The 57,671-nt window shown below is 39.4% G+C and carries 44 protein-coding genes (1 of these 44 running past the window's edge); 31 read left to right on the forward strand and 13 right to left on the reverse strand.

Annotation, left to right across the window (positions count from 1 at the left end):
- Positions 1-54: 54 nt before the first annotated feature.
- Positions 55-600 carry a GbsR/MarR family transcriptional regulator gene (locus tag H5187_RS10655; RefSeq protein ID WP_182797847.1) on the reverse strand — a complete coding sequence of 182 codons (546 nt, stop codon included), beginning with the start codon at positions 598-600 and terminating at the stop codon, positions 55-57.
- A 278-nt stretch (positions 601-878) separates the two neighbouring features.
- Between H5187_RS10655 and adhP the strand changes: the two genes are divergently transcribed.
- Entirely contained in the window at positions 879-1,889 is a 1,011-nt protein-coding gene (gene adhP, locus H5187_RS10660; RefSeq protein WP_149980237.1) for an alcohol dehydrogenase AdhP, read from the forward strand.
- Between the two features lie 47 nt (positions 1,890-1,936).
- On the opposite strand, the gene H5187_RS10665 is transcribed toward adhP, so the two are convergent.
- Both H5187_RS10665 and H5187_RS10670 read right to left on the reverse strand, forming a co-directional pair.
- Positions 1,937-4,351, reverse strand: a complete 2,415-nt coding sequence (locus tag H5187_RS10665) for a TonB-dependent siderophore receptor (RefSeq protein ID WP_182717235.1) — start codon at positions 4,349-4,351, stop codon at positions 1,937-1,939.
- Between the two features lie 208 nt (positions 4,352-4,559).
- The gene (locus tag H5187_RS10670) at positions 4,560-5,828 is read right to left on the reverse strand and encodes an amidohydrolase family protein (RefSeq protein WP_182797848.1); all 1,269 of its coding nucleotides are present in this window, start codon (positions 5,826-5,828) and stop codon (positions 4,560-4,562) included.
- 146 nt (positions 5,829-5,974) lie between these two features.
- Between H5187_RS10670 and H5187_RS10675 the strand changes: the two genes are divergently transcribed.
- The 3 genes from H5187_RS10675 to H5187_RS10685 all read left to right on the forward strand — a co-directional run bounded on the left by H5187_RS10675 (position 5,975) and on the right by H5187_RS10685 (position 8,888).
- Positions 5,975-7,795, forward strand: a complete 1,821-nt coding sequence (locus H5187_RS10675) for a DUF885 family protein (protein ID WP_182761047.1) — start codon at positions 5,975-5,977, stop codon at positions 7,793-7,795.
- Positions 7,796-7,890: 95 nt separating this feature from the next.
- Entirely contained in the window at positions 7,891-8,388 is a 498-nt protein-coding gene (locus H5187_RS10680; protein ID WP_182761046.1) for a YcgN family cysteine cluster protein, read from the forward strand.
- Positions 8,388-8,888 carry an RNA methyltransferase gene (locus tag H5187_RS10685; protein ID WP_182797849.1) on the forward strand — a complete coding sequence of 167 codons (501 nt, stop codon included), beginning with the start codon at positions 8,388-8,390 and terminating at the stop codon, positions 8,886-8,888. The genes H5187_RS10680 and H5187_RS10685 overlap by 1 nt, the downstream gene beginning before the upstream one ends.
- A gap of 71 nt (positions 8,889-8,959) precedes the next feature.
- Here the strand turns inward: H5187_RS10685 and H5187_RS10690 are convergent, their stop codons facing one another.
- Positions 8,960-10,690, reverse strand: coding sequence for a hypothetical protein (locus tag H5187_RS10690; protein ID WP_182797850.1), 1,731 nt, complete (start codon positions 10,688-10,690; stop codon positions 8,960-8,962).
- A gap of 250 nt (positions 10,691-10,940) precedes the next feature.
- Between H5187_RS10690 and H5187_RS10695 the strand changes: the two genes are divergently transcribed.
- The 14 genes from H5187_RS10695 (at position 10,941) to H5187_RS10760 (ending at position 31,457) form a co-directional block, all read left to right on the forward strand.
- Positions 10,941-12,641, forward strand: a complete 1,701-nt coding sequence (locus tag H5187_RS10695; RefSeq protein WP_182797851.1) for a M1 family metallopeptidase — start codon at positions 10,941-10,943, stop codon at positions 12,639-12,641.
- Between the two features lie 214 nt (positions 12,642-12,855).
- The gene (locus H5187_RS10700; protein ID WP_149980243.1) at positions 12,856-14,127 is read left to right on the forward strand and encodes a sugar MFS transporter; all 1,272 of its coding nucleotides are present in this window, start codon (positions 12,856-12,858) and stop codon (positions 14,125-14,127) included.
- A gap of 424 nt (positions 14,128-14,551) precedes the next feature.
- Positions 14,552-16,441 carry a methyl-accepting chemotaxis protein gene (locus H5187_RS10705; RefSeq protein WP_149980244.1) on the forward strand — a complete coding sequence of 630 codons (1,890 nt, stop codon included), beginning with the start codon at positions 14,552-14,554 and terminating at the stop codon, positions 16,439-16,441.
- 110 nt (positions 16,442-16,551) lie between these two features.
- Positions 16,552-17,169, forward strand: coding sequence for a DsbA family protein (locus tag H5187_RS10710; protein WP_182797852.1), 618 nt, complete (start codon positions 16,552-16,554; stop codon positions 17,167-17,169).
- Between the two features lie 215 nt (positions 17,170-17,384).
- On the forward strand, positions 17,385-18,137 hold the full coding sequence (locus H5187_RS10715; RefSeq protein WP_149980246.1) for a DUF3450 domain-containing protein: 753 nt from the start codon (positions 17,385-17,387) through the stop codon (positions 18,135-18,137).
- A 9-nt stretch (positions 18,138-18,146) separates the two neighbouring features.
- The gene (locus tag H5187_RS10720) at positions 18,147-19,514 is read left to right on the forward strand and encodes a MotA/TolQ/ExbB proton channel family protein (protein ID WP_182797853.1); all 1,368 of its coding nucleotides are present in this window, start codon (positions 18,147-18,149) and stop codon (positions 19,512-19,514) included.
- 3 nt (positions 19,515-19,517) lie between these two features.
- Positions 19,518-20,045: a MotA/TolQ/ExbB proton channel family protein gene (locus H5187_RS10725; protein WP_145235579.1), complete on the forward strand. Its 528-nt coding sequence runs from the start codon at positions 19,518-19,520 to the stop codon at positions 20,043-20,045.
- Between the two features lie 50 nt (positions 20,046-20,095).
- Complete coding sequence (locus H5187_RS10730) at positions 20,096-20,506, forward strand: biopolymer transporter ExbD (RefSeq protein ID WP_145235576.1); 411 nt, start codon at positions 20,096-20,098, stop codon at positions 20,504-20,506.
- A gap of 10 nt (positions 20,507-20,516) precedes the next feature.
- Complete coding sequence (locus tag H5187_RS10735) at positions 20,517-21,122, forward strand: energy transducer TonB (protein WP_182717243.1); 606 nt, start codon at positions 20,517-20,519, stop codon at positions 21,120-21,122.
- 18 nt (positions 21,123-21,140) lie between these two features.
- Entirely contained in the window at positions 21,141-22,448 is a 1,308-nt protein-coding gene (locus H5187_RS10740) for a lipopolysaccharide assembly protein LapB (protein ID WP_182797854.1), read from the forward strand.
- 312 nt (positions 22,449-22,760) lie between these two features.
- Entirely contained in the window at positions 22,761-24,380 is a 1,620-nt protein-coding gene (locus H5187_RS10745; protein ID WP_182717245.1) for a hypothetical protein, read from the forward strand.
- A gap of 72 nt (positions 24,381-24,452) precedes the next feature.
- Positions 24,453-27,176 carry a TonB-dependent receptor plug domain-containing protein gene (locus H5187_RS10750; RefSeq protein WP_182797855.1) on the forward strand — a complete coding sequence of 908 codons (2,724 nt, stop codon included), beginning with the start codon at positions 24,453-24,455 and terminating at the stop codon, positions 27,174-27,176.
- Positions 27,177-28,175: 999 nt separating this feature from the next.
- The gene (gene asd / locus H5187_RS10755; protein WP_182731235.1) at positions 28,176-29,318 is read left to right on the forward strand and encodes an aspartate-semialdehyde dehydrogenase; all 1,143 of its coding nucleotides are present in this window, start codon (positions 28,176-28,178) and stop codon (positions 29,316-29,318) included.
- Positions 29,319-29,498: 180 nt separating this feature from the next.
- On the forward strand, positions 29,499-31,457 hold the full coding sequence (locus H5187_RS10760) for a methyl-accepting chemotaxis protein (RefSeq protein WP_149980254.1): 1,959 nt from the start codon (positions 29,499-29,501) through the stop codon (positions 31,455-31,457).
- Positions 31,458-31,562: 105 nt separating this feature from the next.
- Here the strand turns inward: H5187_RS10760 and H5187_RS10765 are convergent, their stop codons facing one another.
- Together H5187_RS10765 and H5187_RS10770 are read right to left on the reverse strand one after the other, a co-directional pair.
- Entirely contained in the window at positions 31,563-33,812 is a 2,250-nt protein-coding gene (locus H5187_RS10765) for a bifunctional diguanylate cyclase/phosphodiesterase (RefSeq protein ID WP_182717250.1), read from the reverse strand.
- Positions 33,813-33,998: 186 nt separating this feature from the next.
- The gene (locus H5187_RS10770) at positions 33,999-34,805 is read right to left on the reverse strand and encodes an ion transporter (RefSeq protein WP_182717347.1); all 807 of its coding nucleotides are present in this window, start codon (positions 34,803-34,805) and stop codon (positions 33,999-34,001) included.
- 102 nt (positions 34,806-34,907) lie between these two features.
- Between H5187_RS10770 and H5187_RS10775 the strand changes: the two genes are divergently transcribed.
- The 6 genes from H5187_RS10775 (at position 34,908) to H5187_RS10800 (ending at position 39,037) form a co-directional block, all read left to right on the forward strand.
- Positions 34,908-35,153, forward strand: coding sequence for a hypothetical protein (locus tag H5187_RS10775; protein ID WP_182717251.1), 246 nt, complete (start codon positions 34,908-34,910; stop codon positions 35,151-35,153).
- Positions 35,146-35,424 (forward strand): hypothetical protein, encoded by a 279-nt coding sequence (locus H5187_RS10780; RefSeq protein WP_182739293.1) that lies wholly within the window; start codon positions 35,146-35,148, stop codon positions 35,422-35,424. Before H5187_RS10775 ends, H5187_RS10780 begins: the two co-directional genes overlap by 8 nt.
- Positions 35,425-35,711: 287 nt before the next feature.
- Entirely contained in the window at positions 35,712-37,601 is a 1,890-nt protein-coding gene (locus H5187_RS10785; RefSeq protein WP_182797856.1) for a bifunctional diguanylate cyclase/phosphodiesterase, read from the forward strand.
- Positions 37,602-37,756: 155 nt separating this feature from the next.
- The gene (locus tag H5187_RS10790) at positions 37,757-37,951 is read left to right on the forward strand and encodes a YwbE family protein (protein WP_145239148.1); all 195 of its coding nucleotides are present in this window, start codon (positions 37,757-37,759) and stop codon (positions 37,949-37,951) included.
- Positions 37,948-38,466 carry a DUF4240 domain-containing protein gene (locus H5187_RS10795; RefSeq protein ID WP_182717254.1) on the forward strand — a complete coding sequence of 173 codons (519 nt, stop codon included), beginning with the start codon at positions 37,948-37,950 and terminating at the stop codon, positions 38,464-38,466. The genes H5187_RS10790 and H5187_RS10795 overlap by 4 nt, the downstream gene beginning before the upstream one ends.
- A 106-nt stretch (positions 38,467-38,572) precedes the next feature.
- Complete coding sequence (locus H5187_RS10800) at positions 38,573-39,037, forward strand: hypothetical protein (RefSeq protein ID WP_145239144.1); 465 nt, start codon at positions 38,573-38,575, stop codon at positions 39,035-39,037.
- A gap of 22 nt (positions 39,038-39,059) precedes the next feature.
- On the opposite strand, the gene H5187_RS10805 is transcribed toward H5187_RS10800, so the two are convergent.
- From H5187_RS10805 to H5187_RS10815, 3 genes are all read right to left on the reverse strand, one after another.
- The gene (locus tag H5187_RS10805) at positions 39,060-40,322 is read right to left on the reverse strand and encodes a Y-family DNA polymerase (RefSeq protein WP_182717255.1); all 1,263 of its coding nucleotides are present in this window, start codon (positions 40,320-40,322) and stop codon (positions 39,060-39,062) included.
- Positions 40,310-40,723, reverse strand: coding sequence for a LexA family transcriptional regulator (locus H5187_RS10810; RefSeq protein WP_145239137.1), 414 nt, complete (start codon positions 40,721-40,723; stop codon positions 40,310-40,312). The genes H5187_RS10805 and H5187_RS10810 overlap by 13 nt, the downstream gene beginning before the upstream one ends.
- Positions 40,724-40,805: 82 nt before the next feature.
- A complete protein-coding gene (locus H5187_RS10815) occupies positions 40,806-41,225 on the reverse strand; it encodes a MarR family winged helix-turn-helix transcriptional regulator (RefSeq protein ID WP_182717256.1) in 420 nt (139 codons plus the stop codon).
- 110 nt (positions 41,226-41,335) lie between these two features.
- On the opposite strand from H5187_RS10815, the gene H5187_RS10820 reads away from it, so the two are divergent.
- A complete protein-coding gene (locus tag H5187_RS10820) occupies positions 41,336-42,088 on the forward strand; it encodes a siderophore-interacting protein (protein ID WP_182739295.1) in 753 nt (250 codons plus the stop codon).
- A gap of 240 nt (positions 42,089-42,328) precedes the next feature.
- Here H5187_RS10820 and H5187_RS10825 read toward each other — a convergent pair whose 3' ends face one another.
- From H5187_RS10825 to H5187_RS10835, 3 genes are read right to left on the reverse strand one after another with little or no spacing between them, the layout of a single operon-like run.
- A complete protein-coding gene (locus H5187_RS10825) occupies positions 42,329-43,285 on the reverse strand; it encodes a sugar kinase (RefSeq protein ID WP_182739296.1) in 957 nt (318 codons plus the stop codon).
- Positions 43,286-44,773, reverse strand: coding sequence for a UxaA family hydrolase (locus H5187_RS10830; protein ID WP_145239125.1), 1,488 nt, complete (start codon positions 44,771-44,773; stop codon positions 43,286-43,288).
- A gap of 1 nt (position 44,774) precedes the next feature.
- Positions 44,775-46,232 (reverse strand): tagaturonate reductase, encoded by a 1,458-nt coding sequence (locus H5187_RS10835; protein ID WP_182717260.1) that lies wholly within the window; start codon positions 46,230-46,232, stop codon positions 44,775-44,777.
- Between the two features lie 185 nt (positions 46,233-46,417).
- Between H5187_RS10835 and H5187_RS10840 the strand changes: the two genes are divergently transcribed.
- From H5187_RS10840 to H5187_RS10865, 6 genes are all read left to right on the forward strand, one after another.
- Complete coding sequence (locus H5187_RS10840) at positions 46,418-47,182, forward strand: SDR family oxidoreductase (RefSeq protein WP_145239119.1); 765 nt, start codon at positions 46,418-46,420, stop codon at positions 47,180-47,182.
- A gap of 23 nt (positions 47,183-47,205) precedes the next feature.
- Complete coding sequence (gene kduI, locus H5187_RS10845) at positions 47,206-48,048, forward strand: 5-dehydro-4-deoxy-D-glucuronate isomerase (RefSeq protein WP_145239116.1); 843 nt, start codon at positions 47,206-47,208, stop codon at positions 48,046-48,048.
- Positions 48,049-48,089: 41 nt separating this feature from the next.
- Positions 48,090-49,067: a TRAP transporter substrate-binding protein gene (locus H5187_RS10850; RefSeq protein WP_259397119.1), complete on the forward strand. Its 978-nt coding sequence runs from the start codon at positions 48,090-48,092 to the stop codon at positions 49,065-49,067.
- A 9-nt stretch (positions 49,068-49,076) separates the two neighbouring features.
- The gene (locus H5187_RS10855; RefSeq protein ID WP_145239113.1) at positions 49,077-49,565 is read left to right on the forward strand and encodes a TRAP transporter small permease; all 489 of its coding nucleotides are present in this window, start codon (positions 49,077-49,079) and stop codon (positions 49,563-49,565) included.
- On the forward strand, positions 49,565-50,866 hold the full coding sequence (locus H5187_RS10860) for a TRAP transporter large permease (protein WP_145239111.1): 1,302 nt from the start codon (positions 49,565-49,567) through the stop codon (positions 50,864-50,866). The genes H5187_RS10855 and H5187_RS10860 overlap by 1 nt, the downstream gene beginning before the upstream one ends.
- Before the next feature lie 190 nt (positions 50,867-51,056).
- Positions 51,057-52,076, forward strand: a complete 1,020-nt coding sequence (locus tag H5187_RS10865) for a LacI family DNA-binding transcriptional regulator (protein WP_145239108.1) — start codon at positions 51,057-51,059, stop codon at positions 52,074-52,076.
- A 607-nt stretch (positions 52,077-52,683) separates the two neighbouring features.
- On the opposite strand, the gene H5187_RS10870 is transcribed toward H5187_RS10865, so the two are convergent.
- Positions 52,684-57,671, reverse strand: the 3' portion of a protein-coding gene (locus H5187_RS10870; RefSeq protein ID WP_182797857.1) for a pectinesterase family protein. Its footprint extends 1,183 nt past the window's final position; only the last 4,988 of its 6,171 coding nucleotides appear in the window; its start codon lies off the right edge, out of view — the gene reads right to left on this strand; it ends in the stop codon at positions 52,684-52,686.

Below are 57,671 nucleotides of genomic sequence, written 5' to 3' on the forward strand. Positions count from 1 at the left end.
ACCTAGAACCTAGAACCTAGAACCTAGAACCTCAGTCGCGATATAAAATCGCTGCTACGATTTTTTCAATATCTTATCTTTAAAATCGAGTACTTTACCAATACCAGAGCCTAGCTTCATTAAACTTTGTAGTTGCTCAGGGCTTAAGCGCTGTAGTTCTGAAGACCACTTAGTGACGGTTTCAAGTAGATCATGAATTTCATGCATTTGTTGTTGGGCAAACTTTTCATCGTCGGTGGTTGCAGGCTCTAACAGGTTATCTCTGAGTAAACTGAGAGTAGGGTCAATCTCACGCTTTTTACGCTCTTCAAATACGCGGTTTGCCATATCCCAAATAGTACCTGCAGGGGCGTAATATTCTTTTCTGTCACCTGGAATATGCTGCACTTTTATTAAACGCCAAGATTGCAGTTCTTTGATCCCCATGCTGACATTACCACGAGAAATGCTTAAGGCATCGGCGATTTCGTTTGCTGTCATTGGCTCTTTGGTGATGATCAATAAACCACACATTTGGCCAATGGTGCGATTAAAACCCCAACGACTGCCCATTTCGCCACAGTGCATTACAAAGGCAAAGTTCTTATCTGATAACGTCATTGCTTCTCAAGTTTCAATAAATAATGAAATTAATGCTAGCACGCTGAATATGTTTAGCAAGATTTACTGCGCAATACGCTGAATTTTCCTTGGCTGAAGCAAGCCTATGGGATTATGTGCTGGTACTAATAGTCGTTCTGAACAAGTTATATCACTAAAGTTTGATTTAGATTAATTTTTGCTCATTTAGAGTCGCGTAAGGTGTACACTAATTTACGACAACTAATTTCTTAACAACAACTACTCAATAACAACTTCGCAACAACAAGGAACGAGCAATGAAAGCAGCCGTTAATAGTACTTACAAAGGCAAATTAGAAATTTCAGACTTACCCATTCCAACCGTTGGAGTCAATGATGTTTTAGTTAAAATAGCCGCATGTGGTGTGTGTCATACTGATTTACATGCCTGTCATGGTGATTGGCCAGTAAAGCCTAAAATGCCGTTAGTTCCAGGGCATGAAGGTGTTGGAGTGATCGAACAGCTGGGTAGCAATATTACTCATTTAGAAATTGGTGATCGTGTTGGCATTCCTTGGCTATACAGTGCATGTGGTCATTGTGAATTTTGTTTAGAAGGTAAAGAGACCTTATGTCTTTCACAGCATAATACGGGTTACTCAGTTGATGGTAGTTACGCTGAATATTGCTTAGCCGATGGGAACTATGTTGTAAAGATCCCTGAAGGCTTAGGTTTTTCAGAAGCTGCGCCATTATTTTGTGCCGGTGTTACAACCTATAAAGCGCTAAAAGTGTCAGGTGCTAAGCCAGGACAATGGGTTGCTATTGTTGGTGTAGGTGGGCTTGGGCATCTTGCGGTGCAATATGCAAAGGCAATGGGCTTTAATGTAATTGCAGTGGATACTGGTGTTGAAAAACTGGCTTTAGCAAAAGAGTTAGGTGCAGATATCACACTGGACTTTAAAGAATGTGTGCCTAGTGAGGCTATATTTGAGCAGGTAGGGGGCGCACATGCTGTGGTATGTACCGCTGTATCCAAGCCGGGGTTTGAGCAAGCTTATAAGAGTGTTCGCCGTGGTGGAAAATGCGTGTTAGTTGGTCTGCCTCCAGAGGATATGCCGTTGCCTATTTTTGATACTGTACTCAATGGCGTTTCTGTTGTTGGCTCAATTGTTGGCACACGTAGAGATTTACAAGAATGTTTAGAGTTTGCTGCACAGGGCAAAGTTAAAGCAATTATTGAAGAAAAACGTCTTGAAGATATCAATGACATATTTGACGATATGCTCAAAGGTGAAATTAATGGCCGTATAGTAGTCACTATGTAAAGTTAAAAAAGCGCACAAGCATTTTGTGCGCTTTTACAGCTTATAACTTAAAGCTTATAGCTCAAAGTTAGTTTCGCATTGCGTTCTTCGCCTGGCATACCACCTAAAAACATTGCTTTTGAGTAATAAACTTTATTAAACAAATTATTTAAATTTAGCTGTAAGCCCCATTTATCAGTGTTATAACTTAACGCAGCATCATAAATAGTATAGCTTGGTACATAACCATCAGGAATGCCGAATGATGACGAGTTAGTACTACGGTCATCCACGTACTTAACACCTGCACTTACTTTTAGTGGCTGGGCTAGTTCAAACCACTGAGCACTGTATGTTAACCATGTACTTGCTGTTACATAAGGCACACCTTTTTGACGGGCAGCAAATGTGCTCACATTAGGGTTTTTCTGATCACGTGCATCTTGATAAACACCATTGATATTGACCTTCCATTGATCATTTAAATAGGCATTTAAATCAAGCTCAACACCACGGGTTTTTTCTTCACCATCAAAGTAATTTTTTGGTACCGATGGATCTGGCTTTGTATCATCATAGGCAGGGTTTACATATTCTAAGTTAGTACGTGCAGTGTCAAATACCACTAATGAGGCGAGTACCTGATCATCAAAGGCTTTTACTCTTATACCTAAATCAGTACTAAGAGATTGCGCATCATCACGGTCAGCTTCATTGCCTGAAACAGAGCCTAAAACGCTATACGCAGTGCGACCCTTCGAATGATTTATAAATATAGACAGGTCATCAGTCGGTTTGTATGTCGCGCCTAAATTATAGGTTAAACCATTATCCGAGGTACTTGCTTCTGGCGTCGCAGCAGCGGCACTGGCCCGGTAACGTGCATCAACACCTAAATGTTCATATTTTTGAGTAATTTCGTTGTATGCAACACCAATACGGGTTGTGAAGCTGTCATTGATATAAGCAACATGTTGCAGTCCTAAGCCCCATGCTTGCACTTTTTTACTATAGTTACTGGTTTTAAGCGGATCATAGTCGCTAAATTGCCCGTCTGACCAAACCGGTGTACGAATATCTAGAATATAGGGTAAAGAGCCTTGATAGGTTATATCGCCATTTTTATCTTTGAGAATATAGTCTTTATCCCAAATAGAATACTGCGTGAAGCGTATATCGCGGTCTTCATAATTAGCATTGACCAAAAATTCGTTTTCTATATCACCTAAACTAAAGTCATAGCGTAAATCTGCAAAGTATTGCCATGACTTTTCATCGGCCTCTACTTGGCGATATTCTTGACGGCGTGCAGCAAATGGATAAAGTACATCATCAACTACCAATGGCGCACGAGGGTCTTGATTTATGACGCCATTTTTTTGCCGCCAATAAACATAATTATAGGCGCCTGTTTGACGTGCAAAACTTGACTCATAATTACGGTATTGCAGTTGTTGGTTTAAAAATAAATTGTCAGTTATATAGTAATTATGAGTAAGTTTAAAGCGTAACTCTTCACCTTCGTTGTCTTTTGCCATGGGTGAGATAATACCGCGATGACCAAATTTATACGGTGTTAAACCATCAGACGCTGCAAGTGAATTCGCTAATTGTTGGCGCTGCGCATCAGATAATTGCAGCCCAGCAGTGGTTGGATCATTGACTAAATCATCCGCAGCCACTTGGCCGGCGGTTTTGCCATTTACCGACTGCGCATTATAAATACGGATAGGGTGGCCAATTGAATCAACTGCAATGGCATCTTTAATATAAGCGGCTGAGATCATAATATTTTGGCGGTCATTAAACACATATTTTAATGCGCCGTAGATTTCATCGCGGTCATCTTTTAAATCACGGTAGCCATCACTACGTGCTGTTTTTGCATTAACTCGGTATGCTAGATTTTCGGTAATTGCATTGGTGCTATCAATTGATAATGAATAGGTATTCCATTGACCAATTTCCGCTTGTACGTTGTGCTGCTCGGTAAACTGTGGCTTTTTTTCAATCAAGTTAATTACGCCACCTGCGCTGCCCATGCCATATAAACCAGTGGCGGGGCCTTTTAATACTTCTACGGCCTCCACATTGGTTAGTGATCGAGTTGGATTGAATGTGTTTCCTAGGCCCGCACCGCCATACATACCATCATAAGTATAATTTGCACCAAGGCCACGGATCACTAAATTGTCGCCAATTCCGTAGTTATTACCTGCTTGGGTTACACCACTGATATTACGGGCTAAGTCTTGTAAGTTATCAACGCCTTGCGAGTTGATAAGCTCTTGATCGACGATAACAATAGGCGCAGGTGTTTCCATTAACGACATATCAGACTTTGTTGCTAAACCCGAATTTAATACAACATGATTTTGCTTTTGATAAACCGTGATGCGTTCAAGATCGGATTGTTCGGCCGCAGTTGCATTATATGCTGTTAAACAGGCTAGGGTAATTAGAGAGAATTTATGCGTTGTCATAGTCATTACCATTAAAAAATTTTCGTAATGATAATGTGTGGCATTTGTATTTCAAGTTTTAATTATCTAAAAAAGGCAATTATTTAAACCTACCCCAAGCTGCTTACCTTTTGCTTTCAAAATATTAATATATTAACAACGTATTTAGTTAGCTGTTAGTTTAACCCTTGCTTAATGATGGAGTTAGCTTAACGCTAACTCCACACATTTATTTATAAGCAACACCTGCTTTCATCACAAATGCTACATTTTCTAGCAAGGTTATGTCTTGCAGTGGATTGCCTTTAACGGCAATGATATCTGCTGCAAAGCCTGTTTTAATTTGCCCTAGTTGATTTTCAACTTTTAACAGTTTTGCGCCATTAATCGTTGCTGCTTGAATAGCCTGTAGTGGCGTCATGCCAAACTCAACCATTCTCGAAAACTGTTTTGCATTATCACCATGTGGGTAAATTGCGGCATCGGTACCAAATACCATGTTGACACCCGCTTTTACGGCACGGCTAAAGCTGTCGCGTTGCTTTTTAGATACTTGGCGCTCTTTTGCTAGGTTTTCTTCGGCTACACCATTTTGCTCACCAAACGTGAGGGTATACTCAGTGTTATAAATATCCATTGAAAACCAAGTGCCGTGTTTTTTTGCCAGTTTAATTGCTTCATCGTCAACAAAACTGACATGTTCAACACTGTCTACACCGGCTTTAATGGCTGCGGTAATACCACTGGTACCATGTGCATGTGCAGCAACCGTTAAACCGCGCATATGTGCTTCATCAACAATGGCAGTCATTTCTTCTAATGAATACTGTTGAATACCTACTTTTGTGCCCTTAGAAAATACTCCGCCAGTGGCGCAAAACTTAATAACATTGGCACCGTACTTGATGTTTTCGCGTACTTTTGCACGAACAGCCCATGGGCCATCAGCCACACCTTCGGCAGTGTATTTCATTTCAGGAGGTAGACGGTTGTTGTCACAGTGACCACCCGTTACACCCAAAGAGGGACCAGCAGCCCAGATGCGTGGGCCAATAATATCGCCTGCATTAATGCCGTCACGTACTGCAATGACACTGTAACCTTCGGCGCCCACGTTACGTAAAGTTGTAAAGCCCGCTTTTAAGGTTTTTTCTGCAAAATAGGCCGCTTTAATCGCTTTACGTGGCACTGACTGACCGATACGTTCACTACGAGGGACTGTTGGACCGCTGGTTAAGTGTACGTGCATATCCATCAGGCCAGGCAGAATGGTTAACTCGGGCAACTTAATATGGTCATCACCTTGTTGTAGGGTTGGCATGGTGCCACTACTGATTTTAGTAATGATACCGTCATCAATTTGAATAAGCGGTGCATTAATAAGCTTGCCATTATTTACGTCTAGCATTGCTTTAGCACTAACGTACGTTGTTGCTTGTGCGCTAAAAGCGCTGACACACAGTAAGCCCAAAGGGACAGAAAGTGATAATTTATTCATTTATTTTCTAATTTTTGATTATTTTATATAGCAATGTAGCAAGCAGTTTTTAGGCTGTAAACAAAACGCGATAAGTATCGTATTTTCTTTATTTAGCGATTTGAAAGCTGCATACTTGCGCTAACTTCTTATACTCAGGGATCATTATGAAAAAATTTAAGTTAACCTTGCTTGTCGCTGGTGTACTCAGCGCTTTGTCTGCGTGTTCAAATACGGCTAATAATAATTTAAATAAGCCACAATCAGCATTAACAAGTGAAACTGCCAGCGCAACAACACAACAATTAAATAGCTTGGTTGAGCAGTACTTTGTGGATTCGTTGCAATTTAGCCCTCTTGATGCCACTTATATTGGCTATAACCAATACAACAACCAATTTACAGCACCGATTACCGAGCAAAACCGAGCTCAGCAGCTTGCTTTTTATAAAGATTATCAGCAACGTTTAGCGGCGATTGACCAGCAGCAGTTAACCGGTCAAGCCTTATTAAGTTATGAAATACTGGCACGGGATTTAGCATTAACAATCGAAGGTTTTCAATTCCCGAGTTACTTATTACCAATTAACCAAATGTCTGGCGCTCACAATACGTTTGCAGGCTTTGGATCGGCGCAAAGTGCGCAGCCATTTGCAAGCTACCAAGATTATGAAAATTTCGTCGCGCGTGCTGAAGGTTTTGTAACTTGGTTAAGCAGTGTGCAAGATGCTATGCAGCAAGGGGTAAATGAAGGCATTGTTTTACCAAAGCCATTAGCTGAAAAGTTATTACCGCAATTTCAAGCGCATATAGTTACCAGTGCAGAACAATCTTTATTTTATAGTCCGATAAAGCAGCTTCCAGAGCAATTCACAGCAGCGCAAAAGCAACAACTCACTGACCAATATAGTGCACTTATTATGGATAAGTTGGTCCCAGCGTATACAAAAATGAGCGAGTTTTTAGCGACCACTTATATACCAAATAGCCGTGCAACAGTAGGTTATAGCGATTTACCAAATGGTAAAGCATGGTATGAATACCAAATAAAGAAAAACACCACCTTAAGTTTATCTGCTGATGAAATTCATGAAATTGGTCTAAAAGAAGTATCGCGTATCCTTAATGAAATGAAAAAAGTAAAGGAAACCGTTGGTTTTAAAGGCAGTTTAAGTGAGTTTTTTACTCATTTACGAGATTCTGATGAGTTTTATTTTGATACACCTGAGCAATTAATTGCGGCCTATGAAGCCGTAAAGTTAAAAATTGATGCGCGTGTACCTAAATTATTTAACATTGTCCCCAAAGCTGATTACGTTGTAAAAGCGGTTGAAGATTTTCGTGCTGAGTCTGCGGCAGGAGCATCTTATCAATCACCAGCACCGGATGGCTCTCGTCCGGGAATTTTTTATATTAATACCTTTAATTTAAAAGCGCAGCCTAAGTTTCTACTCGAAACATTGTCAATCCATGAAGCAGCCCCAGGACACCATTTTCAAATCGCCTTACAGCAAGAAGTTCAGTCATTACCTGAGTTTCGAAAATTTGGTGGTTACACAGTGTTCGCCGAAGGTTGGGCATTATATGCTGAAAGTCTAGGTAAAGAATTGGGTTTATTTACCGACCCATATATGTGGTATGGCCGTTTATCTGATGAGCAATTACGCGCTATGCGATTAGTGCTCGATACAGGTTTTCATGCTAAAGGCTGGACTCGTCAACAAGGTATTGATTACATGCTGGCTAATTCCTCAATGGCTTTAAGTGATGTAACCGCAGAAGTTGAGCGCTATATAGCTTGGCCAGGACAAGCATTGTCGTATAAATTAGGGCAATTTAAAATTCAAGAACTGCGAGATTATTGTAAACAAGCATTAGGTGATAAATTTGATATTAAAGAGTTTCATACGCAAATTTTAATTGATGGTGCTTTGCCGATGCCAATACTAGAAGCGAAAATTAAACGTTGGGTTGATACGCAGCGCTAACTTTTAAACTTGAAATAGCGCAAAGCTGAATGTAGCTTTGCGCGCGGTGCTCAATTAAGCTAAAATGCGCGCTATTAGGGGCACCGAGTTATACCATGTTTGAAAACCAATTTTGGCTTGAGAAATCACTTGAGCAAATGTCACAAAATGAGTGGGAAGCCATTTGCGATGGCTGTGGAAAATGCTGTTTAAATACCTTTATAGACAGCGAAGATGAAGATGAGTTTACCGCCACAGATCAACTTCGCGATGGTGAAGAACTCATTTTTACTAATATTGTTTGCCAATACTTAGATAATAATACGTGTGGTTGTAGTGAGTATGAAAATCGACAAACATTAGTCCCGTCATGTGTAAAATTAACCAAAGAAAACCTCGACAGCATTTTCTTCATGCCGCAAAGTTGTAGTTACCGCCGTTTGCACGAAGGCCGTGGTTTAGCGTCTTGGCATCCATTAAATAACGGTGGCAGCAAAGAACTAATGCATACATTGGGTATTTCTGTAAAAGACAAAACAGTAAAAGATTGTGATGTAGCTCTAGATGACTTTGATCTGTATGAAGCAGATTGGCCAACTAAGGATTGCGATTAATGACTGCGAAGATTGGTTTGATCAATCCTAAAAGTCCCTCTAACGTTGGCGCAGTGTTAAGAGCTGCGGGTTGCTATGGGGCTGAACAAGTATTTTTTACAGGCACGCGTTATTTAAATGCTAAAAAGTTTCATACCGACACAAAAAATGTTGTTGAACGCATCCCACTGACTTGCGTTGACGATTTAGCAACAGCAAAGCCCGCAGGTGCGACTGTGGTGGTGATTGAACTAATAGAAGGTGCAACTCCTTTGCCTGAGTTTGTTCATCCTGAAAACGCATTTTATATTTTTGGCCCTGAAGATGGCTCTATTAGCAAAGATGTACTGAACTGGTGCGATGAAGTGGTGTATATCCCCACAATCGGTTGTATGAATTTAGCAGCTACCTGTAATGTGGTTCTTTACGATCGACAAGCTAAACTCGGTGGTGTAGAAAGTTCTGATCAAACGATTATTAAAAGCCGCGACACCAATAATAAAATGATATGGCAGAAATAGTAAAAACTGAATTGAACAATTGAAAAAGGGGCAATTAATGCCCCTTTTTTCGTTTAATTCCAAAAAAGTTATTACTTTTTAGTAATTTTGATCTCTGAATTAATAACAATCCCTTCATCTTTTATATCTGTTGCAAAATACACAGACATTGTTTGATTTTTTAATTGTTCAAGTTCTTCCGGTAGTGCTTGCCCTGTCATTTTAAATACTTCGATGACAGGAGTCATTAATGATTTCAGATCAACTGCGGTATTTAAAAATCCATTTTTTTCAAGTGCTTGTTCTGATAATGTATTTGCAATAGCCGCTGATTTTTCACCAGTGAATAAAACAATATGCTTTCCTTTTTTAGCTAACCTTATATCAAGGCCAGCAGGTAAAGGATAAGGAATTGCAGCATTGACACTAATTGCATCGCCGTTTTCTGGTATTTCAAGCTCCGCTAATGCGGGTAAAAATCCTTTAGCAGTAAAAAGTAAATTATCAGGATCTGTCGCAGAAAGTGTGATTAGCGCGTCTAAAGCTTTTAGTTGTGGCAGTTGATTTGCATCGGCTCCTAAAGCAAGATCTTGAATACTTACACTGACACCTTGAATACCATTAGCCATAGCGGTCATCATTGATAGTACAGCTAAATTTGAGTCTTGAGTTTGTTGCTGTAAGGCAACAAGAGGTGCACACTCAAATTCAGCTTTTTTAAATGTACTTGAGAGTATATTTAAAAGCGGTGGAATTTTTGAAATATCCGCACCATAAGCAACGCTTAGCATTTGCCCGTCAAGTTTAGTTGTATGCTCAGGAACAAAACCCCGCACAGATTTTAATGTTTTAATAATATCTGTAGCAGTGCTTTGGAAAATAGCATCTGCTTTAAAATGAGCATCAGAGTTTGTTACTTGTATGTACGTGCTACCGGTTACTGATGCAGGCCAATAACTAACAAGATTGGTAATGTCATTTTGGCACTGTGGTGTTCTAGCTACCTCTAAAGCATTTGGATCACCCAATTCTTTTAATAGTTCATCAAGCATTTCACCTAGGCGTGATGGTGTTCTAGCGGTAATAGCATTAGCAATCTCAACATGGTCTATATACGCAATAGAGTGGCCATCAAATGAATAATTAGTAATATAGTTTTCAAGTTTAGCGGTTTGCGTTAATGATTTTGTTGGTTTATCAATTGCTAAAGCAAGACGTAAATCTTTAATTGTATTAAGTTTTGTATCAAACGTGATGGTAGCCCAGTTATCTTTAACAGACACAATTAAGTTTAATGTAATGTCATTTTCAAGTACTAAAGGGTACGTGTTGTAGTCAACACCTTCGATGGTTTGTGTTGTGAAGTTAATTCCCGCTTTATCAGCTGAGCTATTAATTGTATTAAATAAAGCTGTTTCATCTTCAAGTTGATAGCGTAATACTGGCATTAGACCAATTGTATAGGCTAGAGCTTTATAATCATCGGCGAATCCCCAGGCTGCTTTTAGTGTTTCATAAGATGACAATGATGTTTGATATTGATCTAATAGAGACGCTAAAAACTGTGCATTGTTATCGTTACTTGCCGCTAAATTTTCGATCAATGGCGTAAAATCGTCAGCACCTTTCATTTGATCTGGAATCAAATTGAAATATTTACTATAGGGAAATGGTTTTAGCTGACCATAAAATAAAGCAGTATCAGCAGGGACGTAATCAAGTTGAGCAAGTTCTAATGAGGCTGTTGAACTGTCAGTTTGTGTATAGATTATTGCACCCGCCGCTACAGCAACTGCGCAACCAGCAAGTAGTTTGGTGTTCATTTGGAAATTCCTTTTTTGTATCAGTACCAAGCGGTACGTTCTGTAGTATTTATGTTTTGTAAAACGATATCATAAAAGTGCGTAGCCTAGCGAGGAAAAGCACTATTAGTGTTGGTTTTAGTGAGGGCACGGTATTTATATAAAATTATTAATTTTATATAAATAATTTGTTGTTTAAACGCAAAATTATCGAATGTTGTTTGTTGTTATGTGACTATCTTACTTCATAATAAAGATAGATGGGATTAGCATGAATAATCTTTTTTCTCGAAAAAGTATAATTAATTATATTGCAGTACTTATAAGTTCAGTTTCATTAGCTGCTTGCACCTCAAGCGAAGTGCCATTAGATCCTATTGTAGGAGACACGGGGCAAGTTTTGTCAGATATTGCGTTAAGTAGTGATGTGAAGTTTTATGATTTAGAGTTAGAAGTTTTTCCTACGGATAAAAAAATAGCCGGTATTGGTAAAACCTCATTTTTAATGCTTAAAGCAAACCAATATGTAGAACTAAAATTAGACAGTCGATTTAATATCAGTGATGTAACTGTAGCTGGAAAGAGCGCAAGTTATAAAAGGCTAGGTGGTATTATTACGATTAACTTAGGGGAAGTTAAAACGCCGGGTGAATTGGTTGATGTTGCAGTTCAATATTCAGGGAAGCCACATATTGCGAACAATGCGCCATGGGAAGGTGGCTTTGTATTTGATAAGTCGTCTGATGGAAAACCATGGATTGCAACGGCAGTACAAGGAGAAGGGTGCGATTTATTTTGGCCCTGCAAAGATCATTTTAGTGATAAAGCGGATTCAATGCGTATTCGTTTAACTGTTCCTAACGGTCTTAGTGCCGTGACTAATGGTGTGCTGCAAGATGTCAAAAAGCTGCAAAATGATAAGGTACAATTTGATTGGCTGTTATCTGTTCCCGCCAGTGATTATAATATAGCCTTAAATATTGGTAACTACGAACGTATTCAAAAATCATATACCAGTATTAATGGTACACAGGTACCTATTGAGTTTTGGGTCTTACCTGAAAACAAACAAAAAGCAGAGGATTTGATCGATTTTGATTTGCTCAATCAAATACAATTTTTTGAAAGTCATTTAGGTCCTTATCCATGGGGGAATGAAAAGCTAGGCTTTGTTGAAACACCTCATTTAGGTATGGAACATCAAACGATTAATGCTTATGGCAAAAAGTATAAACGTGATGAAAATGGCTATGATTGGCTACTACAGCATGAGTTAGCACATGAGTGGTTTGGGAACTTAATGACCCATGAGAGATTAAATGATGCCTGGCTTCATGAGGGCTTTGGTTTTTACATGCAGCCTGCTTACAGCTTAAATAAATTTGGCAATGCCGCATATAGCTATACGATGTACAAATCGTATTTGGGGTTAAAAAATTGTCAGCCAGTTGTTCGTGAAGGAGAAGTTACTTCTGATGAAGCATTTAACTCGGATATTTATGGTAAAGGTGGCTGGACGTTACATACATTACGTTGGTTAATTGGAGAGCAGTTATTCTGGCGTGCAACACGAGAATTATTGTATGGTATCGATAATACCTCAGACATAAAGTATCCAATAAAACCACGATATCGTAATACAGAACATTTTATTGATATTGTAAACAAACTAACAGGTGATAATTATAATTGGCTATTCGATATTTATTTAAAGCAAGCTGAGCTACCAATCTTAAATAAACGACAAGTGAATGGAGTTATTACACTTAACTGGGATGTGAAATCTTTAAATAATAAGCCTTTTCCTATGCCTTTACCTATCTCTATCAATGGTAAAGAGGATGTTTATTATCCGCAAGACGGAAAAATTATTTTAAATATCAATCCAGATGATCACGTAGTCGTTGATCCTGATATGAAGGTTCTTCGTTACTTACCTATTATTTCTAAATGTAACAAAAAGCAGGATTAATACTTTGCGATTGATACCACAGTAAATTGATATTTACTGTGGTATCAATCGTCGTGAGTAACTCTGCTGTTACGTGTTTCAAAAATACGTGTCACGTTAGTAACTATTTGTTACGGTTGTATATCAATGCGTGGATCGTTCCAATTTAATTTTTGTGATTTTTTTATACTAATGTGTAGAATCACACACAACTTGTTAATGGAGTGAAAATCACGTGAGTGAAATAAATATAAATAAAACGTTTGTCACTGAGCAGCCGCAGCAAAATAATAATTACCTGTTACCTTTGACTGCAATGACAACTCTATTTTTTTTATGGGGTTTTATCACAGTACTAAATGATGTACTGATCCCGCGTTTAAAAGGGGTGTTTGATCTTAGTTATACGGAAGCGATGTTAGTGCAGTTCTGCTTCTTTGGTGCTTACTTTATTGTTTCTTTACCCGCGGGGATATTGGTTAAGAAATTTGGTTATAAAAATGGTGTGCTTAGCGGTCTTATCGTGGCTTCTATCGGCTGTATGTTATTTTATCCTGCAGTGGTCGTACATGAATATTGGCTATTTTTAACCGCATTATTTGTACTAGCCGGTGGTGTCACCATTTTACAAGTATCGGCTAACCCTTATGTTGTGGCGCTTGGGCCTGAAAAAACAGCTTCGTCACGGTTAAATTTAGCGCAAGCACTTAATTCATTAGGAACGACTATTGGGCCCTATGTTGGTGGCATTTTGTTCTTTGGCGCAGCAGGCTCATTGACTGCATCTGCGGCGACAGCAGAATCGGTAAAAATTCCTTATTTAATGCTTGCTGCAGCACTGCTTACTATTGCTGTTGTGTTTGCATTTTTAAAATTACCTGAAATCAAATCACACAAAGAAGAACTCGATTGCAAAGCAAAAGGTCATTCTTTAACGCAAGCCCCGCATTTAGTTATGGGGGTGTTAGGTATCTTTTGTTATGTTGGTGGTGAAGTGGCAATAGGTAGCTTTTTAGTTAACTTTTTCGGTGAAGCTCATATTGCAGGGCTCGAAGAGCATACCGCTGCCGCATTAATTGCCTATTATTGGGGCGGGGCGATGGTAGGGCGCTTTATTGGCTCTGCTGCATTACAAAAAATTGCACCATCAAAAGCAATTGCTTTTAATGCATTTGCGGTCATTGCGTTACTTTTAATTACAATCTTCACTGAAGGTGACGTTGCTTTGTATGCTGTGCTGTCGATTGGTTTATTTAATTCTATTTTGTTTCCGACAATTTTCTCAGTCGCTATTCAAGGGCTAGGTTCATTAACCAGTAAAGGATCTGGTTGGCTTTGTTTAGCGATTGTTGGTGGTGCATTAGTACCGTTAATTCAAGGCGTTGTTGCTGATGCAATGAATATTCAAGTTAGTTTTATTATCCCAGCACTTTGCTATTGTTTTATCGCTTGGTACGGGTTGAATGTTGTAAAACTTGCGAGCAAGTGGCAACAAAAAATAAACTAAGCTAATAGTAAAACCTCTTTAGATAAATGCATTTGCAGCACTGTAAATGCATTTATTTTCTTATTATTCTCAATGAATCAATCGCACTCTAAAGTAAAACCTCGCAGTTTAGTTCATTACAAAATAACGACGGATATGCACTGAATACGTATTCAATAGCTATTGTTTATAAAAATCACTGGAACCTTCCAATTTTGAGTTTGTTATTTCTTCGGTGCAATTACGACATTGACTGTCTTTACTTATCGATTAATTACTTTATGAATTTGTTATAGGAGTAAGCGCTAAACTAATTTTTTTACCATGCTTTATTATTGTTTTTGGCTATAACATAGCAACTGTTGGCGATAAGATAAGACAAATAGCGTTATTTTTGTTAAAAAGTAGTTAGCTAACAACGATAAAAAAAATAAATAGGTGTGTCATGCAAAGCTCGCTAAAATTTACCACTAAGGTAACTATCGCAGCATCTGTGGTATTAGTGTTGGTGCTGGGGTTATTTACCATCAATAACTTTATTTCAATGCGCTCACAAACGCAGCAGCAACTGTCTCTAATATTACAAGAAAGCTCTCAATCGGTTTCACAAAATATTGCTAATTGGCTCAATAATAAATTAGCAATCGTTCAGTCTGTTGCGAAAACGCATCAGCAAAATGACACTAAGGAATTAACTCTTAGCCAACTCAATAGCGCAGAAATGGCAGGTAAGTTTAAAAACACCTATATAGGCAAACCTGATGGTACTTTTGTACTCAATGATCAAACTGTTGTATTACCTGCTGATTATGATGCCACAATCCGTCCTTGGTATAAGCTGGTAGAAAATAAAACCACCACAGCGTTTACGACTCCTTATATCGACGTAACCACCAATGAGCTAACTATTTCAGCGGTTGCGCCCATTTTAAATAATGGCCGTTTTAGTGGTGTCGCAGGTGCCGATATTGATATGCAAACCATTACTCAAATAGTCAACGAAATTGATTTTTTAGGTTTTGGTTATGGTTTTCTATTAGACAGTGACGGTCGTATTCTAAGCCATCCAGATATCAAACTAAACGATCAGAGTATGGCGAAGCTGTTTGGTAAAAACCTTGCTTTAAAAGCTGAGTTTGTGGAGCAAGAAATCGCTGGTATTGATCATCTTGTATCATTTACACATATCAAAGGTATTGAAAATGTAGATTGGTATTTAGGTGTGGTGATCAACAAAGATATTGCTTATTCATCAGTGGCTTCATTTAGAAATATGGCTGCGATATATATGTGTTTGGGAGTTATCGCGACGATATTAATGATGCAATTTTCATTGCGTTATTTGATGCGGCCTATGCAGCGTTTAAACGATGCAATTAAAGATATAGCCCAAGGTGAGGGGGATTTAACTCGTCGTTTAGAGATTGAAAACGATGACGAATTTGGTGAACTGTCAGGTTATTTTAATGCCTTTATAGATAAAATTCATACCTCAATTGACCAAGTAAAAACGACCACGGTTGAACTGGAACGTTCAGTGGAAAGCTTAGTTGAGCAAACAGAGTCAACGCTAACGATGTACAGTGACCAAACTAAACGCACAGACAGCGTTGCAACAGCGATTAATCAGCTGTCATCAAGTGCGATTGAAATATCAAGCAGCGCAAGTCATGCATCAACCCTTGCTACTGATGCGAATACACAGTCAGTACAAAGTCAAAGTACGTTAAATGATAATATCAATGCCATTGGTGTGTTATCGCAAAATATGGAACAAGCACAACAAATTATTAGTAGTGTTGCTGAACACTCTGCAAGTATTGGTCAAGTACTCGAAGTTATTAAAGGAGTCAGCGAGCAAACGAATTTACTTGCACTTAATGCCGCAATTGAAGCCGCTCGTGCCGGAGAGGCTGGTCGTGGGTTTGCCGTTGTTGCAGATGAAGTGCGCCAGTTAGCTCACCGTACTCAGCAATCAACCCAAGAAATTGAAAATACCGTTAGCCAATTACAACAAGGTTCAGGCAGTGCCGTTGCGGTTATGAAAGCCAGTTTAGTTGAAAGCGAAAATACTGTAAAACAAGCGCAAGCAGCCGGTGAGCAAATGGCAGGAGTAACCAAAGCTATAAAAGCAATTGATGATGTAAATCATAGTGTTGCAAATGCGACCACTGAACAAAATCAGGTAATACACTCTTTAGATAATGATATTCATACAATTAGTGAGTTATCTCAACAAGGTCAGCTAAACTTAAATAACACTTTAGCTGAGTGTACTCGTTTAAAACTGCAATTTGATGAACTTGAAAAAATGGTGCTACGTTTTAAAGTCTAAATGCAATCAGCGATAACTAAAAAGATAAAATAAATGATGCCGGAATCACCTGTAAGCCAAGGATGAAGGGCTAAATAACGTTGTTTCCAGTGAACAGTAACAGGCCAATAATGAATAATAGTCAGCTTATATATGTGTACGACCCAATGTGCAGTTGGTGTTGGGGTTTTCAAAAGTGCTGGCAAAAAATCCAAGACGCCTTAGCGAATGAAGTTGATATTATTTATAAAGTAGGTGGCCTTGCTGCTGATTCCGAACAGCCAATGCCAGTAAGTATGCAACAGTTTTTACAACAAACTTGGCAGCGTATTGGCCAGCAAACCGGTGCTAAATTTAACTTTGATTTTTGGCAAAACTGTCAACCACGCCGCAGCACTTACCCTGCGTGTAGGGCGGTGATTGCAGCACGTTATTTTAATAAAGAGCGGGTTATGCTTGGTGCAATTCAGCAGGTTTATTATTTATCGGCACAAAACCCATCGGATCTTAATACACTCGTTAGCTGCGCACAGCAAATAGGTATTGCAGCTGATGAGTTTTTAGCTATATTGCAAAGTGAACAACTTGAACAGGCGTTTCAACAAGAGTTAGCGTATGTTCAGCAGTTACCTGTGCAGGGTTTTCCATCGTTAGTTCTTTGTCATAAACAGCAGTACTTTGCTATCACCGTAAACTATACCAACGCAAATGCTGTGATCAGCACCATTCATTGCATACTTGCTGATTAATTTATTTAATCTCACTTCACTCATCATTAAAGCGTACACGCTTGTTAAATATTAAAAACTATTGTTTTATCTAAGGTAAAAAGCTGTATTTATGGCAGTTGTCATAAAAAGGACTTTTTAGCGCAACACCTCTGTCATTTTTCACCTATAGAATCTCGTTCATTGATATTAAGCAACTAGCAAATCCGCTAATTTAACGAGTAAAGGTGTATGCGATGAAAGGCGTTAAACCATTGATATTAGCTAGTATTGTAGCCATGAGTGCAACAGTGCAAGCAAATGATTTAAATAAGGTTATCGATAAAAGCAGTGAAATTAACCAATCAGCTGCGCAATCACAAACAAAAATAGACAAGATTGCAGACTCAATGCAGGGTCGTTTACAACAGTTTAAAACCCTCAATAAAGAAATTGATGGTTTAACGGTTTATAACGCACAACTAAGTAAACAGCTTAGTAACCAAATGAGTGAAATGGAAGCCATTAACTTATCTATGGATCAAGTGTCTATTATTGAACGTCAAATTACCCCATTAATGCTACGCATGATCACAGGGCTTGAGCAATTTGTTGCTCTTGATGTGCCGTTTCTAACCGATGAACGTGAAAAGCGTTTAGCGTCATTAAAAGACATGATGAACCGTGCTGACATTAATTCAAGTGAAAAATTCCGCCGTGTTTTAGAAGCGTACCAAGTTGAAGTTGATTACGGCCGTACCATCGAAGCCTATACCGCGTTATTAGATGTTGATGGTCAAGAGCGTGAAGTCGATTTCTTACGCATTGGTCGTTTAGAACTTATTTACCTTACTCGCGATGGTAAAAAAGCAGGCTCATGGGATACAACAAGCAAACAGTTTGTAGCCCTGGATGACTCAACAATCAGCCAAATTAGTAAAGGTTTACGTATTGCACGTAAGCAACTTGCCCCAGATATGTTAACACTGCCAGTACACGCTGCGGATTAAGAGGTTAAAATGAAACTTTTTACAAAAATGACCAAAATTGCTTTATTTGGTGCCACCCTTGGTTTTGCGGGCAACAGCTTTGCTGCTGAAGCTATGGATTTAGACTCGTTATTAAAAACACTTGAGCAAGGTAAAACACAGCAATCAGCACAAAATAAACAACGTGAGCAAGAATTTGCTGCACGTCAAAATGAACAAGTGCAAATGCTTAAAAACACTCAAGCAAAACGTAATCAAATGCTGGTTGAGTCTGAGCGTCTTGAAACACAGTTCGAAGAAAATGAAGTAAAACTTGCTAACCTAACCGATACATTATCTAAGCGTATGGGTTCATTGAAAGAACTTTTTGGTGTGCTGCAACAAGTGGCTGGCGATTCAAGTAATAAATTTGCAACGTCAGTAGTGTCTGCACAGCTACCTGGTCGTGGTGCTTTTATGGATGAATTGGCTCAAAAAATGGGCTCGACCTCTAAACTTGCATCAATCGAAGACATTGAAAAAGTATGGTTTGAACTGCAACGCGAAATGACTGAGCAAGGTAAAGTGTCACGTTTTACAACAGATGTAATTGTAGAAGGCGGCAACAAAGCTAAGCAAGAAGTTATGCGAGTGGGGGCTTTTAACTTAATTTCAGAAGGTAAGTACCTTGATTATAACACCAGCACCAATACGTTAAGTGAGCTTACCCGTCAGCCTGTTGGCCGTTACACCTCAACGGCGAGTGATTTACAACAAGCTAAATCAGGCACTGTACAATTTGCGCTTGACCCAACCGGTGGCTCTATCCTTGGTTTATTGGTACAAGCACCTGATACTTCAGAGCAAGTACATCAAGGTGGTGCGGTAGGTTACGTTATTTTAGGCGTTGGCTTACTTGCTTTAATTATCGCTATTGAACGATTTGTTTCATTGATGCTAATGGGCAGCAAAATCCGTCGTCAGCTTAAAGACTCGGTGCCACGTGATGACAATCCACTTGGTCGTGTAATGAAAGTCAAAGATCAATACCCAGATGTAGCATACGACACCTTAGAGCTTAAATTAAGTGAAGCGATTTTACGTGAAATGCCAAAAATCACCCGCAACTTAACGCTCATTAAGATTATCTCGGTCGTTGCTCCATTGTTAGGTCTTCTTGGTACGGTGACCGGTATGATCAATACCTTCCAAGCAATCACCTTGTTTGGTACAGGTGACCCTAAATTAATGGCTGGTGGTATTTCACAAGCGCTTGTTACTACGGTACTTGGCTTAGTTGTGGCAATCCCAACAGTATTTTTATACACCTTATTGAATACCCGCTCTAAAAACTTGCTGCTTATTTTGCAAGAACAAAGCGCAGGTATTATCGCTGAGCGTAGCGAAAATGGAGCATAACCCATGGTGCTATTGATTGACTCAATCAATGCTATCCGTGATTTTCTCGACACTGGTGGCCAAGTTCTGTTGGTCATCGGAGTGTTAATCTTCGCGATGTGGTTATTGATACTCGAGCGATTTATTTATTTCTTTAATGGTTTTCGTAGTTACAAACATGCCATTAAAAGTAGTTGGACAGGGCGCGATGAGCGTAATAGCTGGAACGCTGAGCAAATACGCCAAGCAACTATTTCACGCGCTGGGATGAAGTTAAACAACAACTTAGCGCTGATCAATGTGATGGTTGCCTTGTGTCCGCTGCTGGGGTTACTCGGTACGGTAACAGGTATGATAGAAGTGTTTGATGTGATGGCGATTACCGGAACGGGCAGTGCGCGTTCAATGGCATCAGGTGTATCGAAAGCGACTATCCCGACAATGGCAGGCATGGTTGGTGCGTTATCTGGTGTATTTGCTTCTACGTACTTACAACGCAAAGCAAAGCGCGAAGTAGCCCTACTTGAAGACAGCATGGTTTTAGACCATTAAACAACAATTTTTAGTATGTGGCGAAAGCCACATACAATCAGGAGAATAAAATGAGAGCCCCATTAGGAAGCCTTTTTCAAGAAGATGAAGCTGAAGAAATAAACATGACCCCGATGCTTGATGTTGTGTTCATCATGCTTATTTTCTTCATTGTAACCGCCTCTTTTGTTAAAGAGTCAGGTATCGATGTAAATCGCCCAGAAGCGGCAACAGCCGTTAAGAAAGAGCGTGCAAATATTCTAGTTGCGATTTCAGATCAAGGTGAAATTTGGATCAATAAACGTCAAATCGATGTGCGTGCTGTGCAAGCAAACATTGAGCGTTTAAAAGCAGAAAATCCACAAGGTAGTGTGGTTATTCAGGCTGACAAAAAAGCCACTACAGATACCCTTATTAAAGTGATGGATGCAGCACGCGCCGCAGGTGTATTTGATGTGTCTATCGCGGCACAAGAAGCCTAAGGAAGCCATAATGCGTTATTTAGTAGCATTATTAGTTGCCGGTGTTGTGACCTTTATGTTGTTTTTGGGCATGCAAGCGCTTATCACCGGTGGTGAAGGGGCGATGACTGAGCCAGCTAAAGGCAATGTACTTGATTTTGTAAGGCTTAAAAAAGAAGAAACGGTACAAAAGAAAGAACGTAAACCACAAAAGCCGCCAACGCCGAAAGAGCCTCCGCCGCCAATGGATTCACCGCAAATGCAAAATAGTGATCCAAATGCAGCAGCGTCTAACTTTGACTTTGGTGCCAGTGTTGATGCTGACGTGAGTCTCAGTGGTGGTCTAGCTCTTGACTCTAGTGATGGTGAATATTTACCGATTGTAAAAGTAGCACCTGTTTACCCGCGTCGAGCATTGTCACGGGGCATTGAAGGCTATGTGATTGTTGAGTTTACAGTGACTAAGCAAGGTACTGTTCGTGATGCAAAGGTAGTAAAAGCTGAGCCTGAATCATTGTTTGATCAAGCAGCTATGGATGCGGCACTTAAATTTAAATATAAACCACGCGTGATCGATGGTGAAGCGGTTGAAGTTGCGGGTGTACAGAACAAAATTTCTTTCCAAATTAACGGCTAGAAACAGAGGATTGCGATTATGAAATTATTAAAAACAGCATTAGTGTGTACTTTTGCGATAGGAGCCAGTGTTGCGCTGCCAAGTTTAGTCTCCATGTTTCCAGGAGTCACGCTTGCGAGCGTTTACGCACAAGAGCAAAAAACCACGAAAGTGCCTGCGCTACGTGAAAAAGTGTATAGCCAATTGGCTCGTGCACAAAAGTTAGCCGATGATGGCGACGCTAAAGCAGGACTTGAGGCGCTTGATAGCATCAAAGAACGTTCTTCTAGCATGAACTCCTATGAAATTGCCATGATGCATAATTTTTATGGCTTTATTTATTACAACGAAAATGATTTGCCTAAAGCAATTGCATCATTTGAAAAGGTGATAGCAGAAGAAGGTATTCCAGAAACATTACGTGTTAGCACTACTTTTAGCTTAGCGCAATTAGCGATGGCAAACAGTGATTATAATAAAGTCATTGATTTTTTAGCTAAGTGGGATGCAATTAACACTAAGCCTAAAACTGATGCCTATTATGTCCTTAAATCACAAGCGTATTATCAGTTGAAAGATTACCAAAAAGGCATTGATAATATTAACTTAGCGATTGCCCAAAGTGATAGTGAAGGCAAGGTGCCAAAAGAAAACTGGTTAGTACTGCAACGCGCCATGTATTACTCACTTAATCAAACTGAGAATGTAGTTGCTGTACTTGAGCGTATGGTAAAGCTTTATAACAAGCCTGAATACTGGGTGCAACTTGGCGGTATGTACGGTGAAACGGGTAAAGAAAAACAACAACTAGCCGTACTTGAAGCCGCTTACCAGCAAGGTTTTTTAACGTCAAAATCAGATTTACGTCAACTTGCCCAAGTTTACTTATACAACGGTTTAGCGTTTAAAGCGGCTGATGTGATGAGTAAAGCGATTGAATCAGGCGTTGCTGAAAAGTCTGCGAAGAATTATGCATTCATCGCAGAAGCCATGGTCCAAGCAAAAGAAGATAATAAATCAGTTACTTACTTTGCTAAAGCGGCAGAGCTTTCGGATCACGGTAAGTACGATCAACGTATGGCTGAAGTACTTGTTAACTTAGAGCAATTTGAAGATGCCGCTGATGCAGCCCGAACGGCGCTTGATAAAGGCTCACTCGATTTTGAATCAAATGCTTATGTTGCTTTAGGTATGGCGCAATATAGTTTACAAAACTTTGATGCGTCTATTTTAGCATTCGAACAAGCCGAGAAGCATAAAAAATCGCAGCGATTAGCTGAACAATGGATCAAATACGTGAAGCGTGAAAAATTGCATGCTGAAACATTACGCACCGCTTTGTTATAAGTAAATATGGCGTTAAAAAATGCCATTTTAACTTCAACGATTTTATTAAAAAACTCGTTTTATAATCGCAACACCAAAACCGCCTCAGGGCGGTTTTTTTCGTTCTAAATATTCCTAACAAATTGTTATTTAAATAAATTATATTGTCACTTTATGTTTATTAAAGTGTAACTGTATTGTCATACACCTCCCGTATTGTAGTCCTCGTTCTAAAGCTCAAGTGACCTTAAAGCATGTTTTTCGTGTTTTAAAGTGACTTGAGTTTTACTTAATGCGCTAACAAAATAATTAAATACTTTAACGGAGTGAACAATGAAATTATCTGGTTTATTTAAAGTCAGCCTTGTGGCTACTGCAATTACACTCGCTGGCTGTGGCGGTGGTGATATTAATGTTACACCTACAACAGTTGATAACAGTGTAGATAATAGTGTAGACAACTCAGTGACTAACCCAGGTGGTGATAATGGTGGTGATACATTAAGTTGCGCTACATATACATTAGATGGAGCTACATTTACAGGTGAAGCAAAGGGTGTTAACTGTGTTTACAGTCAAGCATTTGCAAGTAATGCGAAAGAAATTACCAGCTCTTTTGTTATCCCTGCATTAAGCAGTGGCGGCGCACATGTATTTGAAGGTGCATTATTTATTGGTGATGATGTAGACACATCAACAGGCGCTACAATTGATGGCAATGGTCCTACATTGTCTATTGAAGCTGGCGCGACGATAGCTTTTACTAAGCCTGAGAGTTTTATTCGTATTGCACGTGGTGCAAATATTGAAGCAATTGGTGAAGTAGATAAGCCAATTATTTTCACAAGCATCAAAGAAGTTGATGGCGATGATGCAACAACCGCACAAATTGGTGATTGGGGTGGCGTTCAGGTAAATGGTCGAGGCCATTCTATTCGTTGTACGGCTGCGGCTGCGGCGCAAGATATGTGTAACCACGCTGCTGAAGGTATTGTATCGTATTATGGTGGTAATGATCCGCAAGATAGCAGCGGTATCCTTAAGCATATAGTTATAAAATATGCGGGTTTTGGTGTTGAAGGCGATGAGCTTAATGGTTTAACCCTTAATGCTGTAGGCTCAGGCACAACGATTGATTACGTGCATGTTCATAATGGTTTTGATGATGGTATAGAGCTTTTTGGTGGTAGCGTTAACCTTAAACATATTGTTATTACTGATACAGGTGATGATGGTATTGATTGGGATGAAGGCTGGAAAGGCTATGGACAATTTATTCTTGTACGTTCAAATGAATATGGAAACCATGGCTTTGAAACAGATGGCGCTAAGGTAGATCCATTATCAGCAGATGCACAAGATTTAGTAACAACTGTTTCTAATCCAACAATTGCTAATGCAACGGTTGTAACTACTGGCGACCAAGGTGCTGAAGGGCGTCGTACTGGTGCTGGTATGGAAATGAAAGAATGGGGTAAAGCGCAATTAGCTAATATGCTATTTGTAAACTCTTCATCTGTAGATGGTGCTGGTTGTCTTGATTTATATAATGAAAAAGACCAATCAGGGGATGCTGGTGTGCATGCGAATGCAAATAATGGCGATATCGCATTTATGAGCTCAATATTTGCTTGTGGTAAGAATTTTGAAGACGTAAATACACCTTTAACTGGCGCATTAGCAAGTTTTGATATTGCTTCTTGGTTTACTGGTGGCGAGAATAACCAGTTAATTGGTTTTGCTGATTTTGCAAATGTACTTGGTGCTGATGGTGTTTCAACAGCTGCAACTATTACTGATTCACAAGGCACTGCAGTAGCTACAACAGCTAAAGACATGAGTGAAGTTAACTCTTTCTTTACTAACGCAGGCTATATTGGTGCACTTAAAGACGGTGAATCAAGTGAGTGGGCTGATTTTGTTGCCGCATCTTTACAACGCGCTAGTAATTAATCTAGACCGGCTCTAATTATAAGGCGCTACGGCGCCTTTTTTAAGGGAATTTTAGGTTTAGAGGATATAAATATGAAACATCAAAAGCAGTTTAAAACCAATCTAATAACTTTATCTCTGCTCTCCCTTTTTTCTTCATTTCATTCTTTCGCTGATCAGGCACAAGAAATAATAAATGAAGAAGCGATAGAAGAAGTTGTTGCAACAGGTACGCGCCTTAAAGGCAGTGCTAGTGCCGTAATTGATGAGCGTAAAAATCAGGCATTTGTCGCTGATATAATGGGTTCAGAGCAAATATCTAGAACGGGTGATAGTGATGCAGCTTCGGCACTTCGCCGTGTTACAGGCTTATCATTAGTTAACGATAAGTTTATCTATGTCCGTGGCTTAGGTGAGCGTTACTCTAGCGTACGTTTAAATGGCGCGGTAGTTCCAAGCCCGGATCTAACACGAAATGTAATTCCACTTGATATCTTCCCATCAAGTATTATTGAATCCTTGGTTGTACAAAAAGCCTATTCACCAAATATGCCTGCGGCTTTTGGTGGTGGTGACGTTAATATCAGAACCAAGAGCATTCCAAATGATACTTTATTTAAAGTCGAAATTGGTGCCAGTTATAAAGATACAAACGACGAAGGCTATACATATAATGGTGGCAGTGATGATTGGTTAGGTAAAGATGATGGTACACGCGCATTACCTGGTTCAGTTAAGACTGCGTTAAATACCTATATCAATGGCCTGTCTGATATTTCGTATAGAAATATCAGAGATGTAGAGTCAAGACGTCAGGGGGCTGATATTGGCCAAGCTGCCGCGATAGACTTAAATAAAAGTTTAGCAAAAGCATTGCCAAGAGATTTTGGCTTGGAAAAAGAAAGTTTAAATCCTGATGCCGGTATTAAAGCTGTGTATGGCGACCGTTTTGATAACTTATTTGGCTTAGACGGCTCGTTTGGTTTCTTAGCGTCAGTTGCCTATGAAAATGAATGGTCTAATGCTGAGAAGTTTAGCGCTGTACTTTCTTCTGTTGACGCATCTGAGTCCTCATGTTCACAAGATGACTTTACTTGTTACTCTGCAACAGAGAAAGAAGTGTCAACCAAGCATAATATAAAGTTAAATAGCTCTCTAAATTTAGGTTATAAAATTGGAGGTCACGATTTAACAGCAACTTATATGATGTTACGAGATTCTGAAGATGAAGCCTCTGTTGCGCTTTACCAAGAACCTTCAAAGTCATTAAGTATTGATGCTGGGCAGTTGCAGCGTAGTCACTTAACCTCTTTTGAGGAACGAGAACTTGAAATACTTCAGCTTCGTGGAATGCACAATTTAGATTGGGGTTTTCTTGAAGGTGTTGGTGTAGATTGGCAGTATACTGACTCAACAGCGACTACAAGTATACCTGGTGAGCTTAAAGTAACGGTTCGTGATGAGTACTTAGATGGCAAATATCAACGTACTTTTTACAATGGTAGCTTAGGTGGTAATCCTTATTTGTATCGATTTGTAGAGCTTGAAGACGATGTAGAAAACTGGGGCGTTAATGTAAACAAAGTTTTTTACTTTGATAACGCCGAAGTAGAAATTGCGGGTGGTGGTTATTTTGTTGAAAAAACACGTGATTACCGCACTGACTTTTTTAACTATCGTTTTAACCAAACTCAGTCTTTAGATCTAGCACAAAGTGAAGAAGAAGCACTGTCAATTGGTAGTTTTTTTGCTAACGATGCTGTTGTTGATTCAACGGATGTCGAGTTATTGTTCCAAGAACCAACAGCTGATGATTACTTAGCAGCGCAAATGATTGATGCTTATTACGGCTCTTTTGACGTAACGTTTGCTCAAGATTGGCGTTTAAGCGGTGGTGTGCGTTACGAGGACTTCCGCCAAGTTGCGCTTGCTTTTTCTCGCTCAGCATTCGATCCTGCTTTATTGGCTGATAAATTAAGTGCAGATGCGATAGAACAAGCAAGTGTGATGGAAGATGAGTATTTTACTTCGTTATCTATGACATATAGTCAGCAATCGTATCAAGTTCGTTTTGGTTATGGCAACACGGTTGTACGCCCTGATTTGCGAGAGCTAAGCCCTGTTCAATTCCAAGATCCGCTGACAGGTTATCGAACGCTTGGTAATCCATTCTTAGAATCTAGTTACCTAGATAACTTTGATGCACGTATCGAGTTTTATATGGACAATGGCGATAATTACTCAGTTGGCGCATTCTATAAAGATATCGATAAACCAATCGAAGCACTATTAACAGAAAGCGACGGCCGTTTTACTCTGCAGTTTGACAATGCAGAAACAGCCTATGTTTACGGTATTGAAGCTGAATGGTTAACTGAGTTGCACAGTGATTTATTAGGGGGCGCTTTTTTTACTTCTGGAAATATAACGCTCAGTGATTCAGAAGTTGAAATTGCAGAAGAACAGCGTGGCGATCTCACGAACCTAAAGCGACGTATGACGGGCCATTCAAAGTATGTTGCCAACTTGCAACTGAATTACGATTCACATGATGGCATGCATCAAGCATCTGTTATCTACAATGTATTTGGTGATCGTATTTTAGCTGCGGGTGTTAATAACTTTGATGACGCTTACGAACAACCTTTAAACTCGTTAGACATGGTTTATAGTTATTACCCAACGTTTAATACCACAATAACACTTAAAGTGAAAAATATGTTGGGACAAAACTTTGAAGTAGAACAAAATGATGTGCTAATTCGTTCTCAAGAAACGCCTAGAGAATTAAGCGTGAGCTTTAGCTACGAGTTTTAAAGTCATCTAATAAAGGCAAATTACATAAGTCTCTATTATCTCAGCCCTGCCAAATGCAGGGCTTTTTAATATCTGCTATTTGTAAAACTAATGGTTGTGTAATATCTGTGTTATTAAAGAAGTGATCATTTAATGCAAATTGATATAAGGCTATTATTTTAATGATGATATGTGATTAATGATGAGTTGAACTATGTTGATATTAATTGGAGGAACTTTTGCGCTATGGAATAAGAGCTCAGTTGTTACTGAGCTGTTTGTTTACGTTAGTTACCGCACTTTATACTAGCGTACAATGGATAACACTGATTTTTACTACCAGTATTTTTTGAAACCCATGCGCTACCATACCAGTCATATTCCGCATACTCATATTCATCCTCACCACACTTCACTGTGCTGCCAGTGATTTCTCGCTTATGACCTCGCTCTTTACAGAATTGATTTCCCGATATAAAACTGACAAAGAAGTTGCTATAACTACTATCAACTATCAACTATTACGGTAGGGTTGGGTTGATGTAGATAAGCTTTTTGTTGAGCCCGATGTGTGTTCAACACTGGCAAAAGAAGTATTCGATTCTACATTGATTTCGTTAATATTTGCAGATACACCTAAAGATAGAAAAGTATAATGTTTTCATTTTTTTTGATTCCTTTTAATAAATAAAATAATACACAATACATCTGACTATAAAATGCGAAATGATTATAAATCTTGTTTATTGCATTCTTATTAACTTACTTATGTACAGATAGTCAGTTTCATATTGCAAAAAAATAGCAACAGATGAATCAGTTGGATGTCAAAAACACCGGTCTTTTACAATGACGCACAATAATCATAACTATTAGAAATATGATTATTGACTCAAGATGAAAAAATTTTATGTTCTATGAGTAACACTGGTGTTGCCTCGATCACAGTGCTAGATTGTTCGTTCTAAAAATTAAATCTCACGCAATGAATTTTAATTTTTAACGTATTAGGTATTTCTTATGACTCAAACAGTGGAACAAACAATGAAAAAAGTAGGATTGGTCGGATGGCGGGGCATGGTTGGCTCAGTGTTATTAGAGCGTATGCAACAAGAAAATGATTTTGCTCATATCGACACCACTTTTTTTACCACCTCACAAACCGGTCAGCTTGGCCCTGATTTAGCGGGTCCTGCAAAACCATTACTTAATGCAATGGATTTTGAATCGCTGGCAAAAATGGATATTATTATCACCTGTCAAGGTGGTGACTACACTAAAGCTGTGTATCCACAATTACGTGAAGCAGGCTGGGACGGCTATTGGATTGATGCGGCATCAGCACTGCGTATGAGCGATGACAGTATTATTGTACTTGATCCGGTCAATAAAGATGTGATTGAACAAGGTCTTGAGCAAGGCGTAAAAACCTATGTGGGTGGTAACTGCACAGTGTCACTCATGTTATTAGCATTGGGTGGTTTATTTGAGCAAGACTTGATTGAGTGGGTAAGCCCAATGACTTATCAAGCTGCATCGGGTGCCGGTGCTCGCAATATGAAAGAGCTCATTGCGCAAATGGGCTCTATTCATGCAAGTGTGGCTGACAAGCTAGCTGATCCACAAGCCGCTATTTTAGAAATTGATAAACTAGTCACACAGCAAATAGCCTCAAGCGATTTACCGCAAGAGCAATTTGGTGTGCCGTTAGCAGGCAGTCTTATCCCATGGATTGATGTGCCAATGCCATCGGGTCAATCTAAAGAAGAATGGAAAGCGCAAGTTGAAGCGAACAAAATTTTAGGTTCATCAAAACAGCCTGTGCCTATTGATGGTTTATGTGTTCGTATTGGTGCAATGCGTTGTCACTCACAAGCAATGACGATTAAACTACGTGAAGATATTAGCGTCGAGAAAATAGAACAGATTTTAGCGTCACACAATGAGTGGGTTAAAGTGATCCCGAATGAGCGTGATATTACAGCTACAGATTTAACACCGGTTAAAGTGACAGGCACATTAAGTATTCCAGTAGGGCGTATTCGTAAATTAGCGATGGGGCCTAAATATATTAGTGCTTTTACCGTTGGCGATCAGTTATTATGGGGTGCTGCAGAGCCACTGCGTCGTATGCTACGCATTATTGTTGATAATAAACATTAGTTTACTAGCTGCCATTTATTACAGTTAATATGGAGGGTTGGCAATGTGCCAGCCCTTTTACTGTTGTCTTTTTGCACCGCTTTAGTTTTGTCACTGCTTAGTTAATTTAGTGAGATTGTTTCTTGCTGAATACTCAATAGCTTACTATCTTTATGGGAGTATCTATTTGGCCTCCTATATATGAATATATCAAAAAAATTAAAACTATCTTTTGCCTCCGCCATCGCCTTACCTCTTTTTATTATTGCAGCACTTGTTATCACGCAAACAAGAGAGCAAGCTATTGATAATTTTGCGCAAATGAGCGAAAGAGAAGCACGGCAAATAGATAATGGTATCGCTATATTTTTTGCCGAAATAGAAAAAAATGTTGATTATCTAGCTTCCCATCAAATGGTCTTAGCTGCCAAGCAAGATGTCAAAACTCATGTAGATACAAATAATTCGGTGATGCTAAAACATCTCCAAGGCAGCAGTGTTGAACGTGCCGCATTTCAACAGTTTGATCACTTCGGCCAAACTCACCCAGGGCTTGCTTATATTTATATGGGTAATGAACAAGGTGGTTATATTCAGTGGCCAGCGGGAGAAGTTAATGCTAATTATGACCCACGATCTCGACCTTGGTATTTAACAGGTAAATCTGCAAGTGGTAAAACGGTTCGCACTAGTGCTTATTATTGGGCAGCTGACGACATGGTTATAGTCTCTACTGTAAAAGCAATAAAAGATAATGGACAAATTATCGGTGTACAGGGAATGGATGTTTCTTTGCAAGGACTGACAGAAATTATTGCTAATATTAAGCTGGGTGAAACTGGTTACTTAATGCTGATCGAAGATACGGGAAACATACTTGTTGATGTTAAAAATGAAGATTTTCGTTTTAAACGTTTAACTGATATTGCGGGTGGGAAATACAAGCAGTTAGCGGCTAATACCCAAGGTCAGTTCGAAATTGTTATTAATGACAAAGATTTTATTGCCAATATTTATACTTCAGCTAAGTTAGGCTGGAAATTTATTGGCTTAGTTGAAAAGTCAGAGGTGATGAGCGCCGCAAACACCATGACCGTTACAATTTTAATTATTAGTGCGGTGCTAATTATTGTATTCATTTTAATCGCAAGTTATATCTCAAAAGTAATTTCTTCACCTATAGTTGAAGTCAGTGATGGCCTGGCTGAAATTGCGCAAGGCGGTGGTGACCTAACTCGACGGCTCACGATAAAAACTAAAGATGAGACGGCAAAGCTTGCCAATAGTTTTAACCTATTTTTAAACTTGATTGCTGATTTAGTAAGACAAATCAACGAGTGTGCATTAGATGTAAGCGGTACATCAGAGCAAACTTCTACACAAGCATCGCAATTAACTCGTTCTACCTCCCAACAACAACAAGCACTGGAAATGGCGGCAACTGCAATTAATCAAATGGCTGCGACAGCCAACGAAGTAGCTTCAAGTTGTGCTAATGCGGCAGATCTGGCTATGCAAACGCAACAGGCATCAGAGATAGGTCAAACAGTGATCACAGAGACCGTTCAAAGCGTGGTTGTTTTGAGCGAAGTGATAAGTAAAGCAACGGATGATATATCGCAACTTGACACTGAAAGTGAAAATATCATGTCAATTTTAGGCGTTATAAGAGGCATTGCTGAGCAAACTAATTTGCTTGCTTTAAATGCTGCAATAGAAGCTGCTAGAGCGGGGGATCATGGTCGTGGTTTTGCTGTCGTTGCAGATGAAGTACGTGCATTGTCGAAACGTACGTCTGAATCCACTGAAGAGATTGCTACGCAATTAGACAAATTACGTAGCATGTCTGGCCAAGTCACTACTGAAATGAAACGCAGTTTAGACAGCACTAATAAAACGGTTGAACTATCCCATGCTGCACAGCTGCAATTTACGGAAATTACAGCGTCTATTGTTAATATTAGTGACTTAAATACGCAGATAGCAACCGCTGCAGAAGAGCAGCAGCATGTCGCTGAAGATATAAATCGCAATGTTATAGAAATCAAAAATGCGGCTGATGATGTTAGTGAAATTGCTGCCAATACCAGTAATAATGGCGATAAATTAAAAACCTTATCACACGTTCTTACTGATCTAGTTGGAAAATTTAAAGTGTAGTAATAACAGTGGCTAAGAATAAAATACAAGCTGACAATACCGCTCATTAGTCTTCAATGCGAATACTCCAGTCAGCTTAATAGCCGATTCTATTTTTTTCCGGTATTAACTTGTTGGTATTTTTTGCGGATTAAAATTCAAACCTTGTTGTTTTATATGCTCGGTATAGTGGTAGGCCGATAATGGTTTTGAAAAATAAAAGCCTTGAAATTCTTTACACCCCATATTTGCCATAATTTCAACTTGCTGTTGTGTTTCAACTCCCTCAGATACGCATTTTATACCTAGCTCATCACACATGACGTGAATTGCTTTTACTAAGCTCTTTTGCCTTGTTGAGCTTGTAACTTGGCTTATTAGCGAGCGATCAAGTTTTAGCTTATTTATAGGATATTCGGCTAAGCGCGCAATATTTGAATAGCCCACACCAAAGTCATCAACAGAAATTGTGAATCCCCATGATTGTAGGTTTTGCATTAGCGCCAAGGAATATTCTTGGTTTGCTTCTAATGACGTTTCGGTCAGTTCTAATTCAATTTGACTTGGTTTGACATTAAAGTCCGCTAAGTATTTTACTAATTTTGACATGAAATCGCTTTGGCCAAAATCAAGCAATGATATATTTATTGCAACAGGCACTAGTGGAATTTCATCTTTGCTCCAAGTTGCAATTTGAGTACAGACTTTTTGAATTATGAGATCTGTGAGTCGGCTGATCATCCGGTATTCCTCTGCGATAGGAATAAACACCGCAGGTGATACAACACCAAGAGTTTTACTGTTCCAGCGTGCTAATGCTTCAAGTCCAATGCACTTGCCGTCATGTGTTACTTTAGGTTGATAGTGTAACTCTAACTCGGCGTTATGAAGTGCTTCGTCTAATAACATTGATATTTCATGTTTTTCTAAAAATGCTTGTGAGCGTTTCTCATCATAACCATTAATAGGGCGATGATTATCAGCAAGTTTTAATGCCTCTATTGCGTTGTTCAATACAGTAGCACTGCTTTTTCCTTGTCTTGGAAAGTTAGAAAAACCAAATAAAAACGACTGTTGGTATTTTCTGCCCCGCATTATATAAGGTTCATCAAGCGCATGTTTAACTTCGTTTAAAAGCTTATACTCTATTTTGTTAGCTGAGCTTGTAGTTATTATAAATGCTAATTTATTATTACCTACATGAGCGCACAGAACGAGGTCTTCATTAGAGTCTTTTAAGCGCTTATAAGCTGATACTAAATGTGCTTTTGCATCAGCTTTACTGTATTTGAGATTTAAATATTCATTATTTGCACTCTGGGTGATCACAATATAGAAATCACCTTGGTACTTTGCTACAAATCTTTCACACTGAAGCTCAAACCATTCTCTATTGGGAAGGTGTGTTTGACCATCGCTGTAACGTAAACGTTTGTTTTCTTGCTCCATTGCTAATAAGTTTTGTTTTATTTGATGTTGTTCAGTGCAGTCATCAAAGCGCAGCACACAATAATCAGAGTCAGTAACTTGCTGGTAATGTACAGTTTTATAGGTGTTTTTATATTTAAATACTTGGTTCTTTTGTGGGTTAGCTGCAATCACAAGATTAGGTAATAATTTATCGAGTTTAACTGTTGCTTTGAAATCAAATAACATTTTCGCTTGACTGTTAAAATCTATAACGGTGTTTTCACTATCGATAATTATTTTTGCAATACTTGATTCAGTAAAAAATGTTCTATAAAGCTCATTTTTTGCTGCTAGATGACTATTTGATTCTGCCATGGTTTGATTTAAGCGTTTTGCAGCAACAATGGTTCGCGCAACTGCGAGCGGAATACAGATATTAAAGAATAAAAATAATAGCCCTGATATATACCAGTCTGAATTTGGTAGTTGCGTATTTATGGAGGTAAGAGATGAAATATCAACGTTGTTTATTATAAAGTAAAAAGGCACGATATTTAAAATTGCATAACCTAGCGCGGTCCTCACACCTAACAGCATCAATGCAATAATAGGGCATGCATACATATACATAGAGCCTACCTTTGCAAGGTTGATGTCTGTTAAAAATACATTCATTGAGATTGTTGCGGCAACAATACTTAGTAGCAGGGCATGTGCACATAAAGTAAAGTATTTACGGCTAGCAATTAGTAAGGTGGCCATTGTCACAGAAAAGCTTGCAGCAAGCACAATAATATATATTAAGTTGAACTCAATTGCGGCGTTTAAAGTATGGCAAAATACTGAGAAACATAAAATTACACCAGCGGTTAAAATAATGCGTAGTGCACTGATACGCCAGTTAGGTACTAGAACGTTTGAATTAACGTGATCTGATAGTAAAAAGTAGCGACTTAAGTAATGCATTATAATTGGTGTAAATTTATCATATTTTTATTAGACCATTGATAAATAGCTAAAAGCAATAATTTATTAGTTTTAGATTTTACACTAGGAATAAATGCTTGGTTTATCGGCTGACTACAGATGAACTTAGTTATAATTGCACTAGCACCTAAGCTTTTATATTCTTAGGTGCTAGTTTATCAATACTTAGTTTTTGGGCTTTAATAGTGTTTTTAGTTCTGCTATTTGTGCCTTCAGCTCATTGATTTGTCCTTGGGTTGCCGGCAAGGAATCTACATCGGCTTGCTCTTCACGGGCATTGCGATGCTCCTGTGACATAACTTCTAGAATAGCGCCTACCATCATGTTTAAAAATACGAAAGCAGTTAAGAATATAAAAGTAAGGTAGTAAATCCAACTTAGTTTATAGACAGCCATAGTTTCGTACATGACGTCGGTCCAATCTTCAAAGGTTGCTATTCTGAACAGAGTCAACATTGAGATTGATACATCTCCCCACAGAAATGGATTTATCTCAGAAAATAACATGCTGCCAGTTGCGGCATAAATATAGAAAATAACAAACATTAACAGCGCAATATAGCCCATTTGCGGTATGGCTTTTAATAGTGAATTAACCAACAAACGTAGTTCTGGCACCATAGAGACTAAACGTAGTACGCGGAATATTCGTAGTAAACGGGCTATAAAAATGGTCGAACCTGCAGCAGGATATAAACTGCCAATGACGATTATAAAGTCAAAGATATTCCAGCCTTTGCTAAAAAAGTCTTTTAAGCCTTTACTTGCAACATAGCGGATAATTAGTTCTATTAAGAAAAACACCGTGATGCCCACGTCCATCCAATGTAAAGCAAATTCAACAGTGGGGTGTAACGAATAGGTGTGTGCACCAACGGTGAGCGCTGATACAACAATAACGGCGATAACAAATGATTGAAATATTTTACTTTTATCGATACGCTGGAACAGCTTTTGTAACTGCGACAACATCATAATTAGCCCTTAACGGTTATAGATATAAAACGTTTGCAATATACAGCAAAATCGTCATGGATGAATTACTTTTCCAGCTTAAAATGTAAGGAATTTTTAATGCTTTTCAATAGGCTAAAATGGGTTGTAAGTGCCTCAGCGGTACTGTTTTTAACCGGCTGTAGTTCAGATGCACGCTATCACGAAATTCAAGCTGCCCGTTTAGGTGAATGCAGCTACATGGCAGATAAAGAATATCATGAATGTATAAAGCGCCAAGAAGACGGTTACAAAAAATTTAAAAAGCAGCAAGACATAGTTCCAGAAAACGACTCAAGCCAAGAGCACACCAGTAAAAATGACTAAAACAGAAAAATTGTTAGATAAAGCACTTCGTAATACTCTAACCATCGCTTGTGAAAATATAAAAGACAAGCACGCTGGTTTTAGTTACTTAACGCATACAGTCAATTTAAAAAAACCAAGTAATAGCTTGCATATAAGTTGTTTTTTTATTGATGAATTAGCACTATTAGAGGCAAACAATGAGCAACAATTGCCTTTAATTGAAGCGCAAATTAAGCAGCAGCTTGTGCTTATAAACATCAAGCCACAAGCAATTAATTTTTCAGCATAGTTTCGTTTTTAAGGTAAAATAAGTTTTTTAAACACTGCTTTGCGTTAAGAAATAACCGATAGTAGTGATGACGCACTTGAAATTCAGGCTTTTCATTTGTGTAACTATTTGATCATTAACAGAGTTCACTTAGGAGCTAAGCGATGATGTGAAATGACATGTCAATATTTGCAAAAAAGGCAATAACTCGGCGCGTATTTTTCGCTCTCGATTGATTTATTAATACTGTATTGATTGGTTATTTTAAGTAGAATGCTCAGTTTAGACAGGGTATGTGATTTAGTGTAATGGCTACTTATTCAAAAAATTTTATAGCTAAACGACTTAGTTTCGTTAGTTCCTATTTCAATTCAGCTATTATTATAAATCTTATAGTTGCTGTTTTTGTTATTTTTAGTGGCATTAATCAAAGTGACTCTGTAGGAAAGTTGTATTGGTTTAGTGTTCTTATTTTCGTATTTTCACTGCGCATTTTAAATCATGTTTTTTTAAGTAATGACAATAATATAAAGTACCATTGTTACTTTATTGGTGTATTTTTAACTGGTTTGACTTGGGCTGTGTTCCCAATATTATTTTTTGAAGATATGCAGATGTCAGAGAAATTTGTCACGCTGGTTGTTTTTAGCTCATTAGCAGGGGGAGCTGTCAATGTTCTGTCCTCCGATATTCGCTCAGCCTTCAGCTATATTACTTTTTTGCTTATCCCATTTAGTATATTGCTTTTATTTCAACCAGACGATAATGAAAATGTTTTAGGCATATTGGGAATTGTATTGTGGTTTATTTTGTGTTTTGTCAGTGCAATACGCGCAGCTAAAGATGTAAAAACCTCAATTAATAATGAAATTAAGCTCGATTTATTTATCCATAATCTAGAAAAAGAAGTGCAAGTTCGTACTGAGAAAATAATTAATTTAGAGCAACGTGATAATTTAACTCAATTATTTAACCGGGGGAGCTTTTTCTCTAATGTCGATCTCGATTTAGCTCAAAATATCAATAACATTAAAGCTGTTCTATTTTTAGATATGGATGACTTTAAAATACTTAATGATAAATATGGTCATGAGTTTGGAGATTTTGTTCTTGCTGAAACTGGAAAACGTTTATTATCGATAGAAAAAAAACGGGAAATGATTGCTTGTAGGTGGGGAGGGGACGAATTTATTCTTTATTCGTGTCACGCGAGTAAAGCTGAGCTGATAAGTAACACGACAAAGCTTGTTGATAATTTAACCCAGCCTGTCGTTAAAGATAACCTGAATATTAGACCCTCCTTTAAAGTGGGCTTGTTTTACACTCGCACAAACTTTGACCTTACTCAAGCTATCAAATATGCTGATGTTGCAATGTACGAAGGTAAAAAAAATCGCAATGAAATTTCAATATTTGATGAACGTATGATGCAAGCTCTTAATAGAGAAGAGATGTTACGTAGATCAATTAAAGAGAGTGTTGAACAAGGAGGCTTTCATCTTTGTTATCAGCCTATTGTTGATATAATCGATAATAAAATAATTACTTTCGAAGTGCTGTTACGTTGGCATTTAAATGATGAATTTATTCCCCCTTCAGAATTTATCGACATAGCAGAACGCTATGGCCAAATTAACTTTTTAGGGGAGTTTGTTTTAGAGCAAGCGATTGCAAGTTTGAGTAAGTTAAACAAACTCGACAATACGATTGCACTATCAATCAACGTATCTGTACTGCAACTTGAAAGTCATGATTTTATTATATTTTTAAAGAATTTATTAAATCGGTATTGTGTTAACACAAATAACATACATTTAGAAATTACAGAAACTATAATGATTAAAAATTTAGTCTATTTATCTAAAGTTATCACACAATTAAAAAGCATTGGCGTACGTATTTCTATTGATGACTTTGGCACTGGGTTTTCCTCGATTTCTGTTTTAAAAGAACTTTCTGTTGATTATATAAAGATAGATAAATCTTATGTTGATAATATTTGTGAGCACTCAAAAGATAAAAGTATTGTTTCAGCAGTGACTAAAATGTCGCATATGATTGGTTGTAAAGTGATAGCGGAAGGTGTGGAGCGTAACGATCAGTTAGCTTTATTAAAAGGTTTAGAAGTTGATAGCTATCAAGGTTATTTATTTAGTAAACCAGTTAAATTTGAACAGGCGCTTGAACTGCTTAGATGAACTTAGGCTTAAGTGATACCTATAAATTTACCAGCATGATTTTGCGGTTATTATCAGTGCAACTAAACCTGAAAAAATGATGATTACGGTGCTTTAGTTTGGTATCAAGATGACATACAGCTATAATCCAACAAAAATAGTAAAAGAGATCCATTATGGCAGTTCCTACTCGTTCACAAATCACCCCTGGCACCGAAGTTAATATCGTTTTAAAACAAGATCAGCGTAGCGGCACATTAACGCAAGGTGTTGTTGAGCGCCTTTTGACTAAATCACCCAATCATCCGCATGGTATTAAAGTGCGCTTAGAGGATGGTCAAGTAGGGCGAGTGAAAGAGATTTTGTCATGAGTGCACTTACTTTAAGCGAATTCTGGCAATTAGTTACCGTTGCAGATAGAACCGCAGAGCCAGAATCAGTCAGTGAACGTTTAAAAGGTTTACTTACAGATTTAAGCGATGCACAGCTCATTGAATTTGATAAGCAATTTAGCATTTGTATGCGCCAAAGTTATACTTGGGAGCTATTCGGTGCTGCGTTTGTAATGGCCGGTTGCAATGATGAATACGGTTTCTCAGAATTTCGTTGTTGGTTAATTTCTCGTGGTGAAGCAGCTTTTAATACTGCGCTTGAAAATGCTGATTCTTTGGCTGATTGCACACCTGTTTATCATTTAAACGAGCAGCCTTATCCTTACTTAGATGAGTATGACTTGATCGCTGGTTTATTATATGAACAGCGTAATGAAGACGAATTACCCTTTGCTCCTTCAGGCCTTGATCAACCCAAAGGTAAGCGCTTTAAAGATAAGCCTAAATTTTTAAAGTTGGCATATCCGCAACTATTTGCTAAATATTGGCAGTAACATAATATTAAAAACCAACCATGACTCAGTATACTGGCTGGTTTTTATTTTAATCACCGTAGCTATGCTATGCTGAGTATATAAATCAATAAATGTCAGGTATTTAATGCGCTATCGTAAAGTATTACTGTGTTTAGTGTCGGTTTGTTTAACTACAGTTGTCAGTGCTAAAACTGAGCTGCCAAGTAATAAAAGTCAGTTTATTAATTTATTCAATACTAAGGTTGGTAGTTATCAATTGGTATCAGGTGAGGCTAAAATGTGTGCTGGTGGACAGTTAGCATGGCTTGATGCAAATGAGCCTGATCTTGGCTTTAAGCTCGGTGATGAAATTATTTTTAATAACTTACACCATGGCACACAAACGAATAAAGTCGCTAACTTTTGTTTGGTCACTACTAAGTATAAATACACCACGCAAAGCATTACCATGTCACTACGCCATACTCGCTGTGAAAACGAGACAGATAATTTAGACACGAGCCAAACGCTGCGTTTTATTTCGCCTACAACGCTTGCGTACAGTGTAGAGAGCAGTAATGTTCGTTGTCAGTTTGAACTACAACTTTAAATTTAACGATAATGTGAGTTTTTTATAAATCACAACTTATTTTCGGTAAATGCTGCCAACGCGTTGTGTACTGAGGCGATAAAAATGCACGCTTCATATGCCATGCTTGGCTTTGTTGTTGACTTGCCAGAGTTAGCGTATCGCAGCCGTATCGCTTATTAATTGAATCTAAACACTCCATTAGTTTTATGTTGTCTTGGCTAGGAGCAAATAGGTCGGGTTGTTGAAACTGTTGTGAACTAAGCTCGAGTGCACCCACACCACATTTATAAAAACGGACGTTGTGTTGATATAGCTGCGTAAATATTTCGCTAATTGCTTTAGCAAATACACGGCTATCTGCGCTAGATACGGGTAACTCATACACTAATGATTTTTTATAGTAATGTGACTCATGGGGCGAGCTTGCCACAAATAGTAACAGGCGTTTAGTTAAGGAGCGTTGCTGACGTAGTTTGCGAGCGACAATAATACTGTGATTGATCAACGCTGTTTTTAATGCAACCGGATCAGTTAAACGTTCACCAAAACTACGGGTCGAAAAAATTTCACGCTTATCTTGGCGTACATCATCCCAATTTAAACACACAATGCCATTTAGCTCATTAACTGTACGCTCAAGCACGACGCTAAATAAACGTTTCATACGTTGTGGTGTTTGTTTGGCTAAATCAAGCGCGCTGTTAATGTTAAGTAGTTTGAGTTTTTTAGCTAAACGTCTGCCAACGCCCCATACATCAGCTACATCCATCGCGGCTAAAATATGTTGTCGTGCTTGTTCGCTATCAATCACTGCAATTCCATTAAAACCGTTGAGCTTTTTAGCAGCATGATTTGCGGCTTTTGCCAATGTTGGTGTAGGGCCAAAGCCAACTCCAACAGGGAGTTTTGTTTCGCGCCAAACTGTGCGACGAATTAACTGGCCATACTGATGCCAGTCATTAATGAGTGGGGTAAAGCCGTTAAACTGCAAAAATGCTTCATCAATCGAATATACGTGTTGGGTGTCGCAAAAACGGCTGATCACATTCATCATTTTATCGCTTAGATCCGCGTACAACTCATAATTAGATGAGCGAATAACCACCTTATGTTTGGCCAGTAAATGTTTAACTTTAAAGTAGGGCTGAAACTTAGGGATATTTAAGCGCCGTGCGATAGGACATATCGCACAAATGCAGCCATCGTTATTGGTTAATACTACAACAGGTTTTGAACGGATCGCTGGATCAAATACTTTTTCAGCGCTGGCGTAAAACGCCACTGCATCCACTAAGCAATACATTGGCGCAGCTCAGCACTAGAGCGATGTAATCGAATCGAACGAGTAACCACACCTTCTAATTGAAATTCATCACTATCAGTCAGTTGCACTGGGGGATATAAGTCCGATGCAGAGAGTAGCCGTGCATTAGTTTTATCTAATAATTTACAAACAAATAAACCATTTAAGTTAGCTACAATGACATCACCATTTTTAGCTTCTTCGGCGCGATCAACCAATAATAAATCGCCGTCAAAAATACCGACCTCTTGCATTGAGCAGCCGGATGCCACACCAATAAACGTCGCATCGGGGTGTTTGATCAATAGCTGATCCAGTGATAAACCAAGTTCTTTATACTGAGCAGCAGGTGATTCAAACCCGCATACGCCCGCTTCGATATAAATAGGAATAACAAACATAAATAATTAACCAAACACATGCACTGTATAAGTGTACAGTATATGTGTTTTAGTTAACTTATGCCAAGTAATGAAGTTGCGATCACTGCATATTTTTAATCATTTTTTGAGCAGTATCTAAAAAGTCATTGATTTGTTGAGAGTTTAAGTTTTTGCACATTTGCTCATTAACATGCTGTTCGGCGTTTAATAGTTTGTCATAAAGAGCATGACCTTCAGAGGTAAACGATAAGATAAAGCAACGCTTATCGTGCTCACTGGCATCTTTGTCAATCAGATTTAATGTAATTAATTCTTTAACTAAGCGTGCAATTTGCGCTTTATCGCGCTGGGTTTGATTCACAATATCGTTAGCAGTGCAGTGAGTTGTCGCTGCAATAATATGTAGACAACGCACATGCATTGCGTTTAACCCAAGCTCACCTGCATTAATGGCTTCGCGTATGGTAACGCGATAATTTTGCATTAAAGCAAATAATGTATTGGCCAATGAAGAGTTCATAATAAATCCATAATGGTTGACAATGTCAATTAAATTGCTATAGTTGATTTTATCAACCAATGGGGCGTTGTGCAATTAAACACGTAAATAAATCTTCTGAGGAGATCAAAATGAGTAGAAAAGTACGTCGTGCAACCGTAATAAGCACAACAGCGATAGCTCCGCATTTAAAGCGTCTGGTTGTTGGCTCAGATGAGTTTCATGATTTTCCTGCGGATCAACAAGGTGCGTACGTAAAAGTACTATTACCACATGCTGGACAAGATGAGGTTGAAACTGACCTCAAAGCAGCTAACCCTGCACCTAAGCGCTCATATACAATCAGAGCTATAGATACTATTAACCATACAATTACGCTTGATTTTGTCGTCAATCAGCATCGTGGTATCGCAACTGATTGGGCTAAACAAGCAAAGCCTGGTGATAAACTCGCAATTGCAGGCCCTGGCCCTAAAAAGCTTGATGATTTTAGTCAGTCGCAGTATTTGATGATTGCTGATTTAACCTCAGTTAATGCTATTAACGGGTATTTACAGCAACTACCTGCAACAGCTGATGTTGATGTGATCATTCATGTTACTGACTCGCAGGATGTTATCGAGCTCGATACAATCAAAGCACACAGCAAGCACACTATAAATTGGTTAATTACAATGCAGCCGCAAATAGATGTGGTTGATCAGGCTTCAGTGCTATTGACTCAATATACGCAAAAACCATTGATTTTCATGGCGCTAGAAGCTGCTATTGTGCGCACCATTAAAGATTTAGCGATTGATAAATATGCAATACCGCGTGAGAAGATTGTCTGCTCAGCGTATTGGAAGCAAGGTGTTGATGCAGATGGCAAGCTAACGGTTTAATCACATTATTAGCAGCAAGTAAGGGAATTAGAGTGCATACCCATGAGAGGAAGTTTACTTAAACAAAATAAGCGTCTCACAGCACTTACTTTAGAATAAGTAAACTTAGGTATGCACTCAGGTTCGGTGTCGAGACGTTAAAGAGTGTTAGCCAATCGATTTAAATATTTAACCATTCTAGCGGGCTAAATAAAGCGCTCACTGTATTAGTAGTTTTTGATGTAGAGCAAGAAAAAATAGCTAAGCCTTTATTGTGTGTTTGATTGTCGCAATGTCTATCTCGACAATTGCTCCACGCTTTTGGATCACTTGGGCGGCCAGTAAATTACCCGCTTGTGCACATTGTTTTATAGGTTGCTCTGTTAACCACTGGGCTAAAAAGCCGGCGTTAAATGAGTCACCTGCGGCGGTAGTGTCGATCACTTTTTCTACAGCGACAGTATTAAACAGCTCGACTGAAATTGAATTATCAAGGTGTTTTTTACTGTATTGGCAGCCATCTGCGCCGAGTTTTACAACGACCTCGTGAGCGCCTTGTTGGTGCAAACGCTCGGTACATTGCGCAACATTACTATCTCCCCATAATTGTGCTTCATCGTCAAAAGTCACTAATGCTAAATCGGCTAGTGCGTATGCTTTATTATTGGCAAGGTGGCAGTGCATCTTGCTTGACCATAATGCAGGGCGATAGTTGCTATCATAAATAATTTTTATCCCTTGCTGTTTTAGTAACGCTAAATGGCTGAGTAAAGTATGGCAATCTTGCTCTGCTAAAATTGCCAGCGAGATCCCCGATAAATAAATAGCATCAACTTCGGCAAGGCTGGTTAGTACTTTTTTAAAATCAGTATGTTGCAATAAATATTTAGCGGCTGAGTCGCTACGCCAATACTGAAAAGTACGCTCCCCTGACACATCGTTTTGAATCATATACAAACCCGGTTGTTTGTTATGACTGAGCAGCACATTGTCAGTATTAATATGGTGAGCTTGCCATTTTTCAATCAGTGCACGACTTAGTGGATCAGTGCCCATGGCACTGACGTAATTGACGTTTACTTCATTGCCTGTGAGTTTTTTTAAGTAAATGGCGGTATTCATGCTGTCGCCGCCATAATTTTGTTGCATAGCAGTAAATGGTTGGCCGCTAAGCTCAACCATACATTCGCCAATAATTGCGATGGACTTAGGTGTCATTTATAACGTCACTCCTTTTTTCCAAATAGCAACTTCACGAATGTCGTTTATTTCATTGCAAGTTGGTTGGCCGTTTACGATGTTGACTAGCAGTTCAACAAACTCCCCGTGGACTTGCTCCATTGAGACATCGTTAATTAAAACGCCAGCGTCAAAATCTATCCAGCGTTTTTTCTTATTGGCAAGTTCTGAATTAGTAGCAATTTTTAACGTTGGCACAAATCCACCATAAGGCGTACCGCGGCCAGTGGTAAATAACACCATATGACAACCTGCAGCACCAAGTGCGCTGGTGGCAATAGGGTCGTTACCTGGTGCATCTAATAGATTTAATCCAGGTATTTGCAGGCGTTCACCATAGTGTAAAACCGCTTGTACTTTACTGGTGCCGGCTTTTTGCGTACACCCTAATGATTTATCTTCTAAGGTAGTGATCCCGCCTTTTTTATTACCTGGCGACGGATTTTCATAAATAGGTTGATTATGAGCTTTGTAATAACCTTTAAAGTTATTAACCATGTTAACGAGCTTGTTAAAGGTTTCCTCGTCTTTACAGCGCGACATTAATAAAGTTTCAGCGCCAAACATTTCAGGTACTTCGGTTAATACCGTTGTGCCACCTTGAGCAATTAAATAATCTGAAAAATAACCCAGCATCGGATTCGCCGTGATACCAGACAAACCATCGCTGCCACCACATTCAAGGCCAAACTTTACTTCAGATAAAGTACCTGGTTGACGTTTATCTTGTTTTACTTGGGCATAAATTTGTTCAAGTAGCGCAACGCCTTCTTCAATTTCGTCATCCGCTTGTTGGGTGATCAAAAACTTAATTCGGCCTTCATCGTAATCCCCTAAGCCATCACGAAATGCCGGTAATTGATTATTTTCACAGCCTAAGCCAACGACTAAAGCGCCACCAGCATTTGGATGCAGTGCCATGTTTTGTAGCAGTATCCGTGTTGTGTCTAAATCATCGCCCAGCTGAGAGCAGCCAAACTGGTGAGGAAACGCATAAATGCCATCAATTTCTAATTGTGGATGACGCAGTTTAAACTCTTTGATCATTTGGTTGATCATGCCATTAACACAGCCTACCGTAGGGATCAGCCAGATTTCATTACGAATGCCAATTTCACCGTTTTGTCTACGATAAATATTTACTTCAGGCGAAGGGGTCGCTTCACTTTGCTCAATAAACTCAGGAATATACTGATAATCCAGTTCATCATTGAGGGTGGTTTTAACGCAATGGGTATGCACCCAACCGCCTTTTTGAATATTCTCTAGGGCAAAGCCAATGGGGGCACCGTATTTAATAACATTCTCTTGTTTATTAATATCGCGCAGCGCCACTTTATGGCCTTTATCAATGTTCTCATTGACTAAGATCTCTTCGCCATCAACGGGCAATATTTCACCAGCGGTGATATTACGCATTGCAATGGCAACATCATCAGTTGGGTGTAGTTTAATTAATGGTTTCATATTATTGGCCTAACTGGTTAGTAAGCGTAGTTGCTACACCTTCAGTGAGCATATTACGTAGGTGAGCTGTAACGGTGGCAGTTAATTCGGGAAGTCCATTTAAATCACTTTCCCAATGCCATTGTGCCCCTAGTACTTGTTCAACAAGCGTGTTTAAGGATAGGGTGTTGTTATCAAAGTCATGCCACAGGGTATTAAATAGTTCTAACCATTGTGGGGCATCGCTCAATTCAATTTGCTGCTCATTACGTAGGCCTTTATACATCAAAATTTGCCCTGCAATAGCCAATGCCATCATATTCGGTACGGCGTTATTTGTTTTCACATAGGTGTGCAACTGCGGCAAAATACGGGTCTTAAATTTAGTCATACTGTTGAGTGAAATAGCCAGTAATAAATGGCAAATATACGGATTTCTGAAGCGGTTCAGTACATCATTGGCAAAGCGCTTTAATTCATCTTCAGGTAAATCAAGAGTGGGAATAATTTCAGCAAAGATTAACTGGGTTAAGTATTTTTCAAACAAAGGGTCGGCCAGCGCATCGCCCACAGAATCAATGTTCGCCATGTAAGCTAGTGGCACTAAAGCCGTATGAGCACCATTTAAAATACCGACTTTTTGTTGTTTGTAAGGTGAAATATCATCAACAATTTTTATATTTAGATCACTGTCTTGCAAGCATAATAATTCAGCTAGATGCTGCGGTCCTTGAATAACAAACAAGTGAAAGTACTCAGCGGTCACCATAAAGTTATCTAAATAACCTAACGATTCTTGTAGTTGTTGATGCTCATCACGGGGGAAGCCAGTGACAATACGGTCAACTAAGCTTGAGCAAAAGTGGTTAGCTTCATTCAACCAGCTTGAAAACGCCTCAGGTAGTTGCCAAAGTTGGCAGTATTGAAACACGATTTCTTTGAGTTTCTCGCCGTTGTAGTCAATTAACTCACAAGGGATGATCACCATACCGCTGTCAGCTGAGCCGTTAAAGTGATTAAAGCGATGGAACAACCACTGCGTTAATTTAGCTGGGAATGCTTTAGCGGGAGCGTCATCGAGTCTATCAGTATCAATATATTCAATACCAGCTTCAGTGGTATTTGAAAAAATAATTTTCAGATCCGGATTCTCAGCTAATGCCATATAACGCGGAAAATCTTTATAGACAGGAATTTCTTCATTGATTGAACTAATAATACGGTGATCGGCGACGGTTTCACCTTGCTCGTTTAAGCCACGAATAATAGTGGTATACAAACCATCTTGAACATTAAGTAAAGGAATTGCGTCATAATCAATAGGGCGGATCACCGCAACGCCGGCGTTTAGATCACTTGTTTCATTGAGTTTATCAATTTGCCAATCGATAAATGCACGCAAGAAATTCCCCTCACCGTATTGCATTATTTTTGTTGGGTATTTGTTTTTATTAAAGTTTTTTCTATTCAGTGCTTGCATAATATGAACCTATAAACGTTATATGGGCTGATTGATATTTACATCTTAGCTATATTTGCCACCGGTGGCAAATAATATTTGACAAATTGCCACCGGTAGCGAAGAATGGGTATTAACAAGTTTAGTCAATTCAATTTACATTGAATTAGTAATTACGTAATAAACACTTTATACAGGAATTTAAAATGACAGCCACTTTGTTTGATCTAACTTCAAAAACGGCACTCGTCACCGGTGCAAGCCGCGGACTGGGTCAACAAATTGCACTGGGTTTAGCAGCTGCTGGCGCCAAGGTTATTTGCAGTAGTAGTAAAGAGCACGGCTGCCAAGCAACGTGTCAGATGATCAAAGAGCGCGGTGGTGAGGCGTATGATTATGCAGCTGATTTGAGTAATACGGATTCAGTGAATGCCTTAGCAGCTACAGCCTTAGCTAATCATGGCGGTATTGATATTTTGGTTAATGTTGGCGGCACAATATTTCGCAGCCCTGCGGTGGATTACCCGTATGAGCAATGGCAGAACGTGATGAAAGTAAACCTTGATGCCAGTTTTTTATTGGCCCAAGCGGTTGCGCCAAACATGATCAAACAAGGGTTTGGCAAAATAATTAATATTGCCTCAATGCTGTCATACAGCGGCGGTATGACAGTCCCAGCATATACCGCGAGCAAACATGCGGTAGCGGGTCTTACTAAAGCGCTGGCAAACGAATGGGCGCAACACAATATTCAGGTTAATGCTATTGCGCCAGGTTATTTTAGAACCGATAACACCCAAGCATTACAAGATGATGCCGCTCGTAATAGTGAAATTGAAAAGCGTATCCCTGCGGGGCGTTGGGGTGAAGCAGAAGACTTAATTGGTTCAGCCATATTTTTATCATCAACAGCCAGTGACTATGTCAATGGCCATATTCTCGCGGTTGATGGTGGCTGGTTAGCACGATAATTTTTAATTTTAGGTAGCATGTTATGAGCACACAAATAGAGTCACGTTATGCCGTTGGTCCAAATGAAGTTAAAGGCTATGACACCCAACAGTTAAGAGATGAGTTTTTGGTCGACAAACTCATGCAAGAGAACACCATTTATTGGTTATACACTCACTACGAGCGTTTTATGGTGGGCAGTGCGGTGCCAACCAGCGCACCGCTTAGGTTAGAAACGGTAGACAACTTAAAAGCAGCAAACTTTTTAACGGGTAGAGAGCTTGGTGTGATCAATGTTGGCGGCAGCGGCACGGTGACTGCTGATGGAGAAGATTTTCAGCTTGGCTATAAAGATGCCTTGTATTTAGGTAAAGATACCAATGAGGTGCTGTTTACTAGTCATGACAGTGGCAATCCGGCAAAATTTTATCTTAATTCTGCACCAGCTCACCACAAATATCCAAATAAGTTAGTGACACGTAATGATGCCAATGTATTGCATTTAGGTGCGCTTGAAACCTCCAATGAGCGCGATATTAATCAGATGCTGATCAATACCGTAGTACAAACATGCCAACTACAAATGGGGCTAACGGAATTAAAACCAGGCAGCGTCTGGAATACCATGCCAGCTCATCAGCATGATCGTCGCAACGAAGTGTATTTTTATTTTGAAGTGCCAGAGCAGCAAGCGGTGTGTCACTTTATGGGCGAGCCGACTGAAACTCGCCATATTTGGGTACATAACGAGCAAGCAGTGGTATCGCCACCATGGTCAATTCACTCAGGTGCTGGCACACAAAACTACAGTTTTATTTGGGGCATGGCTGGTGAAAACCTCGATTATGATGATATGGATAAATATCAACCAAGCGAGCTGAGATAATCAGCTCTTTAATGATCATATAGCGATAAGAAGAAATAATAATGAATAGAAATCTTCTCATAAAGATAATGCTAGTTTTGTCGTTATTTTTGCTAACTAGTTGCACTGATGACAAAAAAACAGTGCGATTAACTTTGGCACATACATTAGACACCCGCCATGTGGTGCATCAAGCAATGGAATATATGGCTGAACGTTTGGCATTTTATTCAAATGGCACAATGGAAATTGTTATCTATCCAGGTGGTCAGTTGGGGTCTGAACGTGAACTCATTGAGTTGTTACAAATTGGAAGTTTATCAATCACTAAAGTATCGGCAAGCCCGCTGGAAGGCTTTGTACCTGAGATGAAAGTGTTTGGCATTCCGTATTTGTTTCGCGATAGTGAACATTTTTGGCGTGTACTTAAAAGTGACTTAGGCACCGATCTACTTAATAAAGTGAGCACTGCAAGGCTTAAAGGTTTGGGCTATTACGATGCAGGCAGCCGCAGCTTTTACACCACCAATGGCGCGATTAATACCCCAGATGATTTAATAGGTAAAAAAATTCGCGTGTTAAATAGCCCTACAGCAGTAGCAACAGTGCAGGCTTTAGGCGGCGCTGCAGCACCGATTGCATGGGGCGAATTATATGCCGCACTGCAACAAGGTGTAGTTGATGGCGCAGAGAACAATCCGCCAAGCTATTACTTATCTCGTCATTACGAAATCGCTAAATATTATTCGCTGGACGAACATACCTTTGTTCCAGATGTAATTTTAGCAAGCTTAGAAGTTTGGAACTCACTTAACAACGAACAACAACAGTGGTTAACCCAAGCGATGGCCGACTCTGTTGAGTACCAACGTTCATTGTGGCAAAACGCATCTGATGAGGCGCTTAAAGCAGTTATCGCAGAAGGCGTACAAGTGACCTACCCTGACAAACAAGCGTTTCAAGATAAAGTGGCTGATTTTCATGCTTCGTTCGCTGATACAGCGGTTGCAGCTCACATTAAAAAAATAAAAAGCATGTAGGAGCAAACAATGCGACAACTCAACACACACTTAAATCGCATCATAGAGCGATTACTGATTTTGGCCATGATAGCAATTGTAACCGTTGTTTGTTGGCAAGTATTTTCACGATTTATTTTACGTGCACCGAGCTCATACACCGAAGAGTTAGCGCGTTTTATCCTGATTTGGATTGGTGTCTTGGGCGCTTCGTATGCGTATCGTACTAAAGCACATTTAGGACTTGATCTGTTTTATCAAAAAATGATCCCGTCACTTAGGTATAAGTGTTCATTTGTAATCGAAATCTGCGTGCTGATCACAGCATTAAGTATTTTAGTGTATGGCGGCAGCCAATTGATGATGCTGAGCTTTGAATTAAAGCAAACCTCAGCGGCGCTTGAGATCAACATGGGTTATGTGTATATCGTTTTACCGCTGAGCGGGGTGTTGATTGTGATTAATTGCATTGAAAACCTGATCAATTATGCACAGCAAAAATTCACGGAGGAAGCGTAATGGACTTAACAGCAATTGTTTTAATCGTTTGTTTTTTTGTATTGTTATTTATTAATGTACCTATTTCTTTGTGTATTGCGCTATCAACATTAGCAGCGCTATTAATGCACATTGATTTTACGCCTGCCACCACGACCATAGCCCAACAAATGGCCGGTGGCATTGATAGTTTCGCATTATTGGCAATCCCATTTTTTATCTTGTCTGGATTGATAATGGGTCAAGGCGGCATTGCTAAACGGCTGATTGAATGTGCTATGGCGATGATAGGCTTTTTACCCGGCGGCCTGGCACTCGTAAATGTAATGTCGTGCATGTTATTTGGTGCAATATCAGGCTCTGCCGTTGCAGCCACATCGGCGATTGGTAGTTTTATGGTGCCAGAAATGAAAAAACATGGTTACAGTGCCAGTTTTGCTGCGGCGGTTACCGCAAGTGCAGCCACTACGGGCATGTTAATACCACCGAGTAATATTTTAATTATCTATGCCATCGCCAGTGGTGGGGTGTCGATTGCGGCATTATTTATTGCCGGCTACTTACCGGGTATTTTAGTAGGGCTGGCATTGATGATTGTTTGCGCTATTTACTCGATTAAAAACAACTACCCAGTAACAGCAAGACTGCCATTTAACATTGTGATGAAAAAAATACTCGCAGCTTTGCCAAGCTTGTTGCTTATTTTTATTGTTATTGGCGGCATTATTGGCGGTGTATTTACCGCAACTGAAGCCGGCGCTATTGCCGTTATTTATGCTTTAATACTGTCGGTATTTATCTACAAAGAAATCAATATAGCTGAAATGCCTGCTATATTACTAAAAGCTTGTGAAACAACGGCTATTGTAATGCTGATCATTGCCGCGTCTTCGGGCATGTCGTGGTTATTGTCATACACACATATTCCACAGCTGGTCAGTGAGTTCTTTTTAACACTCAGTGATAATCCGATTTTAATCTTGTTGTTAATCAATCTGATTTTAATTTTGGTTGGCGCGTTTATTGATATGACGCCTGCGGTATTGATTTTTACACCGATCTTTTTACCGGTAGCTGAGCAATTTGGTATGTCGCCGATTCAATTTGGGATTATGATTGTATTAAACTTATCAATTGGCTTGGTGTCTCCGCCAGTTGGGAGTGTGCTGTTTGTCAGTTGTGCGGTGGCGAAAACATCGTTACATAAAATAATTAAGCCAATGATGCCGCTGTATGCTGTGATGTTTCTGGTATTGATGTTGGTTACATATGTACCGGCGATCAGTGAAACGTTACCGCGTTTATTTGGTTTAATCGAGTAACTAACCTGAACTTGGGATAATTTATTTGCCAGCGTTTAGGCCAACTTAATCAAACAAATCTGTGATGGAGCTCAACAGCTCCATTTTTCTTTTAAATCAAAGTAGTCAATGTATAACAAGAGCTGACTAACTACTTCTATGGATCTACGGTTAGTGTTAAACTTTGCAATCATCCTAAATAGGAACTTTTATGTCAGTAACGATTAATGATGTAGCTAAGCTGTGTGGTGTTTCAAAGCGCACAGTTTCACGTGTGATCAACCGCTCTCCCGCTGTGGGTGAAGCGACGCGAGAGCGAGTGCTTAAAATTATCAGCGAAGTTGGTTTTTCTCCTGACAAACAAGCTCGGGGGCTGGCATCAAGTCGTTCTTACTTATTAGGTTTAATTTATGATAACCCCGATGCATTGTATATTGATCAGGTGCAACGAGGTGCATTAAGCGTCTGCTCTGAACTTGGCTATGAATTGGTTGTTCATCCTAGTTACTCTAAAAGTGCTGAATTTATTGACGATTGCCTGTCATTTATCTCTCGCTCTAAGCTTGATGGCGTGATTATTTTACCGCCAGTATCTGAAAACAAAGAGTTGGCTGCAGCAATTCGTGAAGCAGGTTGTCCTTATGTGCGCTTAGCATCGGTAGATTTAGATGATGCTGATAATATTGTGGTCTCAGACGAACGCGCAGCAATGAAAGAAATGGCCAGCTACTTGGTTGAACTTGGTCATAAAGACATTGGTTTTATTTCTGGACCGCAAGTTTATCGTTCTTCAATCGAACGCTTAGCTGGATTTTTAGCTGAACTGCAACAATGTAATGTGCAACTGCCAGGAAATCGTATTATTGAAGGCAAAAATAGTTACGAAAGTGGTATTGAGTGCGCTATGACATTGTTAAGCACTGAACCAAGACCAACGGCCATTGTTGCTAACAACGACGAAATGGCGGCTGGGGTATTACGGGTTGCCAGTAATTTAAATATCAAAGTACCAGAACAGCTATCAGTAGCAGGTTTTGATGATAATATTTTGGCTTCACGGATCATTCCATCGCTAACGACTATTCGAAGACCGGTACAAAATATGGCATGTTTAGCGGTGCAAAAACTCATTAATAAAAGCCAATCGACACAAAGTGAAAAAATTAAATTAGATGACGTAGTCACTCCTTATTTAGTGAAGCGTGAATCTACTAACAGATGCGCTAAATAGTACCGATTACCCCCCATAATAACCTTTTTGTTACAGACATATAAAGCGCCTAACTGACAGTAGGGCGCTTACTTCTATCCGTAATCCAATATACTTTTTTGATTTAATTCATAAGCTAATTAAATTTGAGGAGCACCTTTGATAAAATAGCATCAAATATCGCTGTTAAACCAAACGGCCGATATGCTGCCTAAAGGATAAAATTCATAGCGCTCGTTTTTAATATCTGGAAGATTTTGAGCGCTGCAAGTTCCTCCAAGTTTGATACTAATCGTATTAAGTTACTGACCATTTATAGCGACAGATAAATACAGTGCTAACAAGGCAGGAATTTTGACATGTAGTTGTTCTCGGCAATTACTCCTGCATTGCTCCACCTCCTGCATCCATACTTGAAAAATTACTAACTCAATTTAAAACGTTTACTTTATGCCCTCGCTCTTTACCCGCAGCGCCTATTAATCTCTTTGTGAATTATTCACTTAAAGATTTTATTGCACAAAGAGAAAGGAATGATATAGATAAAAAAAATACCCTTGCTGTGCGGGCAAGGGTATTGGTAACTATCAAATTGTGTGAAAGCAGCGCTTGGCTGCTCTCATTACAACTATTGGATGGTTATTTCATCCAATGTGATAGTTGCTTCACTTTCCGTTCTGAGAGTGATGAATGAGGTTGCTGTGGCTACCAACCCATCGACGGTGTACGTTTGACCAGGGACGAGCTCTTCAAGTTTTACTGAATAAAACTTTGAAGAGCCGCCATGGATCGAATTAGCGCTACCTGAGGTATTGTTATCTACATATATTTGGAAGCTTTTTGCGGTGTTACCTGCTACAGCCGCGACTTTAAAGCTCACTTGATAGTTGTTACTTAAATCAAGTAGACCCGTTGTGCTTGCATCCGCTGAGGTGGTATTCACCGCAGGGGTGGTATTGGCAATGCTAATACGTGCACCTGTCATGGTTAGTTGCCCAGCGGATACATCGATTGTGCCAGTGACACGATGAAACAGCGGGGTCCCCGTACCCGCTAAACCTGATAGGTCGCGGTAGCTATTACTAAAAAATTCGTCAGCATTTGCTGCGGCAAAATTTTCAGTAAATGGTAAACCAAGCGGCTGTTGCACAGGTGGCTCACTTGGCGCTGCAATGTCTGGGATGTCTAAATCGCTTTGATCTATTTTACCAATACCGGCATGGCCAATAACATGCGCTTTAACGTCCATTACTGGAGTTAACTTATACTCGTAAGGTGCTTGGTATGAGCTGGTGGGTGTCATACCTGTAGCAGTAACCTCTGCTGCCACATCGCCGTCAGCCACATCACCCCAAGTAACGCCTTCACCTAGGTAGTTACCCGAGGTATTCCAATAACCAATTACTTTTGAGTAAAAAGAGACCACAGGATTTTTAGTATGCTCAAAGTAGTTATTCTCAATATGTAGCTCTGCGCCCATTCGTGAGTTAATCGCGCTAGAGGTGATATTGTTATAATAGTTGTTGAATATATGGCCTAGACCAAATCTAAACAACGGAACACGCGATATGATGTTTTCAAAGCGGTTATGGTGAAAGGTAATATGACGATTCTTATTGCTGCTCGAGTCATCATCACTGTGACCATGGAGTGACGTTTTCCAGCTATCGTGAATATAGTTATATGAAATGGTAATGTTTTCAGCACCCGATTTAGAATCGATTAAACCATCATAATAATCTTGATCAACATTTAACGATGAATAGAGTTCGTTATGATCAATCCAGATATTCGCGGTAGGTTTATTTTCATCACCTTCAATCGAAATACCATCTTTACCGCCGGTAAGTACTTCATGGATTTTTAAGTTTTGGATAATGATGTTATTAGCACGACGAATAGCAATGCCGATACCACTTAGCTCACCACGATCTGCCACACCAATGATTGAGATATTATCCATATCTTTAATTTCGATAGAAGAATTATCGCCGCCACTGTTTGCATCAGTAATGACACCGTCGACATAAATAGTCACTGGAACACCTGATGATTTTGCTTGTGCTAAAGCCGATTTAAGCGCTGTGCCATTATCAACGGTCACGACTGTTCCACCTTCGCCACCGGTTAGGTTAAAATTATAACCAGCAAAACCCAGACTATTATTCACCGGTGTAATTGCAATTGGCTCATCTGGCAAGATTGGGATTGCTAGTGGTTCAGGTGTCCAACCTTGGCCATCATTAAAGCTTGCAAAAATAGCATTACGCTCAAGTAAGTTAACCACGTCGCTGTCTTGCATAATGTAACCGCCAACACGGGCACTTAAATCAAGGGCATTACCTGCTAAATCCATGCTGCCATACTCGCGCCAGCCACTGGTAGCCGTTGCAATTTCTGGATTTGGTGCAGGTTGACTGTTAACACCTTGCACAGCCCAACCTGAGGTTGCAATGTGGGTATCAAACTTATTATTGATAAGCGTTATGTTATCGAAATATGTGTCACTGCCACCACTGCGTGCAATATAGGTTGAATTATCTAACACATCATTGCCAATTGGTCCTGGGCCATGAGTAAAACTACTGTTTAAAAAGATAAAGCCAGGATCTGTTTGCACAGGTACGCGTGCTTGTAATACATAGCCTCCAGAGGTGTCTTTCGTTGGGTCATTGTCTTTAGAGTCACCTATAGTGCGTATTTCACTGCTTTCAAATAATGCGGTAACTGGGTAGCCCCAAATAAAGTCAACATTACCAGCAACTAAGCTGTTGTAGAACCAGCTATAACCTTTCAGTAATAGGGTATCTTGTTCGCTAATAAAGCTGGCATTATTAGCCACTAAACGACCATTACTATTAAAGTAAATTGTTTCAGCTTGGTTTGAATCAACCTTGTTACGCAAATGCGTGTTTTTCAATGTTAGGTTGTTGATCACTAACATATCCCCACCTTCAACTAAGAATACACCACGACCGCCACCCGGTGTGCCAGAACCTACAGGCGCACTGCCACCTGAGCCACCATTGAGTGTTTCGAAGTTTTCGTACTGAATAATAGTATTGTCTTGGCTTTGCCCTTGTATAGTTACGTTATTTTTATTACGTAAGAATAGCAGTTCATTATATACACCATCTTTGACTGAAATGGTGGTTTGCTCATCTTTAGCAAGATTTGCCATTGCAAAGTTAAGTGCACCTTGCACGGTTCTAAAGTCAGCTACACCGTCATCATCAACCAATAGTTGATTGCTTGCCGGCGTTGTCACTTTAGTGGTGAACGTCCATTGGCTATTATCACCGAGGCCAATAAAATCAGTACCGTTGAGTTGTGCGCCTAATACCACATCATCACCAATGACAACACGATAAGTATGGCCATATTCAAGCACATTATTATGCGGTTTAATGGTTAAGGTATTGCCTTCAATTGTGAGCGGGTAGTAGTACACAGAGCGGACTTTATCCTGGCCGGTGTAGCCTATCACATCGACATTTTTACCCACTTTGAGGGTATCAACTAGGGTGTTGTCGTTTTGCTTATAAATACGAACTTCACCTAAACTACCAAAGGTAGGGGCGTTATCAAAAGTAAGCGATAATTGGGTATCAACAAATTGGTTATCGCTAGCAATCGCTGGCATTACTTTAGCTGTTAAATCACCATAGTCAGCAGTTGGCATAACAAAGCCTTCTGCAACAGAGACTTTAATAGTACGGGTAATACTTGGGTCTGAATCCGATACAAATGTGATCGTTGCATCGCCTGCAGCAATCGGTGTAAGGGTGATCGCATTTCCATCGATTGTAACGCTCACCACTGCTTCATTGCTTGAAGTGACCGTGTAGGTGTCGGCTGTGATACCGTCGTTTTTAATCGCTGTAACGTTGATCAACAATGGATCCATACTGGTACTTGTGTCCCAATTAGGCTCTTTGTAATCAAGGGTTAACTGAATTGGCTTGATACTAGGGTCGCCCACTTTTACATCATCAATTTCAAACGAACGATTATTCGTAAACACACCAATTAAGCCACGCGCTGTATAGCTGGTATCAGTCGCAGAGCCCATTTTCTCACCATCTAAGTATACGGTAAGTTGATCATCAATCATCTCAAATCGAGTGGTGTACCAAACGCCGTCTTCTGTAGCGCCTTTTTCACCGAGTAAGATTGGTGATTTTGTTTGCACTGGACGCGCAATCGACCCTTCGCTACTAACGGCAACTTCCACTTGCGTACTGCTTGATGAGTTTTGCACATTTAAGCCACCGGCGTACCAATTACCGGCATTTAAATAGCGTGCCATCAAAAAGATCTGCTTATTGGCCGTGGTAGAGTTCTGGCGCGGGCGAATTTTCGCTTCAACAAAGTAGTTACCTGTCGAAGGCACGTTTGCCATAGCTTCTTCAGTGGCTAAAATTAGCTCGCCCCCAGCACCGCCTGCGGTGTATCGCATCATGTTATTACCCATGATATTAAGTACATCAAACTCACCCATTGGGGATTCAGTGTTATCTGGCTTGGCTAAAATTTGCCAATTATTTAAATCACCATTGGCAAAGTCATCACAAAAATACAGTTCAGGTGCATCCGTGCAGCTAAATACAGATGGATCTTTAACATACTCAACTCTGAGGTTATTGATAACCACAGTGCCGCCTGTTTCGGTACGTAACTGTAAAAATGAGTTTTTAGTCGCAAGCTTTCCGGGTACTGTTAAAGTTTGACCAGCAGTAAGCGAGTTGATCAATTCATTATAAAAACGTGAGTCATTACCATGGATTGATTTAGAACTGCTTGATGAGTTGTTATCCACATAAATTTGGAATTTATTATCACCTTCAGGGTCACTTATACTGACAATATCCATCACCACTTGATAAGGACGAGACAAATCCAGCGCTCCACTGGTGGTGGTATCCGTTGCTGCTGTTTCAATACCTGGGGTGGTGTTACCTAATGTGAAACGACCTCCATTGAGTTCTAATCCAGTATCAATCACAGTGACTGAGCCGCCTGTTTTGCTAAACATGGGGATTTCATCGTCGTTTGCATCAATAATTTTTTGATGATCAACAGAGAAAATATCCGCAGTAAGTGCGGTAAAGTCAGTGGTAATTGGTAATTCTACTGTTGGGATCTCGCCTTCCACAGGAGGATCAATCGGTGGTTCAACCGGTGGTTCAACATCTGGTACGTCGGTTGCCACTGTTTCAATGGTTAAGTTATCAATGACAATCATTGCCGCTGAATCAGTGCGTATTTGGAAATATGAATTTTTAATCTCAGGATTTAAAATACCGCGGGCATCGACATGAGTCAGATCAGGGCCAGTATTTACATCTTCGCCTGGAATGTAGGTATATGAAAACCGTTGACCTGCAGGGGTGTTGGTTTCGTTTATGTCTTTACCATAAAACTTTGAAGCACCACCATGCACTGAATTACTTTGACTGGCAGTATTATTATCAACATACAGCGATAATCCACCGGCACTATTATGAGAAATAACATCAAAGCTAATGGTAAACCCTTCGCTTAAATTATAAATCCCCACACCTGAGCTATCAGTCGCTGTTGATTCTTTGCCGGGCAGAGTATTACCGATTGTAA

This window comes from Pseudoalteromonas sp. SG44-1 (genome assembly GCF_014164315.1).
GTDB classification, from domain to species: domain Bacteria; phylum Pseudomonadota; class Gammaproteobacteria; order Enterobacterales; family Alteromonadaceae; genus Pseudoalteromonas; species Pseudoalteromonas rhizosphaerae.

Bases quoted from the DNA above. Each gene is read 5' to 3' on its own strand.
- H5187_RS10655 (WP_182797847.1), bottom strand. From the start codon at position 600: ATGACGTTATCAGATAAGAACTTTGCCTTTGTAATGCACTGTGGCGAA.
- adhP (WP_149980237.1), top strand. From the start codon at position 879: ATGAAAGCAGCCGTTAATAGTACTTACAAAGGCAAATTAGAAATTTCA.
- H5187_RS10665 (WP_182717235.1), bottom strand. From the start codon at position 4,351: ATGACAACGCATAAATTCTCTCTAATTACCCTAGCCTGTTTAACAGCA.
- H5187_RS10670 (WP_182797848.1), bottom strand. From the start codon at position 5,828: ATGAATAAATTATCACTTTCTGTCCCTTTGGGCTTACTGTGTGTCAGC.
- H5187_RS10675 (WP_182761047.1), top strand. From the start codon at position 5,975: ATGAAAAAATTTAAGTTAACCTTGCTTGTCGCTGGTGTACTCAGCGCT.
- H5187_RS10680 (WP_182761046.1), top strand. From the start codon at position 7,891: ATGTTTGAAAACCAATTTTGGCTTGAGAAATCACTTGAGCAAATGTCA.
- H5187_RS10685 (WP_182797849.1), top strand. From the start codon at position 8,388: ATGACTGCGAAGATTGGTTTGATCAATCCTAAAAGTCCCTCTAACGTT.
- H5187_RS10690 (WP_182797850.1), bottom strand. From the start codon at position 10,690: ATGAACACCAAACTACTTGCTGGTTGCGCAGTTGCTGTAGCGGCGGGT.
- H5187_RS10695 (WP_182797851.1), top strand. From the start codon at position 10,941: ATGAATAATCTTTTTTCTCGAAAAAGTATAATTAATTATATTGCAGTA.
- H5187_RS10705 (WP_149980244.1), top strand. From the start codon at position 14,552: ATGCAAAGCTCGCTAAAATTTACCACTAAGGTAACTATCGCAGCATCT.
- H5187_RS10710 (WP_182797852.1), top strand. From the start codon at position 16,552: ATGAATAATAGTCAGCTTATATATGTGTACGACCCAATGTGCAGTTGG.
- H5187_RS10715 (WP_149980246.1), top strand. From the start codon at position 17,385: ATGAAAGGCGTTAAACCATTGATATTAGCTAGTATTGTAGCCATGAGT.
- H5187_RS10720 (WP_182797853.1), top strand. From the start codon at position 18,147: ATGAAACTTTTTACAAAAATGACCAAAATTGCTTTATTTGGTGCCACC.
- H5187_RS10725 (WP_145235579.1), top strand. From the start codon at position 19,518: ATGGTGCTATTGATTGACTCAATCAATGCTATCCGTGATTTTCTCGAC.
- H5187_RS10730 (WP_145235576.1), top strand. From the start codon at position 20,096: ATGAGAGCCCCATTAGGAAGCCTTTTTCAAGAAGATGAAGCTGAAGAA.
- H5187_RS10735 (WP_182717243.1), top strand. From the start codon at position 20,517: ATGCGTTATTTAGTAGCATTATTAGTTGCCGGTGTTGTGACCTTTATG.
- H5187_RS10740 (WP_182797854.1), top strand. From the start codon at position 21,141: ATGAAATTATTAAAAACAGCATTAGTGTGTACTTTTGCGATAGGAGCC.
- H5187_RS10745 (WP_182717245.1), top strand. From the start codon at position 22,761: ATGAAATTATCTGGTTTATTTAAAGTCAGCCTTGTGGCTACTGCAATT.
- H5187_RS10750 (WP_182797855.1), top strand. From the start codon at position 24,453: ATGAAACATCAAAAGCAGTTTAAAACCAATCTAATAACTTTATCTCTG.
- asd (WP_182731235.1), top strand. From the start codon at position 28,176: ATGACTCAAACAGTGGAACAAACAATGAAAAAAGTAGGATTGGTCGGA.
- H5187_RS10760 (WP_149980254.1), top strand. From the start codon at position 29,499: ATGAATATATCAAAAAAATTAAAACTATCTTTTGCCTCCGCCATCGCC.
- H5187_RS10765 (WP_182717250.1), bottom strand. From the start codon at position 33,812: ATGCATTACTTAAGTCGCTACTTTTTACTATCAGATCACGTTAATTCA.
- H5187_RS10770 (WP_182717347.1), bottom strand. From the start codon at position 34,805: ATGTTGTCGCAGTTACAAAAGCTGTTCCAGCGTATCGATAAAAGTAAA.
- H5187_RS10775 (WP_182717251.1), top strand. From the start codon at position 34,908: ATGCTTTTCAATAGGCTAAAATGGGTTGTAAGTGCCTCAGCGGTACTG.
- H5187_RS10780 (WP_182739293.1), top strand. From the start codon at position 35,146: ATGACTAAAACAGAAAAATTGTTAGATAAAGCACTTCGTAATACTCTA.
- H5187_RS10785 (WP_182797856.1), top strand. From the start codon at position 35,712: ATGGCTACTTATTCAAAAAATTTTATAGCTAAACGACTTAGTTTCGTT.
- H5187_RS10790 (WP_145239148.1), top strand. From the start codon at position 37,757: ATGGCAGTTCCTACTCGTTCACAAATCACCCCTGGCACCGAAGTTAAT.
- H5187_RS10795 (WP_182717254.1), top strand. From the start codon at position 37,948: ATGAGTGCACTTACTTTAAGCGAATTCTGGCAATTAGTTACCGTTGCA.
- H5187_RS10800 (WP_145239144.1), top strand. From the start codon at position 38,573: ATGCGCTATCGTAAAGTATTACTGTGTTTAGTGTCGGTTTGTTTAACT.
- H5187_RS10805 (WP_182717255.1), bottom strand. From the start codon at position 40,322: ATGTATTGCTTAGTGGATGCAGTGGCGTTTTACGCCAGCGCTGAAAAA.
- H5187_RS10810 (WP_145239137.1), bottom strand. From the start codon at position 40,723: ATGTTTGTTATTCCTATTTATATCGAAGCGGGCGTATGCGGGTTTGAA.
- H5187_RS10815 (WP_182717256.1), bottom strand. From the start codon at position 41,225: ATGAACTCTTCATTGGCCAATACATTATTTGCTTTAATGCAAAATTAT.
- H5187_RS10820 (WP_182739295.1), top strand. From the start codon at position 41,336: ATGAGTAGAAAAGTACGTCGTGCAACCGTAATAAGCACAACAGCGATA.
- H5187_RS10825 (WP_182739296.1), bottom strand. From the start codon at position 43,285: ATGACACCTAAGTCCATCGCAATTATTGGCGAATGTATGGTTGAGCTT.
- H5187_RS10830 (WP_145239125.1), bottom strand. From the start codon at position 44,773: ATGAAACCATTAATTAAACTACACCCAACTGATGATGTTGCCATTGCA.
- H5187_RS10835 (WP_182717260.1), bottom strand. From the start codon at position 46,232: ATGCAAGCACTGAATAGAAAAAACTTTAATAAAAACAAATACCCAACA.
- H5187_RS10840 (WP_145239119.1), top strand. From the start codon at position 46,418: ATGACAGCCACTTTGTTTGATCTAACTTCAAAAACGGCACTCGTCACC.
- kduI (WP_145239116.1), top strand. From the start codon at position 47,206: ATGAGCACACAAATAGAGTCACGTTATGCCGTTGGTCCAAATGAAGTT.
- H5187_RS10850 (WP_259397119.1), top strand. From the start codon at position 48,090: ATGAATAGAAATCTTCTCATAAAGATAATGCTAGTTTTGTCGTTATTT.
- H5187_RS10855 (WP_145239113.1), top strand. From the start codon at position 49,077: ATGCGACAACTCAACACACACTTAAATCGCATCATAGAGCGATTACTG.
- H5187_RS10860 (WP_145239111.1), top strand. From the start codon at position 49,565: ATGGACTTAACAGCAATTGTTTTAATCGTTTGTTTTTTTGTATTGTTA.
- H5187_RS10865 (WP_145239108.1), top strand. From the start codon at position 51,057: ATGTCAGTAACGATTAATGATGTAGCTAAGCTGTGTGGTGTTTCAAAG.